Origin of the sequence: Sphingosinicella sp., from assembly GCF_013911755.1 — a bacterium.
In the GTDB taxonomy this organism is placed as follows: domain Bacteria; phylum Pseudomonadota; class Alphaproteobacteria; order Sphingomonadales; family Sphingomonadaceae; genus Sphingosinicella.
Genome location: NZ_JACESP010000025.1, coordinates 1 through 55,313 on the forward strand (window position 1 = coordinate 1; position 55,313 = coordinate 55,313).

General features: G+C 62.5%; 50 protein-coding genes and 1 pseudogene. 28 read left to right on the forward strand and 23 right to left on the reverse strand.

The window, feature by feature from the left end; translation table 11 throughout:
* The 3 genes from H2052_RS17870 to H2052_RS15070 form a co-directional block, all read left to right on the forward strand.
* Window positions 1-121 (forward strand): DUF6771 family protein (locus H2052_RS17870; RefSeq protein WP_366484583.1); only part of this gene is annotated, 121 nt, incomplete at its 5' end.
* 16 nt (window positions 122-137) lie between these two features.
* A complete protein-coding gene (locus tag H2052_RS15065; RefSeq protein WP_293783364.1) occupies window positions 138-509 on the forward strand; it encodes a hypothetical protein in 372 nt (123 codons plus the stop codon).
* A 467-nt stretch (window positions 510-976) separates the two neighbouring features.
* Complete coding sequence (locus tag H2052_RS15070) at window positions 977-2,170, forward strand: integrase arm-type DNA-binding domain-containing protein (RefSeq protein WP_293783367.1); 1,194 nt, start codon at window positions 977-979, stop codon at window positions 2,168-2,170.
* A 9-nt stretch (window positions 2,171-2,179) separates the two neighbouring features.
* Here the strand turns inward: H2052_RS15070 and H2052_RS15075 are convergent, their stop codons facing one another.
* Together H2052_RS15075 and H2052_RS15080 are read right to left on the reverse strand one after the other, a co-directional pair.
* Complete coding sequence (locus H2052_RS15075) at window positions 2,180-2,383, reverse strand: hypothetical protein (RefSeq protein WP_293783370.1); 204 nt, start codon at window positions 2,381-2,383, stop codon at window positions 2,180-2,182.
* A gap of 48 nt (window positions 2,384-2,431) precedes the next feature.
* Complete coding sequence (locus tag H2052_RS15080) at window positions 2,432-2,638, reverse strand: AlpA family phage regulatory protein (RefSeq protein WP_293783373.1); 207 nt, start codon at window positions 2,636-2,638, stop codon at window positions 2,432-2,434.
* Between the two features lie 363 nt (window positions 2,639-3,001).
* Between H2052_RS15080 and H2052_RS15085 the strand changes: the two genes are divergently transcribed.
* From H2052_RS15085 to H2052_RS15110, 6 genes are all read left to right on the forward strand, one after another.
* The gene (locus H2052_RS15085) at window positions 3,002-3,433 is read left to right on the forward strand and encodes a MucR family transcriptional regulator (protein ID WP_293783376.1); all 432 of its coding nucleotides are present in this window, start codon (window positions 3,002-3,004) and stop codon (window positions 3,431-3,433) included.
* Window positions 3,434-3,737: 304 nt separating this feature from the next.
* Entirely contained in the window at window positions 3,738-4,139 is a 402-nt protein-coding gene (locus tag H2052_RS15090) for a sigma factor-like helix-turn-helix DNA-binding protein (RefSeq protein WP_293783378.1), read from the forward strand.
* An 84-nt stretch (window positions 4,140-4,223) separates the two neighbouring features.
* The gene (locus tag H2052_RS15095; RefSeq protein WP_293783381.1) at window positions 4,224-5,147 is read left to right on the forward strand and encodes a nucleotidyltransferase and HEPN domain-containing protein; all 924 of its coding nucleotides are present in this window, start codon (window positions 4,224-4,226) and stop codon (window positions 5,145-5,147) included.
* Window positions 5,148-5,469: 322 nt separating this feature from the next.
* Window positions 5,470-5,643: a hypothetical protein gene (locus H2052_RS15100; RefSeq protein ID WP_293783384.1), complete on the forward strand. Its 174-nt coding sequence runs from the start codon at window positions 5,470-5,472 to the stop codon at window positions 5,641-5,643.
* Between the two features lie 31 nt (window positions 5,644-5,674).
* Entirely contained in the window at window positions 5,675-6,040 is a 366-nt protein-coding gene (locus tag H2052_RS15105; protein ID WP_293783387.1) for a lipoprotein, read from the forward strand.
* 63 nt (window positions 6,041-6,103) lie between these two features.
* The gene (locus H2052_RS15110; protein WP_293783390.1) at window positions 6,104-6,940 is read left to right on the forward strand and encodes a universal stress protein; all 837 of its coding nucleotides are present in this window, start codon (window positions 6,104-6,106) and stop codon (window positions 6,938-6,940) included.
* A 267-nt stretch (window positions 6,941-7,207) separates the two neighbouring features.
* Here the strand turns inward: H2052_RS15110 and H2052_RS15115 are convergent, their stop codons facing one another.
* The 6 genes from H2052_RS15115 to H2052_RS15140 form a co-directional block, all read right to left on the reverse strand.
* Window positions 7,208-8,221, reverse strand: coding sequence for an amidohydrolase family protein (locus tag H2052_RS15115; RefSeq protein WP_293783393.1), 1,014 nt, complete (start codon window positions 8,219-8,221; stop codon window positions 7,208-7,210).
* A gap of 36 nt (window positions 8,222-8,257) precedes the next feature.
* Complete coding sequence (locus H2052_RS15120) at window positions 8,258-10,750, reverse strand: TonB-dependent receptor (RefSeq protein ID WP_293783396.1); 2,493 nt, start codon at window positions 10,748-10,750, stop codon at window positions 8,258-8,260.
* Between the two features lie 105 nt (window positions 10,751-10,855).
* Complete coding sequence (locus H2052_RS15125; RefSeq protein WP_293783399.1) at window positions 10,856-11,833, reverse strand: FecR domain-containing protein; 978 nt, start codon at window positions 11,831-11,833, stop codon at window positions 10,856-10,858.
* Window positions 11,793-12,434, reverse strand: a complete 642-nt coding sequence (locus H2052_RS15130; protein ID WP_293783402.1) for a sigma-70 family RNA polymerase sigma factor — start codon at window positions 12,432-12,434, stop codon at window positions 11,793-11,795. Before H2052_RS15130 ends, H2052_RS15125 begins: the two co-directional genes overlap by 41 nt.
* Window positions 12,431-12,655: a conjugal transfer protein TraD gene (locus tag H2052_RS15135; RefSeq protein ID WP_293783405.1), complete on the reverse strand. Its 225-nt coding sequence runs from the start codon at window positions 12,653-12,655 to the stop codon at window positions 12,431-12,433. Before H2052_RS15135 ends, H2052_RS15130 begins: the two co-directional genes overlap by 4 nt.
* A gap of 16 nt (window positions 12,656-12,671) precedes the next feature.
* Window positions 12,672-12,992, reverse strand: a complete 321-nt coding sequence (locus H2052_RS15140) for a conjugal transfer protein TraD (RefSeq protein WP_293783408.1) — start codon at window positions 12,990-12,992, stop codon at window positions 12,672-12,674.
* 174 nt (window positions 12,993-13,166) lie between these two features.
* On the opposite strand from H2052_RS15140, the gene traA reads away from it, so the two are divergent.
* Window positions 13,167-16,034, forward strand: a complete 2,868-nt coding sequence (traA, locus tag H2052_RS15145; RefSeq protein WP_293783411.1) for a Ti-type conjugative transfer relaxase TraA — start codon at window positions 13,167-13,169, stop codon at window positions 16,032-16,034.
* A 22-nt stretch (window positions 16,035-16,056) separates the two neighbouring features.
* Here traA and H2052_RS15150 read toward each other — a convergent pair whose 3' ends face one another.
* Together H2052_RS15150 and H2052_RS15155 are read right to left on the reverse strand one after the other, a co-directional pair.
* Window positions 16,057-16,353 (reverse strand): hypothetical protein, encoded by a 297-nt coding sequence (locus H2052_RS15150; RefSeq protein ID WP_293783414.1) that lies wholly within the window; start codon window positions 16,351-16,353, stop codon window positions 16,057-16,059.
* Between the two features lie 221 nt (window positions 16,354-16,574).
* Window positions 16,575-17,531, reverse strand: a complete 957-nt coding sequence (locus tag H2052_RS15155) for a hypothetical protein (protein ID WP_293783417.1) — start codon at window positions 17,529-17,531, stop codon at window positions 16,575-16,577.
* A gap of 208 nt (window positions 17,532-17,739) precedes the next feature.
* Here H2052_RS15155 and H2052_RS15160 point away from each other — a divergent pair, with 208 nt between their 5' ends.
* A complete protein-coding gene (locus H2052_RS15160) occupies window positions 17,740-21,021 on the forward strand; it encodes an amidohydrolase family protein (RefSeq protein ID WP_293783420.1) in 3,282 nt (1,093 codons plus the stop codon).
* Window positions 21,022-21,080: 59 nt separating this feature from the next.
* A complete protein-coding gene (locus H2052_RS15165; protein WP_293783423.1) occupies window positions 21,081-21,242 on the forward strand; it encodes a hypothetical protein in 162 nt (53 codons plus the stop codon).
* On the opposite strand, the gene H2052_RS15170 is transcribed toward H2052_RS15165, so the two are convergent.
* The gene (locus tag H2052_RS15170; RefSeq protein ID WP_293783426.1) at window positions 21,239-22,450 is read right to left on the reverse strand and encodes a putative porin; all 1,212 of its coding nucleotides are present in this window, start codon (window positions 22,448-22,450) and stop codon (window positions 21,239-21,241) included. The genes H2052_RS15165 and H2052_RS15170 overlap by 4 nt on opposite strands.
* 374 nt (window positions 22,451-22,824) lie before the next feature.
* Here H2052_RS15170 and H2052_RS15175 point away from each other — a divergent pair, with 374 nt between their 5' ends.
* From H2052_RS15175 to H2052_RS15185, 3 genes are all read left to right on the forward strand, one after another.
* Window positions 22,825-23,610 (forward strand): hypothetical protein, encoded by a 786-nt coding sequence (locus H2052_RS15175; protein WP_293783429.1) that lies wholly within the window; start codon window positions 22,825-22,827, stop codon window positions 23,608-23,610.
* A 107-nt stretch (window positions 23,611-23,717) separates the two neighbouring features.
* Window positions 23,718-25,748 (forward strand): TonB-dependent receptor, encoded by a 2,031-nt coding sequence (locus H2052_RS15180; RefSeq protein WP_293783432.1) that lies wholly within the window; start codon window positions 23,718-23,720, stop codon window positions 25,746-25,748.
* 69 nt (window positions 25,749-25,817) lie between these two features.
* Window positions 25,818-27,437, forward strand: a complete 1,620-nt coding sequence (locus H2052_RS15185) for a hypothetical protein (protein WP_293783435.1) — start codon at window positions 25,818-25,820, stop codon at window positions 27,435-27,437.
* Window positions 27,438-27,460: 23 nt separating this feature from the next.
* On the opposite strand, the gene H2052_RS15190 is transcribed toward H2052_RS15185, so the two are convergent.
* From H2052_RS15190 to H2052_RS15205, 4 genes are all read right to left on the reverse strand, one after another.
* The gene (locus H2052_RS15190) at window positions 27,461-28,504 is read right to left on the reverse strand and encodes an alpha/beta fold hydrolase (RefSeq protein ID WP_293783438.1); all 1,044 of its coding nucleotides are present in this window, start codon (window positions 28,502-28,504) and stop codon (window positions 27,461-27,463) included.
* Between the two features lie 55 nt (window positions 28,505-28,559).
* A complete protein-coding gene (locus H2052_RS15195; protein WP_293783441.1) occupies window positions 28,560-29,729 on the reverse strand; it encodes an iron-containing alcohol dehydrogenase in 1,170 nt (389 codons plus the stop codon).
* A gap of 32 nt (window positions 29,730-29,761) precedes the next feature.
* Window positions 29,762-31,099 (reverse strand): amidohydrolase family protein, encoded by a 1,338-nt coding sequence (locus tag H2052_RS15200; protein WP_293783444.1) that lies wholly within the window; start codon window positions 31,097-31,099, stop codon window positions 29,762-29,764.
* A gap of 96 nt (window positions 31,100-31,195) precedes the next feature.
* Window positions 31,196-32,419, reverse strand: a complete 1,224-nt coding sequence (locus tag H2052_RS15205; protein ID WP_293783446.1) for an MFS transporter — start codon at window positions 32,417-32,419, stop codon at window positions 31,196-31,198.
* Between the two features lie 262 nt (window positions 32,420-32,681).
* Here H2052_RS15205 and H2052_RS15210 point away from each other — a divergent pair, with 262 nt between their 5' ends.
* From H2052_RS15210 to H2052_RS15220, 3 genes are all read left to right on the forward strand, one after another.
* Complete coding sequence (locus tag H2052_RS15210; protein ID WP_293783449.1) at window positions 32,682-32,936, forward strand: DUF6356 family protein; 255 nt, start codon at window positions 32,682-32,684, stop codon at window positions 32,934-32,936.
* An 11-nt stretch (window positions 32,937-32,947) separates the two neighbouring features.
* On the forward strand, window positions 32,948-33,961 hold the full coding sequence (locus tag H2052_RS15215; RefSeq protein ID WP_293783452.1) for a putative sulfate exporter family transporter: 1,014 nt from the start codon (window positions 32,948-32,950) through the stop codon (window positions 33,959-33,961).
* A gap of 87 nt (window positions 33,962-34,048) precedes the next feature.
* Window positions 34,049-34,462, forward strand: coding sequence for a hypothetical protein (locus H2052_RS15220; RefSeq protein ID WP_293783455.1), 414 nt, complete (start codon window positions 34,049-34,051; stop codon window positions 34,460-34,462).
* A gap of 8 nt (window positions 34,463-34,470) precedes the next feature.
* Here the strand turns inward: H2052_RS15220 and H2052_RS15225 are convergent, their stop codons facing one another.
* The 3 genes from H2052_RS15225 to H2052_RS15235 all read right to left on the reverse strand — a co-directional run bounded on the left by H2052_RS15225 (window position 34,471) and on the right by H2052_RS15235 (window position 38,225).
* Window positions 34,471-35,847: a peptide MFS transporter gene (locus H2052_RS15225; RefSeq protein ID WP_293783458.1), complete on the reverse strand. Its 1,377-nt coding sequence runs from the start codon at window positions 35,845-35,847 to the stop codon at window positions 34,471-34,473.
* Between the two features lie 25 nt (window positions 35,848-35,872).
* The gene (locus H2052_RS15230; RefSeq protein WP_293783461.1) at window positions 35,873-37,189 is read right to left on the reverse strand and encodes an MFS transporter; all 1,317 of its coding nucleotides are present in this window, start codon (window positions 37,187-37,189) and stop codon (window positions 35,873-35,875) included.
* A 112-nt stretch (window positions 37,190-37,301) separates the two neighbouring features.
* Window positions 37,302-38,225 (reverse strand): LysR substrate-binding domain-containing protein, encoded by a 924-nt coding sequence (locus H2052_RS15235; protein ID WP_293783464.1) that lies wholly within the window; start codon window positions 38,223-38,225, stop codon window positions 37,302-37,304.
* Between the two features lie 148 nt (window positions 38,226-38,373).
* Between H2052_RS15235 and H2052_RS15240 the strand changes: the two genes are divergently transcribed.
* The 6 genes from H2052_RS15240 (at window position 38,374) to H2052_RS15265 (ending at window position 47,729) form a co-directional block, all read left to right on the forward strand.
* Window positions 38,374-39,399: a DUF1611 domain-containing protein gene (locus H2052_RS15240; protein ID WP_293783467.1), complete on the forward strand. Its 1,026-nt coding sequence runs from the start codon at window positions 38,374-38,376 to the stop codon at window positions 39,397-39,399.
* Window positions 39,400-39,610: 211 nt separating this feature from the next.
* On the forward strand, window positions 39,611-42,349 hold the full coding sequence (locus H2052_RS15245) for a TonB-dependent receptor (RefSeq protein ID WP_293783470.1): 2,739 nt from the start codon (window positions 39,611-39,613) through the stop codon (window positions 42,347-42,349).
* A gap of 60 nt (window positions 42,350-42,409) precedes the next feature.
* Window positions 42,410-44,830: a DPP IV N-terminal domain-containing protein gene (locus tag H2052_RS15250; RefSeq protein ID WP_293783473.1), complete on the forward strand. Its 2,421-nt coding sequence runs from the start codon at window positions 42,410-42,412 to the stop codon at window positions 44,828-44,830.
* Window positions 44,831-44,853: 23 nt separating this feature from the next.
* The gene (locus tag H2052_RS15255) at window positions 44,854-45,966 is read left to right on the forward strand and encodes a membrane dipeptidase (protein ID WP_293783476.1); all 1,113 of its coding nucleotides are present in this window, start codon (window positions 44,854-44,856) and stop codon (window positions 45,964-45,966) included.
* A 151-nt stretch (window positions 45,967-46,117) separates the two neighbouring features.
* A complete protein-coding gene (locus tag H2052_RS15260; RefSeq protein WP_293783505.1) occupies window positions 46,118-46,690 on the forward strand; it encodes an RNA polymerase sigma factor in 573 nt (190 codons plus the stop codon).
* Entirely contained in the window at window positions 46,683-47,729 is a 1,047-nt protein-coding gene (locus tag H2052_RS15265; protein ID WP_293783479.1) for a FecR domain-containing protein, read from the forward strand. The genes H2052_RS15260 and H2052_RS15265 overlap by 8 nt, the downstream gene beginning before the upstream one ends.
* Window positions 47,730-47,785: 56 nt before the next feature.
* On the opposite strand, the gene copD is transcribed toward H2052_RS15265, so the two are convergent.
* Window positions 47,786-48,622 (reverse strand): copper homeostasis membrane protein CopD, encoded by an 837-nt coding sequence (gene copD / locus H2052_RS15270; protein ID WP_293783482.1) that lies wholly within the window; start codon window positions 48,620-48,622, stop codon window positions 47,786-47,788.
* 4 nt (window positions 48,623-48,626) lie between these two features.
* The gene (gene copC, locus H2052_RS15275) at window positions 48,627-49,004 is read right to left on the reverse strand and encodes a copper homeostasis periplasmic binding protein CopC (protein WP_293783485.1); all 378 of its coding nucleotides are present in this window, start codon (window positions 49,002-49,004) and stop codon (window positions 48,627-48,629) included.
* Window positions 49,005-49,146: 142 nt separating this feature from the next.
* Between copC and H2052_RS15280 the strand changes: the two genes are divergently transcribed.
* The 4 genes from H2052_RS15280 (at window position 49,147) to H2052_RS15295 (ending at window position 51,257) form a co-directional block, all read left to right on the forward strand.
* Complete coding sequence (locus H2052_RS15280) at window positions 49,147-49,404, forward strand: hypothetical protein (RefSeq protein WP_293783488.1); 258 nt, start codon at window positions 49,147-49,149, stop codon at window positions 49,402-49,404.
* Window positions 49,404-49,847: a periplasmic heavy metal sensor gene (locus H2052_RS15285; protein ID WP_293783491.1), complete on the forward strand. Its 444-nt coding sequence runs from the start codon at window positions 49,404-49,406 to the stop codon at window positions 49,845-49,847. Before H2052_RS15280 ends, H2052_RS15285 begins: the two co-directional genes overlap by 1 nt.
* Window positions 49,848-49,853: 6 nt before the next feature.
* Window positions 49,854-50,417 (forward strand): RNA polymerase sigma factor, encoded by a 564-nt coding sequence (locus H2052_RS15290; RefSeq protein WP_293783494.1) that lies wholly within the window; start codon window positions 49,854-49,856, stop codon window positions 50,415-50,417.
* 135 nt (window positions 50,418-50,552) lie between these two features.
* A complete protein-coding gene (locus H2052_RS15295) occupies window positions 50,553-51,257 on the forward strand; it encodes a copper resistance protein B (RefSeq protein ID WP_293783497.1) in 705 nt (234 codons plus the stop codon).
* A gap of 354 nt (window positions 51,258-51,611) precedes the next feature.
* Here the strand turns inward: H2052_RS15295 and H2052_RS15300 are convergent, their stop codons facing one another.
* The 3 genes and pseudogenes from H2052_RS15300 to H2052_RS15310 form a co-directional block, all read right to left on the reverse strand.
* Entirely contained in the window at window positions 51,612-52,817 is a 1,206-nt protein-coding gene (locus H2052_RS15300) for a heparan-alpha-glucosaminide N-acetyltransferase domain-containing protein (protein WP_293783500.1), read from the reverse strand.
* A 365-nt stretch (window positions 52,818-53,182) separates the two neighbouring features.
* Entirely contained in the window at window positions 53,183-54,508 is a 1,326-nt protein-coding gene (locus tag H2052_RS15305; RefSeq protein ID WP_293783503.1) for an FAD-binding oxidoreductase, read from the reverse strand.
* Between the two features lie 27 nt (window positions 54,509-54,535).
* Window positions 54,536-55,213, reverse strand: a pseudogene (locus tag H2052_RS15310) (aldehyde dehydrogenase family protein); the annotation flags it as partial.
* Window positions 55,214-55,313 lie beyond the last annotated feature (100 nt).

The following is a 55,313-nucleotide window of genomic DNA, read 5'->3' on the forward strand; positions in this document are numbered from 1 at the left end:
TCTCGCAACGCATAGCGAAGGTGCCCGGAAGGATGCCGCGAGGGCGCTAGCCGAAAACGTCGTGCGGCGGCTCGAAGGTGAGCCCGAAATCGACCGCAACCAACTTCGGCTCCCCATCTAGCTCACCCTCGGCGCCCATGCCGTTCACCCGCGAACAGATGATCTACAAGGCGGTCGTGGCGCTGGACGAGGCTATCGGCGAATACACCGCCGAGAAGCCCCGGCCGACGTTCGCGCTGCGGTTCTGCCTCGCGTACCTGTTCAGCCAAAGCGACGGCAACCGGCTGCCCTACGATGAGTTTTGGAAGTACCTCAGCTACGAGGGGCACAGCGGTTACGATGAGGACGCAGCGCGCTACGTGCAGGGCACGCGGCTGCGGGGGTGCAGGAACGCCATTATGAAAAGCGTGGGCATGGGCGGGACGCCTGAGGTGTTTGAAGCGGTCGCGAGGGGGCACCGAAGGAAGCGGGAGGCGACGTTGGCGCCAGAGGGTCAATTTCGCCCGTAAAACCCTGCCGAAATGAGGCAAGGACGCACGAAACGGCTCCTCAGGTAGTCCTACCTACCCCGAGGGCGCCCAGCGTGTTCTTGGCGCGTTTTGAGGTGGTTTCCGATGTGGCGCGGCCACCTGCTTTCCGGCCTTGAAACAGGGACTCAAACGAGGTACACATGAAAACACTTCAAGCGGCGTTTCGGTTATATTTTTCAGCTACTTAGGGGTAGGGTCGGCTAATCCTTTCCTGGGCACCATTTGTTCTCCTCATGACATTCCAGAAGCATGGACAAAACGGCAGAATTCTGCCATTTTAGCCTTGGTCCTGTCCTGTGGCGTCCGAGGGAATTTCACTCCATCCCAGACAAAAACGGGCCACCAAAAAGGGCATCGGTGGCCCGGAAAATGCGGTGGCCCGGGTGCTGATAATTGGTGATGGCCCAGCGATGGCCCGGACTGACCCTTTTTGAAGGAGATCAGTGGTGGCTCTTACGGATGTGGCAATTCGCGCGCTCAAAGCGAAGGAGCGAAGCTACAAATGCACAGATGGGCGCGGTCTTTACATCGAGGTGCGTCCCACGGGTGCGAAGCTGTGGCGGTACAAGTACCTTTACCACGGAAAGGAGAAACGGATTGCGCTTGGCGTCTATCCTGATGTGGGCCTCGCGGACGCTCGTCGTAAAAGCGACGAGGCTCGAGAAAGCCTCGCAAGCAACCGCGATCCGCTCGCCGAGCGAAAGCGCGAAAAACTGGCGGCCGCCTTTGCAGCCGCCAACTCATTCGGCGACATCGCGAAGGAGTATATCGACAAAATGGTTGCCGAGGGGCGGGCCGATACAACCATCACCAAAGCCAATTGGCTGCTCGAACAGCTGAAACCCATCGCCGGTTTTCCCGTAAGTGATCTCAAGCCGCTTGATGTTCTCTCCGCATTGAAGCGCCTTGAAGCGCGCGGAAAGCATGAAACCGCTCGTCGTTGTCGCTCGTTCGCCAGTCGCGTTTTCCGATATGCCGTTGCGACGGGCCGGGGAGAGGCCGATCCCACGTCGCTTCTTCGCGGGGCTTTGATCGCTCCGAAGACAAAACATCACAGCGCGCTGCTTGAGCCGGAAGCCGTCGGTGAGTTGCTGCGTGCCATCGATGCGTATTCTGGAAATCTGATCACGCGCCTCGCTATGCAGATCGCGCCCCACGTGATGGCGCGTCCTGGGGAGCTGAGAAAGGCATTGTGGTCAGAAATCGATCTGGAATCCGCCGTCTGGAAAATTCCGGCCGAACGCATGAAAATGCGCCGTCCCCATACCGTCCCGCTGTCCCGGCAGGTGCTTGGATACCTGAATGAGCTTTATGCGGTCACTGGCCCCGACGGCTTCGTCTTTCCGGCTTTTCACACGTCCCGTAGACCCCAGAGCGAAAATACCATCAATCAGGCGTTCCGCCGCATGGGCTATGCGGTGGGAGAAATTACGGCCCATGGACTCCGGACAACGGCTTCAACGCTTCTCAACGAGAGTGGAAAGTGGAGTCCGGACGCAATTGAGCGCTCCCTTGCTCACGCTGACAAGGATGCGGTCCGAGGAATCTATAACCGGGGCCGGTACTGGGGCGAGCGGGTGGAGATGCACCAGTGGTGGAGCGATTATCTCGACGACCTACGCGCGGGAAAAATCCGCTGAGCTTGCACGTCAGTCTGATTTCGGCGTGACCCAGACCTCGACGGGGGCGATGAACTTGCCCGGCGCAGGCTTGCCGACATGCACGCGATCTGCGGTGACGCGCTCCCCGGTCTCCAGGTGGAACGTCGCCCACGGCTTGGGCATCCGGCCGAAGGTCATCTTCTGAATGGGCTGGCCGGTGGCCGTGTTCATGATCGTTGCGATGATTGCCATGCCGCGCCGATAGCGGGCGCGCCCTCATCTTGTCCAGCGAAGGCCTGCCTACTCCGCAGGCAGGTCGTCGACATGGAAGAACATCGGGTTCTTCATCCATGCGCTGACGGCGGACTCGCGCCAGCCAGTACAGCGCGTGGCGATCCGGACCTGCCTTGGGAACGTGCCGCTTTGCATCTTCCGGTAGAGCGTCGAGCGGCTGAGCCCTGTACGGTCGAGAACCGCGTTGAGGCGAAGAATACGGTCGTGGGACATGGCTGGTCCTTCCTTAAGCGGTTGTCAGCTGCCCCCTTGCGAAGATCAGGAAGTCCAGAATTGGCGCACGCGTCAAGAGTGCCAAAACAGTGCCAAACGGACGAATAGTACGTTCTGGAAGCATACGGACGCACGTGAACGCATATTGACGCTTATTGACGCAAAGATATTTTTGATAGGCGCCGAGAATTACCGTCTCAGAAGGTTCCGTAGGGCGGAATCTACGCGAATCACTTAACGTCAAAAGTACAGCGGGGTGGAACAAGACGTCGTTTCAGCAATTTCGCGTTCATGTGCGTTGGTGTAGGGGAGCGCGCAAGTCCGGCAATGCAGCGGGACGCAAAACCAAGGGGGTCTTACTTCATGACTGAACAGAACACGCAACAGGATCTCCTGGCGCTCACCGCCGACATCGTTTCATCGCATGTCGCGAACAACACGGTGGCAGTCTCCGACCTGCCGACGCTCATCCAGAATGTCTATGCCGCGCTCGCGAACGTGGGCGGTGCCGCTGAGCCGGAAAAGCCCAAACAGGAGCCTGCGGTGTCTGTCCGTTCGTCGGTGAAGCCCGACTTCATCGTCTGCCTTGAAGACGGCAAGAAGCTCAAGATGCTTAAGCGTCACCTGATGGTCCACTTCAACCTGACTCCCGACGAATACCGCGCGAAGTGGGGGCTTCCCGCCGACTATCCCATGGTCGCCCCGAACTACGCGCTGCAGCGCCAGGAACTGGCGAAGAAGATCGGTCTCGGCACCAAGCGCACCGGATCAGGCCGGGGCAAGAAGAAGGCCTGAGGCTACGGCTCCCACGCCGCCGCGTGCGGCGCGGGGCTTCCTGATTATGTGACGCCATGCGTCGAAGCGGATAGCCACCCCGCCCTCACGGGCGGGGTGATGTCGTTTGGGCCGTCCTGAGGATCGGGAGCGGGCGTCACGGGTTTTGGGCGGGCCGCGCCGGCCTGCAACCTGCCTGCGGCAGGTCTTCCACATCCGTTCCAGCCCTTCGGGTGCAGGCCGCCTCATGCGGGCCGCCTGATCCCGTTCCTGCCGCCCGCCCCCGCCCTCCAGCCGGGGCCGCGGCTTTGGCAGGAGAAAGATTGTGAACGGCAAATCTGTATCGGAACCCGGCGTGCCCCTTGAGCGGGATCGTCACGCTGTCATGCGGGCGTGGCTGCGGAAGCTCCCCGAGCGAACGCTGATGGTGTTCATCGCGCATAGGGTCGAGGGCAAGTCCTATGCCGAGTTCGCCATTGATATGGGGATCGGTGAATGGCGCGTGCGCTGGCATATGCGCCGGGCCATCCGGCACATCATGAAGATCGGCAGGCCCTACCGGGAGGCGTTCGAAGCGCTTGACCCCATAACGCAGCAGGTCATGGAGCTCGCCTGGGATGGCCTCCTCAATGACCGCATCGCGCTGCGGCTGGGCCTCTCAGTGCGCGAGGTGGAAACCCGCATGGCGGCGGCACTGGTCGCGCTGCACAGGGCCGCAACCCCCTGATCAGGGGGTTGCGGTGCCCGTACCTGCAGCAACAGCCTGTTCTTGCAGTGCAAAGTTGTGCCTGAGTTGCTAGGAAGGTCTCCTATGCGCACGAGCCTCGATCATCTTCCCTTGCCCAAGCAGCGCGAGCTTGAGCGCGTCCTCGAGATCCTGTTCGAGGAGTTCAACGACACCCTCGCGCTCGCCCAGCACCAGTGGAAGAAGAAAGGGCGCATCACCAAGGTCATTCTTTACGGCAGCTATGCGCGCGGCGGCTGGGTCGACGAACCGCACACCGCCAAGGGCTACAAGTCCGACTTCGACCTCCTCGTCATCGTCAACGACAAGCGGCTCACCGACTATGTGAAATACTGGGCGAAGGCCGAGGAGCGTTTTCACCGCGAGTACGGCATCACGAAGAGCATCAAGACCCCAGTGAACTTCATCGTGCACACGCTGCAGGAGGTGAACGACGGCCTCGCGCATGGTCGCTATTTCTTCATGGACGTCGCCAAGGACGGCATCGCGCTCTACCAGAGCGACGACACCGTGCTGCATACGCCGAAGCCCAAGACGCCGAAGGACGCGCTCAAGATGGCGCGGGAATACTTCGATGAGTGGTTTGGTAGCTCCTTAGGTTTCTACGAACAGGCTACCTACGCCCTTGGAAAAGGGCGCAATAAGATTGCCGCGTTCGAAATGCACCAAGCCACCGAACGCCTGTACCACTGCGTGCTTCTGGTCTGCACGTTCTATACCCCACACGTTCACAACCTTGGTTTCCTGCGGTCGCAGGCCAACCTCATCGACCGGCGCTTGATGTATGTCTGGCCCGAGGACAACCGCAAGCAGCGCGCGATGTTCGAGAAGCTGAAGCAGGCCTATGTTAAAGCCCGCTACTCCAAGCACTACCGCATCAGCGAGGAAGAGCTCACGTGGCTCGGTGAGCAGGTCGAGGAGCTCGGCCGTGTCGTCCATGCCGTGTGCAGCGCGCGCATCGCCGAGCTCGAAGCGGCGGCGAAGGGCTGATTTGGACCAGTCGCTAATAGTTCGCTCCCGAAGTGAGCCATCGAATAGCTGACTATCCGCTGCTCACGTCGAACGGGATCGCTTGCCGCATCGGGCGAGGGCATTGGAATACCATGCATAGCTCGATCGCACCGGATGCCTCCCAGCCATTGACAGGGGCCTCTACGCTTCCCATTGTTACATCGCGGGCCGGGCCCCTCTGGCGAGACAAGTCTCGTGATGTCGGACCGCATCGGATGATCCGATGCTCGAGGCCCTGCGCAACGCGCTCCCGAAGCACGGATCCTCCGGTGACCAACGGTCCACAAGAGGAGACATACGAATGCACCTGCGCTTGTACCGCCTGATCGAAATGCATCAGCGAATCGACGAGCTACTTCGCTTCGCACAGCAACGCGTCGACAGCCACGAGGTTGCCCGGCTGTACAGCCTGAAACTGAAGGCAAGGCAACTGATCCACCGTGTCACCATGCGTGCCGCGATCTCGTGCGCATAAGCAGGCCTAGCCGGACAAAGGACTTACCAACATGATGAAGAAGACCATTCTCCCCGCCATTGCGGCGCTAGCGCTCGCCGCGTGCAGCAATGCCAGCGAACAGGCTGCAGAGCGAAGCGCTGAAGCCACGACCGCAGTCAATACAACCGCCGTCGCGGAAGCCGTTGTTTCCGCGGTGGACCTTGAAGCGGCCAAAAACATGGCAGAAGGGGCCACAAGGAATGCACTACGCGAAGCGCTGCACGCCAGCGAGATTGCAGCTGCCACAGCGATTGTCGATGAGGAGGCGCTCATCGATGGCCTTGGCAAAGCCATCGACACCCAAGCCATCGAGCAAACGGTGGAGGGAGCTGTCGATGGCATGCGGAACAAGCTCATTTCCGAACCCGCGGAATAAGACGAAGTAAAACGCTGCAGCCCTGCGCCGCCTATGCCTGCAGACGAAAGCGAGAGGACAACGATGACCATCAAGACGGTGCTACTGCACGCCGCTTCCGAAACTCTGGACCCGGACCGCAGCGCCGGTGCCTACGCGCTCGGTCTAGCCGGAGCCTTTGAAGCGCATCTCGAGGCCCTGGTCCTCGAGCTCGACGTAATAACGCCCAAGGGTGCCTACGGCCACCATATTGCCGCCGAAGAACGCTCCCGGATCCGGAGCCGCAACGAGGAGGTGGGCGTGGCCGCCGAAGCCTTGCGAATGGCGGCGCAGAAACAGGGCGTCAAAGCATGCGTCATTACCGATCGATCGCACGTCCATAGCACTCCGGAGATTGCGACCGATCACGCGCGCCTCGCCGACATCGCGGTCGCCGGGGTCTGCGATGAGGGACTGCTCAGCGAGCGCATGGTGGCGGAGGCGTTGATCTTCCAGTCGGGCAGACCGGTGATCATCATTCCGGTCAAAAACGAGACCGGCTTCCGCGCCGAGCGCATCGTTATAGCCTGGGATTTCAGCAAGGTCGCCGCCCGCGCGCTATCAGATGCGCTGCCGCTTCTTCGGCGCGCTTCCGAGGTGACCCTCGTCTCCTTCGGCGACGACAAGGATTTCGCCTCGAGCCTGTCGCCAGAAGACGTGATCTCCGCGCTTCGCCGCCGGGACGTAGAGGCGACTTTTCGGAAGATGGAACGGGGTAATCGCGACATTGGCGAAGCGATTAATGCTGTTTCCGCCGAAAGTCGGGCTGATCTTCTGGTGATGGGCGGGTTCGGTCATTCCAGGTTCCGCGACTTCGTGCTCGGCGGCGCGACCCGGACCATTCTGACAGAGCCCCGATTGCCTACGCTGATCTCTCACTAATTCGGTCCTGCCGTTAAACCAAAGAGAGGATGCCTTAGGTGGCGGTGAATCCCGGCTCGCTCGGCGTTCCGGCAAGCGCAGGGCGGCGGTTCAATTTTCGTCCTCGGAGCGCGGAAGCGGAACCGGGCAACCAGCGAACGGATTGCCGCGCTCGAAGCCGCGGCGAAGGTGTGATTTTCGCGAAGGCTGCAATGCCGTGAATGAATTATTCTAAAATAGCGTATTGATATTTCAGAACCATACTACACTGTTCGCGAACCTGCGGACTCACTTAAATGGTGCAACATTTAAGAACACTAGGTTCCATTCCGCACTTGAAAGGGGCAATGCCCCTTTAATCTCGGTAAAATATGACTTCGGAGGCCCCATACCGGGCCAGTCAGAACCCGCCACGAAACGATCGAGACCGATACGCCGCATCGTTGCCACGAGAGCGTCAGGCGTACCTTCGGTGTCAGGCTTGGAAACCAGAAGCGCAAGATCGAACACGAGGTTTCGCGTGCCCGGCATTCTGGCTTCGATCGCCTCTCGATAGGCATCAAGCGTGTCTACCAACCTTTGATCAATGTAGCCGCTCCCTCCGCAGTGCACGACCTGCACCGGCTCATCTCCGGCGTGCGACAGAACATTGCGAATAAATAATTGCGTATCCTGGCGACTGTATGTTTCGGGGCTACTAACATGAATGACAAGTGCCAGATTTCCCTCACGTGCGCGATCGATAATCGTTGCAAGGGCTTTCGTGTGCGCCTCGGAATTCTGGTCATATCCGCTGTTCGCAAGGTGCAGCTTCACCCCCGAAACACCTTCCCGTCCCCTCCAGTATTCCAATTCCGAAAGCGCATCGGAATGCATCGGATTGACACTGATGAAGGCCTTGAGACGTCCATGCGATTTCAGTGCCATATCGACGACGTACCGATTTTCGGCGCGTGTCAGTTCTGCGATGTCCGAGCCCTGTTCACCAATCAGTGGAGACGCCAACATATAGGCGGCCGACAACAGGATTCCGCCCTTGATGCCACCTTCGTCCAAAATCCGCAGTGTATCAACGCCCGAGCGTTCGTTCACAATTTCCGGTGCGATATCCTTGAACATCTCCGGGCTCGCGGCCATCACGCGTTTCAATAGCGCGCTGATCGCCGGTCCTTGCGGGTGTAGATGGTGGTCCACGACCGGCACAACAGCCTCCTCAGCGGCGATCGCCGTAGCAGAACCAAAAATAATAACGAGAACGGCGGCGCTCGCCAACCATGTGACCAGCTTATGACGAGTTTTCATTTCGCGTCTCCGTTGCTTCGCGAATTCGAAACAACTTCAGAAGTTCTTGGCGAGCGTCAGTCCGAAGGTTCGCGGCTGCAGGATCGCCGCTTGTTCAACAGTACCCATTGTCGTTGAATTCGTATAGGCACGCTTATTGGTCAAGTTACGAAGGAAAAGACCCAATTCTACGTCCCGACTTTCCAGGCGGGCATAAAAATCGAACGTGTCATAAGCAGGAAGTACGAAGCGCGCGGTCGATGCGGTCGGCTGGAATCCGCTTAAGCGACGATCGACATGACGAAAGCCCCCGCCGAACGAAAACATCCAACGGTCATCAATCGGCATCTCATAGTCGAACGCCAGATAGCTTGCCCAGTCTGGGGTATCCGGAAGCGGATCGCCCGCAGCCGAATAGCTTGGCGAAGGCGTACCCTTGCGCACATAGGCATCCGTGTAGGCAACGTTTCCGATCAGGCTCAGCCCCGTCATGGGCCTCAATACCACCGATGCTTCAAAGCCCTGACTGCGCGCTTCGTTTGCATTGTAATAATAATTGATACCTGTAACCGGATCGGTGCCGCGTGTCTGGATATCGGTCCAATCAATCAGAAACCCGGCGAGATCGAGCGAGATCAGGCGTTCCGCGAGATCGGCTTTAAAACCGGCCTCGTAGCTCAGCACTTTGTCTGTGCCGTACGAGACCAACGTCCCGGTCTGACCGGCATTAGGACCACCCGGGCGAAACCCGCTCGCGACACGTCCGTAGACCATTAGATCGTCGGTCACACGGTAGCGAGGGTTTATGAGAAACGTTGCCTGACTCTCGGAGGAGGACGCTTTTGTTACACTATCACCGCCCGCAAGCAGGCCGGAAACAGCTGATCTGGAAGATTGCTTGTTGTGGCTGTACCGAAGGCCGGCCGTTACATCGAAGCGGGAGGTAAAGTTCAGCGTTAAATTGCCGAAACCGGCAATCTCCTCATACTTTGATGGCGCAAGAACGGTAAGAAGGTCAGGTAGCGGAACGCTGAGCTCACCGCCGGTTGCGCCCTCGAGCGTGTTCACGGTTTGAAACGTGTCAGATTTCTCATGCGTGTAGAAAACACCGATCTGCCACCCGAGAAATCCCTGCGACAAGGAGGTTGCGCGAAACTCTTGAGTGAACTTTTCCGTATCCAGATCCGTGACCAATCCTGCGCCTGCACCTGGAACGCCCGATATGGCTTCGATCGCTGAACCGAGGATTTCAGAATAGTCGACTAAACTTGAGAAGCGCCGCTCGCTGTAATTGGTATTAGACAGAATCTCGAAAGCATCGAAATCCAACTTCACGGCTGCGTTGTAAAATTCGAGCGTGAATCTCGACGTGTCGGTTCCTGGGATCCGCGCGGTGTTGAGATCCGTATAACGTGGTGTCCCTGTAACAGCGTCGAGATCGATTGTGGCACTACCATCGCCGCGAATATGCTGGCGCATGGCGGAAAGGTCGATCGAGACCATCTCGGCGGGTTTCAACGCGAGGGCAATGCGGCCGCCATCATAGCGCGTCTCGTTCCGGTCACGGTTCCGACGGATGGGATCATCGATGAAACCGGGGTCGAGGCGAAACAGACCGCTTGCCGATACTGCCGCATAGTCGGACAGCGGGACGTTGAGACGCCCGCGTACGGCTAGTCCCGCGTCACCATCTTCAACCGCCGATCCCGTCAGCTCGACTCGGCCGGACAGCGTATTGAAATTGGGCGCGCGCGTGACGTAGCGAATCAAGCCGCCAAGACTGCTGGCTCCGTAAAGTGTGCCTTGCGGCCCCCGAAGCACTTCGATGCGCTCAAGATCACCAGGATCGAGATCCGGGATGGACGTACCGAGGCCGTAGAAGGTACTCGAATTGAAGGGGGCATCATCAATGTAAACCGCAACCGTAGGGTTGCCGCTTGTGCCCGTGGTGAGACCACGAATGCTGACGCTCGACTGTGCGCCACCGGCAGCGGAATTAGTGACCGAGAGACCGGGTACACGATCGGCATACTCCTCAAGCCTGACAGCGCCCCGCTTGGAAAGCGTCTCCGCGCTTAGCGCCGAGATTGCGATCGCCGTATCCCGCAAACGTTCGTTACGCTTGGTCGCCGTTATAATGATGTCGCCGTTCTCCGCTGTACTGACACCTTCAATGGCAGCGGTTTCGACCTCTGTGGCTGCTGGAAGCGCAGGGTTGTTTCGGCGTTCTCCCGCCTTCGGCCGATAACCTAGAACGATAAGGGCCTTATCATCGGAAACGATGGTAAGACCGGTTCCATCGATCAGCATTCGCAGCGCGGCACGCGTATCGAAGCTGCCTTTTATCGCACGGGTTTTTACGCCGCGCAGCTTTCCCGTCGGAGCCGATATCTGGATTCCAGCCTGCCGCGCGAATTCGGGTATCGCTTTTCGCGCATCCTGCGCCGCCACGTCGAAAGCTCGCTGCTGAGCCCTTACGGGTGTTGAAACGGCAATGCTGATCACTGCAGCGCCCACGGCAGCTGCACTTTTCCAATACCCAACCGTCATCTTGTTCCCCCTCTTCGCCTCTCGGAATCTTGGGCGTTCGGACAAAGACGCACGGCAAAGACATTTCCCCCAATACGCAGACACTTTTTTTGGAAGGTGCGTTGGCTATCGGGACAGTCGAACCTCACCGGGACCGACCGTCGCTTGGAGACCGAGGCTGGCAGCAGCTGCGCGGGCGAAGCTCACGGGATCGTTCATTGAGAAAAGGCCACTAATCTCCTCTCGGGCCACGTCCGGGTCGTCAATTATGATCCGCGTATCGCTGTAGCGCGCGAATGTCTGTGCCGCCTGCGCCAACGTATCGCCCTCGAAAGCGATACGTCCCGCGCTCCAGGCGAGCTCTCGTGAGATATCACCCGGAGAAATGGATGAGGGCGCTATCGTCTTTATAGCCGTTGCAGACATGCGCGTGTTGGCGGCCATGCGAACCGGACGGGCTGAATCACGTGCGGACACATCCACGATTCCCTCGCGCACCATCACCTCCACTGGCGCCGATTCCAGGCGTTTTACCGTGAAGCTGGTGCCGACAGCCGTTACAAACGCCTCGCCCGCATGGACGACGAACGGCCGGGCCTTGTCCTTCGCGACATCGAAGAGTGCCTCGCCCTCGTCAAGTGTGACACGCCTTCGCTCCTCGTTGAAGGCAACACGGATTCTCGAGCTTGTATTCAAGGTGATGACCGAGCCATCCTCCAGCGTGACAATGCGCGTTTCGCCGATGCGCGTCTCATAAAGCTCGGGCTGCCGTAACGTCAGCCCGACCACCCCAATGCCGCTCGCCGCGATCGCCACAAGGCCGACCCAGACCGCGCGGCGGCTGATGCGACGCGGCCCGGCGTCCGCCTTCGGCAGAAAGTGCTTTGGATCGTAGTTAGCACCGAGTGCTTTTGCCCGTTCCGTATGCAAGGAGATCGCGCGCATGCGCATGAACGCACCGCGCCTGCGGTCGTCGGCGGACAACCACATCTCCAGCCGCTTGTCGTCTTCGGGAGACAGCGGGCCACGATCGATGCGCGCCGCCCATTCGGCCGCAACCGCGTCAATCTCCTGACTTGTCACCCTTGGCATGTGCCCGTTCAACCTCTCTCGTCTCCTCTCTAGACGCATCACGCCCCTGTCTTCCGCAACGTCCGAAAACGCGCGCCAGGCGCCGGAAGCCGTTGGCCATCTGTTTTTCCACCGTGCTTTCGGTGACGCCCAGGCGCTCCGCGACTTGTCGCTGGGAAAGGCCTTCGATGCGCCGCAACACGAAAACCTCACGCATACGGGAGGGCAATGTCGCGATTGCTGCACCCAGCCGATGCAACTCGTCGCGATCCCCAGCGACCGTTTCGGGATCCGGCTCCTCGTCAACGAAGATGTCTGTGTCCATTTGCGCGAATGACTGCATGGGGACCACGCGGGCACGCCGCAAATGTGTCATCATCACCGAGTGCGCCGTTCGGACAATATAGCTCCGATGGTCGACAATACCGTCTACCGAACCGACCGTACTCAGTCGCGCATAGGTTTCCTGCACGACATCGTCTATCTCCAGCCCGTCCACGCGCCGCCGCAACAGCCATGCACGCAAGGCAGGTTCGTGCGGAAGCACATATTTTGCCAGCCAGTGCGCGCGTGCGTCGGAAGAATGCATTGCCAACAAGAATACCAAACAGATTTTCGCCGCAAGAAGAATCAATTTTCAAGCGTGCCAACTTCTGCCGATGCGAACGCTCGTTTCCCCTTGCGTCGCCACAGCGCAATGACCTCATCCCGCCGCTCGCCAGCCGCCTGCTGCACGAGCCCGAGCAGCGCCCCGTAGATCGCCGCCCGGTCGTCATCGACGAGCACATCGAGCCTGGCCTTGACGATGAGCCCGCCGAGTTCGATGAGCCGGCGCGTCCGCTCGCGGCGCTTCACGACCCAGTCCTGCGTATCAGCCCGCGCCCGCCGCACCTGCAGCCGATTGCAGAGAGCCCGGAGCCTTCCCTCGGCGCGGAGTGTCCTTCGCAGCGCCGTCAGCGTGCTTTCCGTGCAGAAAGAACGCGGCGCCCGCGGTGCGCCACTCCTCCTTCTGCACCATGTCGGTGGTCGCTGCGGCTTTGACCAGCACGCCCGCAAGCACATCGACCCCGAGGCTGTCTGCGCCGGTCGCCGTGACGAGCTGCCCAAGCTCGCGAAGCTTCCGATCCTGAAGCGCCTTCGCCTTGTCGGCGAGCAGCTTCATCTCGGCATCATAATCACGGGGCCTGCGCATGGGGTTCGCTCCTTCGGTTCTCGCGGAATGTGCCGACGCTACGAGTCGTTCTGGCGCACGGTAAAGAGGCCGAACCTCAGTGAGACCGCCCGGTCCCTCGCGAGATTCGATCTTGTGAGGGCGCGCTTATACGTCGTGCCGACGTGGCTTTGGGGGTGTAAATGGCTAGCCCTCATGGCGATCTACCACTTCAGCGCGAAGATCATCGGCCGGAGTACCGGCGCGAGCGCGCTCGCGTCTGCCGCGTACCGCTCCGCCGCACGGCTCCACGATCAACGCCTCGATCGGCACCACGACTTTACGAACAAGGCGGGCGTCATCCATTCCGAAGTCATGCTACCGGAGAATGCGCCTGCGCATCTTCGCGACCGCGAAGTGCTCTGGAACAGCGTCGAGGCGGCAGAGGTGCGCAAGGACGCACAGCTCGCCCGCGAGGTCGAGTTCGCACTGCCACGGGAACTGGACCAGGCCGACGCGATTGAAGTGGCGCGCGACTTCGTGCGAACCGAGTTCGTCGATCGCGGCATGTGCGCGGATCTCAACGTCCACTGGGACATCGGCGCCGACGGCATGGCGAAGCCCCACGCCCATGTCATGCTCACCATGCGCGAAGTGGACGCGGACGGCTTCGGCGCGAAGATGCGCGACTGGAACAGCACGCAGTTCCTTGAACACTGGCGCGAGGCCTGGGCGGTACACCTCAACCGCGCGCTCGCCGAGCACGACATCGACGTCACCGTCGACCACCGCAGCCTCGAGGCGCAGGGCATCGATCTTGAGCCCCAGAACAAGATCGGCCCGGCTGCCGCGCGCATGGCCGATGTGGGGCTTACGGCCGAGCGTCTCGACGAGCACCGCGCCATCGCGCGCGCCAACGGCGAGCGTATCCTCAAGCAGCCCGACGTGGCGCTCGATGCGCTGACGCACCAACAGTCAACGTTCACGCACCGCGAGCTTGCGATGTTCGTGCACCGGCACAGCGACGGCAAGGAGCAGTTCGACCGCGTGCTTGCTGCGGTCGAAGCCTCGCCGGAGCTGATCGCGCTTGGCAAGGACGGGCGCGAGCATGAACGCTTTACTAGCCGTACGATGCTGGAGACCGAGCAGAGGCTCGAACAGGCCACGGAGCGCCTGCAGCGGAAGGACAAACACGCCGTCCGCGACCTGTTCCGCGACCATGCCGTCGCGCGCGCCGAGCGGCACGGCCTCGTGCTCTCGACCGAGCAACGCGCCGCGCTCGACCATGTGACCGAACCCAGGGGCCTCGGCATCATTGTCGGCTATGCCGGAACGGGGAAGTCCGCACTGCTCGGCGTGGCACGTGAAGCCTGGGAGGATGCGGGCTACCGCGTACGCGGCCTCGCGCTCTCCGGCATCGCCGCCGAGAACCTCGAAGCGGGATCGCGCATCGCGTCGCGAACGATCGCAGCTCAGGAGCACGCCTGGGCGGGCGGCACCGATCGTCTGACGCCGCGCGACGTGCTCGTCATCGACGAGGCCGGGATGATCGGAACGCGGCAGATGGAGCGTGTGCTGTCACATGCCAGTGAGGTCGGCGCGAAGGTCGTTCTGGTCGGCGATCCCGAGCAGTTGCAGGCGATCGAGGCGGGCGCGGCGTTCCGCAGCATCCATGAGCGCCATGGCGGGATCGAGGTCACCGAGATCCGCCGTCAGCACGACGCCTGGCAGCGCGACGCCGTGCGCCAGCTCGCGACGGGCAGAACCGCAGAAGCGATCCACGCACTCAAGGAGCATGACCGCATCCATGCCGCACCAACCGAAGCCGACGCGAAGAAACAGCTCATCGATCGCTGGGACAAGGACCGGAAGGCGCAGCCGCAGAAAAGCCGGCTGATCCTCGCGCACACGCGCGCCGACGTTACATCGCTCAATGCACTCGCACGCCAGCGCCTGCGGCTTGGCAAACAGCTTGGTGATGACGTCCGTGTCGAGACCACCAAGGAGCCAAAGCCGTTCGCGCGCGGTGACCGGGTGATGTTCCTGCGGAACGAGAAGAGCATGGGGGTGAAGAACGGCTCGCTCGGCAGGGTCGAGAGCGTGAGTCCGGCACGCATGGCGGTGATGCTCGACGATGGTAGAGCCATAAGCTTCGACACGAAGCTCTATACCGACATCGACCATGGCTATGCCGCCACGATCCACAAGGGGCAGGGGGTGACAGTCGACCGGTCCTATGTCCTCGCAACGCAGGGCATGGACCGGCACGGCGCCTATGTCGCGCTCTCACGTCACAGGGAGCGCGTGGACCTCTACTACGGCAAGGAGACGGTCAAGAACGAGCAGCAGCTGATCCGCACGCTGGCACGCGATCGCGGTAAGGACATGGTCGGTGACTATGGGCCGTTCGCCGACAAGGCCGAAGCGTTCGCCGCGCGGCGCGGCATCACGCTTAGGGAGCGGGTCAAGGAAATCGCGGTCAAGGTCCGCGACATGTTCGAGGGGCTGCAACTGAAAAGCGCCCCGATCCAGGCGCCGAAGCCCCAGCTCGAGCCGGCGGTCGAGCAGTATGCGCGCACGGTGCAGAAGGTCCGCGAGATGGGACTTGCGCGCGTGCCGATGAGCGATGGCCTTCGCGCCATGCACGAACGCGACGAGGCCGCGCTCGATGCGATCCGGCCCGGCGCGGCGCGTGACCTTCGGAATGCATGGCGCGCGGACCTGAAGCTGCTCGACACGATGGCACGCGGCGACGTGCGGCAGGCGCGCGCCGTGCTCGACGAGGCCGAGCGTTATCGCAGCGACCCCACCTACCGTGCCGACCGGTTCGTCGCGGAATGGACAAGGCTCCGCAAGCAGCAGGAGCATGCCAGGTTCTGGGGTGAGGAGCACAAGCTCCCGAAGATCAACGCCGGCATGGCGGGCCTCGCGAAGAGTCTCGAACGCGATGCGCAGATGGAATCGCTCCTTCGTCCACGCGCTCGCGAGCTCGGGCTCGGCATCGGGATGGAACCGGCGCGCGGCCTGTCCCGGGAGCTCTCAGACTGGTTCGACCTCTCGCGCGGGCGGGGACTCAGCCGTTAGGCTCATGCTCATGGCAACCGACTCATCCCCGGCAGACGCGTTCGAGGCCCTCCGGCGCGAGGTGGCGCTGCTGCGCCGCGCGCTCGAAGGGCTTGCCGCCGAGCAGAAGGCGCAGCCCGATTACAGCGGCGCGCTCGCCGGCATCGGGGCGCGGATCAGGGAGCAGAACGGGGCACTCAGCGCCATGGCCGAGGCGCCGGCGTTTCAGCTGACGCCCGAGATGATGGCACAGCAGATCCTGCGCGCAAGCGAGCAGGTGCGGGCGCAGGACGCTCGGCTGCTCGGTCATGCGCAGCAGGGAATGACGAACGCGGCGCACCGGATGGAGGCAGTAGTGGAGAAGGTGAAAACTGCGCAGGAACAACGGCGGGCGCGGATTTTGGCGGCGGTCGTTGGAGCCCTGTTCGGCGTCATTATGGCTTCTATTGCGTGGATAATAATCGGATGGCGGCCAGGATCGAGAGAATCCGAAACACCAGTTTCAACCGAGGTCTTGTACCAGCCTGCAGAGGTTTTCACTTGCGCGCCGACTTCAGCTTTTTATTCGGTGCAGGTCCGGGGCCCTATACACTTTTCCTTGATTGGGGAGCCCGGCAAGGGGAGGTATTCTCCATCGATCAGCGGATCGCCTGAAAAGGTACCTTCCAATGTCACACCGGTCGAACTCGTATCGACCGCGTTGGCGTAAAGTGCGAGATTCCGTCCGATGATGCGGCTGCCGCCTGTCGCATTGAGTGCTATGGGGCCACTTCGCAGGATGAGCGAGTCAGAGACGTAGAGTGTGGCCTTGTCTTCGGCGTAGAGGCCATCGTCGGCACTCCGGTCGACCGCAATGCGCGTGAGATGGGCTACACTGTCGTCGTACACAGCAACCGCCGAGGAGTCGTTGCCACGGAATACACCCCGGTCCAGACGTAGATAGGCTCCTTCATACAGCCATGTCGCGACATGGCCGTCGAGGACCTGAAGATTCCGTACGTCCAGAATTGTGTCGCCGCGGCCAGTCAGACCCATTTTCTGATAGCGGCTGATGGATACGTTTCGTAATCGCACACGGCTATCGACTGCAAAAATACCGTGACCTTCATAAATGTCGTCTTCCTCGACATCGAAACGAAATCCGGTGATGACAAGGCCTTTGATCGTCACGTCGGCGTTGCGAAGACCGATCGCTGTTGTCGGCAGTCCGGTGCTACCGTCAAGGATAGCTCCCTCTTCACCCTGGATTGTCAGACGCTTCCCATCGATGGCGGCAAACGCGCGCACGATGATTTCCTTGTAAGGAAGGTCGCGATACGCGCGAGGCGTGTATACGCCCGCGCGCACGAGAACGGTGTCACCGTCCGCGGCCTTGTCGATGGCAGCTTGAATTGCTCCGTCGCCCGTGAAAGTGCAGCTCTTTGCCGTTGCATTTGCGGGGCAAGCAACAATTGTTGCAGCCAACGCGGGCCACGCTGCTCCAACAAGCAAAACCATGAACGCGAGCGTGACTTTCATTCTTAATACATCCCATTGTTCCGCTCTATTGTGACGAATCCATTATCGCAGTTGAGGTGCGAACAGCTGTATAATCGGTGCTCCCCGATCACCGTTGATGCTGGAGTGGTGCGTGCATCGCACCGTGCGGAGCTCGGAATTGGGCTTGCCCACGGAACGTGGCAACGGTCAAACTGACGGAATCGGCTGTATTGCGTGGATGAAGAGCATGAACAGATTCGTTGGAGCTTTGCTGGCCGTTGTGCTCGGTCTCGCACCGCAGGCCGGGGCGCAACCGCAGCGCTGGAACGTCGAGGAAACCGGCCAGCCGTACCGCGACGTGACGGTCTCGACGACCGAAGGCACGTGGATGAGCCTCGATGTCAGCCCCGACGGCAGGACCATCGCATTCGACATGCTTGGCGACATTTATGTGATCCCGGCGGCGGGAGGTGATGCACAGGCGCTCCACGCCGGCCCGGCGATGCAGCGCTCGCCCCGGTTCAGCCCGGACGGCACAAAGCTGCTCTATATCAGTGATGCGGACGGCGGCGACAATCTCTGGATTTCGAACGCGGACGGAAGCGCGCCCCGGCGTGTAACCGCGCAGACGGTCGAGAACGTGAACGGTCCGGCGTGGGGTGCGGACGGAAGTTTCGTTGCGGCTGCGAAGATGTATGCGGACGATCACCGCCTGCACGGTTCCGAGCTTCGCCTGTGGGATCTTGGCGGCGGGTCGGGGCGCCTGCTCGTGCCCGCGCCGCAGAACACCGAAAACGTCCATGAGGCGAGCTTCTCTCCTGATAGGCGCTATCTCTACTACACGGAGAAAGTCTCACCGCCGACCGTGTCGCGCGTCTATATCGATGCCAATCACAGCAATTACGCGATCATGCGCCGCGAACTGGAAACGGGTGCCACGGAGGAGCTGATTCGCGGCTTTGGAGGCGCGACGACGGCGGAACTGTCGCGCAACGGCAAACGGTTGGCGTTCGTCCGCAGGGTCGCGGACAAGACCGTGCTTTTCGCCTACGATGTGGAAACGCGCGAACAGCGACCCGTCTTCGACCGGCTCGACCGCGACGCCCAGGCCGATTTCATCGGTCAGGGCAATTACTACCCGCGTTACGGCTGGTTCCCGGACAACAGACATGTGGCGATCTGGGCGGGCGGCAAGCTGTGGAAGGTGGACATGGATGGAGGCCTCGCTTCCGAAATTCCTTTTCGTGTCGTCCAGAATCACCGCGTTGTGGAACCTGTGCGCTTCACACATGACCTGGCACCGGAAGAATTCACGGTGCGGGCGATCCGACAGCTTGCCGTATCGCGGGACGGCGCACTCTACTTCAACGCGCTCGGCCGTCTCTGGCGCAAGCAGGGAAATTCGGCGCCGCAGCGGCTCAGCCACGGTACGGCTCTGGAGTTCGAGCCGACCGTCTCGCCCGACGGGCGGCGTATCGCCTACGTGGAATGGGCGGACGAAACGGGCGGCGTCCTGAAACTCGCCGATGCCGATGGTAAAGCGGCCCGAACGCTGCTCGCATCCGGCGGCGTGCTGCGATCCCCCGCTTTTTCGCCCGATGGACGAAAGCTCGTCTACAAGATCGATTATGGTGATCGCTGCCTCGGCGGGCACCAATCGAAGCCCGGCCTCTACTGGATGAACCTGACGGACGGGCAGAGCCACTACATCGGCCCGCCCGGCAACGATCCGATGTTCGCGCCGGACGGCACGCGCGTTTACTACACGGTGGTTGCCTATGACGGTGAAAACACCGCCACAGCACTTGAAAGTGTAAACCTCGCCGGAGCGGACAAGCGCGTTCATGCGAAGACGCGCGATGCCGACACTTCGGAAATCCGCATCAGCCCGGATCTCAAATGGATCGCATTTCGCGATCACCAGCAATACTGGATCACGGCTTACCGCGAGACGGGCATTCCCCTTGCGCTCTCGGCGGCGAGCCAAGAAACGCTCGCGAAGCGCCTCTCGGCGATCGGAGGCTATGCGCTGACCTGGGCGGGCGATTCCTCCCGAATCGTTTGGGCGATCGGCGAACGGATCGCTGCGGCATCGCCATCGGATGCGTTTTCCGCGGGCTGGACTCCGCTGCGTTCGGGAAGCCCGGTCGGACTCGTCGCGAAGTCCGACAGGCCTGCGGGCGAAATCGCGTTCGTGGGCGGGCGCATCATCACCATGAAGGGCGAGGAGGTCATCGAGAACGGCACCGTTCTCGTACGCGGCAACCGGATTGCCGCCGTCGGTGCCGCTGCGGATGTGGCAGTACCGGCGTCTGCGAAGCTCATCAACATCGCGGGCAAGACCGTGATGCCGGGCCTTGTCGACATGCATGGGCATATCGACAATTGCTATTACACGTCTTCGGGGCTGATGCCGCAGAAGCAGTCCGCGCGCTATGCCGATCTCGCTTACGGCGTCACGACGAATTACGACCCTTACAGTTCGGAGCTCCCGACCTATTCGATGAGCGAAATGACGCGCACGGGTGATATGGTGGGCCCGCGTGCGATCGATTCCGGCCTCGTCGCGTTCGGGCGTTCAGGTAAAGGCGACAACGCTTACATACCAATCACCGCATACGAGGATGCAGCCACGCTGATGGCTCGCAAGTCTGCACTCGGCGGGCAGATCGTGAAGAGCTACCGACAGCCGATGCGCAGCCAGCGCCAGATGCTGGTGAAAGCCGGCCGCGACGCAGGCGTGATGGTCGACGTCGAAGGCGAGAGTAGTTTCTACAACAACATCACGATGCTGACGGACGGTAACACCAACCTTCAGCATAACATGCCGATCCCGAACTATTACGACGATGTGGTGCAGCTGATGGCGGGCGCCCGCGCCTCCCATACGCCAACGCTCGTTCTGCTGTTCGGCGAGCTTGCCGGAGAGAATTACTGGTATCAGCATAGCGATGTCTGGAAGGAGCCGAAGGCGCAGGCCTTCGTGCAGGTCACGACCAGCGGCTACAGCCCGCTTGGCGCCCCCTACGGTGCGCCTCCCTATGTGCGCGGCATGACGACGATTCACGCGGCGGAAGAGCTGTGGGACATTGGCTTCCGGTCGGTCGCCCGCTCGATGAAGCGCCTCGATGATGCCGGTGTGCGCGTAAATGTCGGCTCGCACGGACAGTTCTCGGGCCTCGCACAGCATTGGGAGATGTGGCTTCTGGCGCAGGGCGGCATGAGCAACCATCGGGTTCTTCGCGCCGCGACAATGAACGGCGCCGAGACGCTCGGGATCGACGGGCAGATCGGTTCGCTGGAACCCGGAAAGCTCGCCGACCTCATCGTCCTCGACGAGAACCCACTCTCCGATATCAGGAATACCAATAGCGTACGTTACACGATGGTGAACGGCCGCCTCTACGATTCCTACGCAATGGATGAGATCGGCAACCGGCCGCGTCCGCGCGGCAAGTTTTTCTGGGAAGTCGGCGCGGCGCGCGGCGGCAATATCATCGACTGGAAAAGCGCGTGGGCACATCAATAGCCATCGTCGTTGAAGAACGAGTACCGTATCTGCCTGAATAGACTGGTGGAGCGGCGCTGGTGCGCGGCGGGCGCCTTGACGAAGCGGGGCCGGGCCACGGCTTCGGGCTTGCCATCGTCAGCGACCTGGTGCGCGCGACGGACGGTACGCTTGCGCTTGGCACCGGCCCGCTCGGCGGTCTTGAAGTCCGCCTCGCATGGCCGGTGGCGCGCGCCTCCTAGAAGTTGACCAGGAAATTCAGACGCAGGCGGTTCTGCCAGTCGACGGGGCCGATGACGCCGTCCTTCTGCCGGTAGCGGTAGTAGGTGGCGTTGAGCACGAGGTTGTGCTGTGGCACGAAATCGATCGCGAGCGTGTGCTGCATGTAGTTCGTGCCGATGTTTGTGTTGTCCTGGCTGAACGCCGCGAGCACGGCGTCGGTCTCCGCCTCGGCATAGCCGTAGGTGAAGCGCCAGTCGCCGGGCTTGCTGGCGCGGCCGACGAGAAGGTCGACGCCGAAACCGGTGTCGGCATCGGTCGCCGCGCCATAGTTGTGAACATAGTCGCCGACGACACGCACCGGCCATTTTTCGCCGAGGCCGTTCCACGTGAGTGCGGCGATGACGTCGAGCAAGTTGAAGTCCGATAGGTAGCGCCCGCCTGCGAAGAGGTTTGAGCGGAAGTCGCCTGCGTCACCGCCCGCGACGCTGCGGAGGGCGTAGTCATAGTATCCGACCGCGAGTTCGGCCTGAATGGGCGCCGGGGGCGTCTGCACCGAGAGCTGGCCGCCGATCATGCGGCTGTCCGGCCCGGCGACGGATTCGTCGACGAGGAAGTAGAGCCCTGTCGCCTTCACCTTCACGCCGCCGAGATCGGCGGTGTACGCGGCGGACGCGCCCTGGGGGGAGACGTCGCCGTCCCACACGAGTTCGGTGCGCATGAACGGCTGCGGGATCTTGCCGAGGTGAACCTGGAGATCGCCGGGGGTGAGGCGGATATAGGCCTGATCGAGGCTGACCTGCAGATCATCGTCGAAGTTCGACAGCGTCATGTCGGTGGAGTTGGGATCGTCCGGGTCGCCCGTGGCGAGCTGGCCGCCGACGGTGAGCCAGTCGTTCACCGCGTATGCGGCGCGCAGCCGCGCACGGAAGACGCCGCGATCCCGGTTTCGCGCGCCTGCGACGCCGAAATTGGATTCGTAGCGCACGCGCATGTCGCCCGAGAGGCTGAGGCGCGAGGGTTCGCTGCCGACGGGCGCTGCGGTCGTGACGATGGCGTTCGGTGCCGGGGCGGGCGCGGCTGCGACGGCGACCGGAGTTTCGCGCTGCTTCGCGAGTGCGCCTTCAAGCTCTGCGATGCGCGCCTGCGCGCGGGCCTGATCGGCGCGGAGCGCTTCGACCGCGGCTTTCAGCTCGGCGATGTCATCGGCAGGTGCGGCTGCCGCCGACACCGACGCTAATGCACTGCCCAATAGCAATGACGCGCCTACAAAACGGGAAGTTAAGGGGGTTCCTACTTTGAAAATCATTAGGCGTTCTTCTTTCTACCGATTTGATATTCGATTTGCCCACGCGCGATAGCCAACAGTTCGGTGATACTGGGTTTCAGCAAACCGTCAGCTATCGCGCGTTTACTCCTAATCTCTTGCTCTCAAGTTTTAGCCCTCCAGCACTGGAGTTTAGGCTATCAGCATAACGGCTTGAACCGTAGGCTTGGTGCATTTTCGCGCAATGCGTTGATGAAAGGCTGGCGACAGGTTCCGCAAACTACACGTCTCTGCTCGTGTGCACATTTAGTGCCGTTCATTTATCGAAGGCAATTGCCATGAGCGTTCTGCGAAAGCCGTTTTTCGATCTCCACAGGTTCTTCCTTGCCCTCTTCATTTTCGCTGTGCTCGCCCTTACCGGGTCGGAGGTGTATGCGGCGGGTCCCCAGCACCTCCTCATCACCTACAAGAGCACAGCGGCGAAGCGCCCTGCGTTTCGCCAATACCTGGAAGGCGCCGGAACCCAGCGTTTCGAAGCCCTGAAGAAGGCCGGCAAGATCGCGGACTACCAGTTCCTGTTCAACTGGTACAACGACACGCTGACGTGGGACGCGATGGCAATCATCCAGTTCAAGGACTATGCCGACGTTGCGAAATGGAAAACGCTGGAGCGCACGTCGCCCGGCGGACTCGGCGCAAAAGGCCTTGCGCTCGGCGAGCCGGTCATCACCGTTTCCGCCGATCTCCTGTGGGAAGACGGCGTCGCCGCGCCGCCCGCCAGCGGCCGCGTATTCTACGTAATTCCGTATGAGTATCGCGAACTCGCCGAATACAAGAAATACGTCGACGGGTACGTGATACCGCAAGTGCAAGGCTGGATGCGCGAGGGCATTCTCTCGCGCTACCGCATCTTCCTCAATCGCTATCCCGTCGGCGCCTCCTGGGATGCGCTGTTCGTATACGAGTACAAGGACATCGAATCCTTCGGAAAGCGCGAACCCACGATCACCAAGGTGCGCGAGCCGCTCCGCAAGGACCCCGAATGGGCCGCGCTCAACGCGATCAAGCAGCAGATCCGTGCCGAAAGCGAAAACATTATCGCGGACGATCTTGCCGGACGTTGAGTCTCGCACTGCCCTGCGACTGACAATTCACTGACAGCCGCAGCGGGGCGCGTGTCAGGTACATTCAGGCAGATGCCCCTCGTCATCATACGAGGGGCTTTTCACCAATGTTTTTGTGTTCTCCTTCCCGCCAGGCGCTTGCCGCGGTTATTCTGGTTTCAACGCACGCCGCATCTGCGGTTGCGGCTGACACAAGCAGCAGCGTTACAGCGTTCGAACCCGGCTATTTCGCCAGCGCGCAGCCCGTGTCCGCGCTCGACATCGTGAAGCTGGTGCCGGGTTTCCGTCTTGAGGAAGGCGACAGCGAACTGCGCGGCTATTCCGGTGCCGGCGGCAATGTTCTCGTCGATGGCCAGCGTCCGCCGAGCAAGGAAGATGCACTTGAAGACGTGCTGAAGCGCATTCCGGCGGGAAGTGTGGAACGCATCGAGCTGATCCGCAGCGGCGCGGGATACGATATGCAAGGCTACACGCTGCTCGCCAATGTCGTCCGCAGTCATGCCCAGTCGCTGAGCGGGCGTATCGAGGGCACCTACGCGAATTACCGCCACGGCTATGACGCGCCGCGCCTTGCCGGTGAACTCCGCCATGTCGCGGGCGACCACATTCTCGATCTGTCCGGCGCCATCTATCGAGATATCGACAACGAGCATGGTTTCGGCAGCCGCGATCGCGTGACGGAGGATGGTACGCCCGTTCGGCTCGGTGTCTACGGCCAGCCGGAAGGTGACAATATCCGCGAAATTCTCGGCAGCTATCAATTGCCGCTGGCAGGCGGCACGGCGCGCCTGAACGGCCTTTACAAGATGAAGAAGATGTTCGCGAACATAGACGAGCAGGTCACGTTTCCAACGCCTTATGATGCCTCCGGCACTGAACGCGTGAATACCGAATCGACAGAAATGGGATTCCATTACGACCGCGCGATCGGCGCGCGCAGCCAGGTCGAGCTGCTCGCGCTGCGACGGACGACGGGAATAAACGGCACGGACAGATCATTCGTGCCAGGCGGCGACGACGTGACGCGCGAGAACTCGGACGGGAGCGAAACCATCCTGCGCGGCGTATTGCGCCAGAAAGCCGGCAACATCTCGCTCGAAGGCGGTATCGAGGGCGCGTTCAACGTCCTCGACAGTCACAGTGCGCTCGAAGAGGACGGCATCGACATTCCCCTTCCCGCCGCCAGCGTCCGCATCGAGGAAAAGCGCGCGGAAACCTTTTTCACCGCGGCATGGCACATATCGGGTGCGCTGACGGTAGAAGCGGGCAGCCGCTACGAAACCTCTACACTGACGCAGAGCGGCGACAGCGCGCTCCGGAAATCGCTTTCCTTCATCAAGCCGCGCGTACTCGTGCGGTGGGCGCCGTCGCCCCGCGACGAAATCCGCGTGCTGTTCGAGCGTTCGGTCGGGCAACTCGATTTCGCCGATTTCGTCGGCTCGGCATCGCTCACCAGCGGCAGCGTTACCGCAGGCAACAAGGATCTGGAACCCGACAGTCTGTGGCGCACTGAACTCGCCTGGGAACGCCGCATCGGGAAAGGGTCCGTCGTCGTTACAGCGCGGAACGAATCGATTAGCGATGTTGTCGACCGTATCCCGGTCGTTACGGACAGCGGCGTTTACGATGCCGTCGGCAATATCGGCAGCGGGCGCCGCCAGGAATTGCAGTTCGATTTCAATCTACCATTCGACCCGGTGGGGCTGGCCGGCGTCGCCCTGCAAGGCAGTGGTCTCTGGCGCCGCAGCCGCGTCACCGATCCCGTGACCGGCGAGCGTCGGCGCATTTCGGAAGACCTGCCGCTCGAAGCCAAGGTGAGCCTGACACACGACATCGCGCGTTGGCACACCCGCTGGGGTCTCAACTATGTGCACGCCGAGAAAAAGACCAAGTTCAAGATCGACGAGGTCGAGATCGACCGCGTACCCGACCGGCTCGACGCCTTCATCGAATACAAGCCGGATACGGCGTGGACGCTGCGCGCCTTCGCCAAGAATCTTACGAGCAGCCCGGCGGTCCGCACGCGCAGCATCTACACCGGACTGCGCGGATCGACCCCGATCCGCTATATCGAGCGGCGCGAACTGAACAGCGGTCCCTATGTGGGCTTCACGATCCAGCGTACATTCGGCGGATGAGCGCCCATGCAAGCTTCCTGACAGTTGAGGCCGCTAAGCTCGCGATCCTTTGGAGGGGGTAAGCGATATATGCGGTGGAACATTCATGCCGGTGCAGGCGTCCTGCTGCTGTCGATAACGGCGGGCATCGCGCCCGCCGAAGCCTCCGATCGCTTCCCTCCGCCGGAGTGCGAAACCTATGTCGCCTACGACCGCGACATGGTGCTGCCCGGCTATCTTATTCCTTCGAAGGCGGGCGCCAAGGTCTGCGTTCCGTTCACGACCGTGGGCGCGAGGCCCCCGGCGGACTACAAGGGCGATTTCTACGTCGATGAATTCGCGGAGCCCGTGCTCCGCGCGCGCTGGCTTCAGTGCAAGGCCGATCCCGTGTGCGCGGCGCGGGTGTCGCCGGTCGTGAACGGCCGCAAGCCCCCGAACCGCGAAAAGCGCATCACCGATCCGCACCATCGCCACCTGCTCGGCAAGATCGACGAGAATGCCGACCTCGCGGCGATCCGGCGCCCGGCGTTCTTCGGGCAGGCGCCCTATCGCGAACCCATCGCTGCCGTCGAAGCGAGCACTTACGCGATCGAATTCACCGCCCCCGCCGAAGCGCACGAGCGCATCCACAAGGGTATCGAAGCACCGGTGAAGCTGCGCGGCTGGTACATGGAGGGGCGCGGCGTGCCCGACGCGAAGGGCCGCACGGTCCGCGCGCTGATCGTGATGAGCGGCGGCGGCGGCACGCGCCTCACCGCGATCGATCATCCCGAGGACCGGCTTTACAGCGTCCATCCCGAAACCCGGAAAACCGCGATCAATGCATTCCCGAACGCGCGCACCGGCTCGCCGGGTCAGGCCGGGTGGCGATCGCTGATGGCGATGCTGAATGCGGCAGGCTTCGATGTGCTCGCCTACGACCGGCGCGGCGTCGGCGTTTCGAGCGGCTACAGCGACACCAACACGCTGCAGCAGGGCCGCGATCTGCTCGCGGCGCTCGCCAGCCTCCGCTCGGGCGAAGGAATGCGCGCACTATCGCCGAAGGGCAGGCTCTATGCGGGCGCCGATGCGGCCCGTGCGCTACGCGGCAAGGCCAGTGAACTGCCCACGCTATTGCTCGGCAACTCGCGCGGCACGATGGCAACCGGCTGGGCGATGACGATGAACTTCGACAAGGACTGCAGCTACGACCTTCCGGAGATCGCCTGCACGCCGCCCCGCCGCGACCCCTCGATCAAGGGCGCGATGCTGATGGCGGAATTTACGAGCGGCCCCGGCTTCGTCTCCGCAACGCCGACGCCCGAAGACGAAGGGCGCGGGCTCGGCAAGGATCGCGGCCTGTTCATCGGCGCGAGCCAGATCGAGCACAATATCGTCTTCTTCCCCGGCTCGGCGATCCTTGCGGGCATGAAGACATGGCCCGCCGCCTTCTTCGCACGCGGGCTCTGGGACTATGCCGCCAGCCTTGAAGGCACGATCGCCTCCTACGACCGCGTGCCGGGGCTCAAGGAGCTTGTCGTGGTGCGCGGGCCGCACCCGTTCGAAACGTGGCCCGAGGCGGAGAAGACGCGCGTCCGGGAACGCCTGCGCGCCTTCGCTTTGGCCGCGATCCGCGGCGCACACGACGTGCCCGGCGCCCGCCCGTGGACGACGATGAAGGATCTTGTCGCGACGACTGAAGATGTTTGGGAGGCATCGTCAGCGCCGTAACGAGCGGAATAGACTGCCCAGCCCTAACGCGCAGGCCCCATCCAGCGGTTGAACCAGGCGACGATGCGCTTCAGCGCGTCATCGCGCTCAGGTGTCGCGCCCTTCATGAACACGTGACCACCGGGAGCCTCGTCGTAAATCTTGGCCTCGTGGACCTTGCCGTTCGCCTTCAGCGCATCGATGAGCCGACCGGTATGGATCGTATGCGGCACGATCTTGTCGCCGCTCGTGGCGAGCACGAGCACGGGCGCCTCGATCTTGTCGACGAAATTGATCGGCGACACATTGATGTAGGCAGGCAGGTTCTCGTGCGGGAGCTTGCCCTTGAAGCTCGGGTTGGTCTCCGCGATCTCCTTGCGGCGGTAGTCCGGCTTGTAGGACATGTAGGCCACGAAATCGGTGAGCCCGACGATATCGACCGCCGCCTTGAACTGCTTGGGCGCGCGCTCGATAGCGAGCAGCGTCACCATGCCGCCACGGCTCTGACCGAGGATGCCGATGCGGCCGCCGTCGATATCCGGGCGCGTCGCAGCGTAGCGCGCCGCCGCGAGCACATCGGCGACATCGGTGTTGCCGTAATCATTCTGGTAGATCGCGTCTCCGTAGCCGCGGCTGCCGCGATATTCCGGGAACAGCACGACATAACCCGCCTCCACCACCGCTTCGATGAGCGGAAACCATGACGGCTCCAGCCGCTCGTGGAAGCCGCCGTGCACCATAACAACGGCGGGACGGCGAACAGTCGATGCCTTGACGGGCGTGAACACGTGCGTCGGGATCAGTTCGCCATCGCTGTTCACATACTCGGTCGAGAGCCGGATGCGGTCCGAATAGTCGAGCCGAAACTGGGTAAGGATCGCGAGCTGCTGGCTGACGTAAATCTCTTGCTGAAGGTGCTTCAGCAGCGCGGCAGGATCGTCCGTGCCTGTGTTGGTGAAACTGTCGAGCGCACCTTCGCGCTCGTCTGCCGAGCGCGCAAAATTGTTTGCGGCGCCCTTTCCGGCAGCAGGGGTTTCCGGCGCCGCCGACGCGGCCAGCGATGCGATGAGAGCCGTAACAAGCAGCATAGTCTTCCCCCTTATGCCCCTTGTGCCCGCCATAGCTGACGCCACCCTGTCGCGTTCAGGCGCCTTCCCAGACCCGAGCGTAGAGCGCAGCCACCTCCGCCTCTGCAGGAACGCGCGGATTGTTCGCGGGCGATCCCGAGGCAAGTGCCTGCGTGCACATCAAAGGCACGAGATCGTTCCAGCGTGTTTCGTCAATGCCCCACGCGGCGGGCGACGGCACGTCGAGATCGCGATTGAGCGCCGAGAGTTCCTCCAGCAGGCGTGCGACTGCCGATTGGTCGCCCTCCCCTTCCTCCGCGACGCCCATCGCCCGCGCGCAGTCCGCATAGCGCCCCATCGCGGCAGGTGCCGACCACGCCGTGACGGTGGGAAGCAGCATGGCGTTTGAAAGACCGTGCGGCACATGGAAATGCGCGCCGATCGGCCGGCTCATGCCATGCACGAGCGCCACCGAGCTGTTCGAAAAGGCGATGCCGCCCTGCATCGCGCCGAGCATCATCGCCTCCCGTGCCGGACGATCGCCGGGGTCGGCGCAGACGCGGCGGATGTTGGGCGTAATGAGCCGCATCGCCGAGAGCGCCATGCCGTCGCTGAACGCATTGGCCTTTCGCGAGACGTAGGCCTCGATGGCGTGGGTAAGCGAATCGATGCCCGTGTCGGCGGTGAGCCTACGCGGCTTGCCCAGCGTCAGCTCGTAATCGACGAGCGCCGCGACGGGCAGATAGGCAAGGCCCGCGCAGAGCATCTTCTCGTCGGTTTCGCCGTCGGTGACGATCGTGAAGCGCGTCGCTTCCGAGCCTGTGCCCGCTGTCGTGGGAATCGCGATCACCGGCAGGCCGGGCGCATCCTGCACGTGCGGCACCTTGTAGTCCGCCATCGCGCCGCCGTGGACGGCGAGCATGGCGATCGCCTTGGCGCTATCGAGCGGGCTGCCGCCGCCGAAGCCGACGACGCAATCGTGGTCGCCCGCCTTCAGGAATGCGAGACCCGCCTCTATCGAGGCGACGGTCGGGTCCGGCACCGTTTCGGTGAAGACGCGCGCCGTGATCCCGGCCGCACGCAATCCGTCCAGCAGCCGCTCGACCATGCCCTGCCCGGCGAGGAAGGCATCGGTGACGACGAGCGGCCGCGACACGCCGAGCGTGCCGAGCACCTCGGCAAGCTGCTGCGCGGCGCCGCCGCCGATCCGCAGGATGCGGGGGAGTGCGATGCTGGCAACCGTCAACGGATCATCTCCTCCCCCGATCGCAGCAGGCCTCAATCCGCAGGGGAGCCCTGGCGCTTGCCGCCCGCCTTGTGGACGACGCCACGGCGCATCACGAAATCGACGCTTTCCATGCGCGTCACGTCGTCGAGCGGGCTGCCCGCGACCGCGATGATGTCGGCATCCTTGCCCGGCGTGATCGTGCCGATGGTTGCCGAGCGGCCGAGCGCTTCGGCGGCGTTCACGGTCGCGGTCTGGAGCGCGGCGGCAGGCGACATACCCGCCTTCACCAACAGCGCAAATTCTTTCGCATTGTCGCCATGCTTCGAAACGCCGCTGTCCGTGCCGAACGCGACCTTCACGCCCGCCGCGAACGCCTTCTTGTGGCTGTTGAACGCATTCGCCGCCGCTTCCTCCGCCTTCGGAATCACCGCGGGCGGCAGCGCACCGGCGCGTGCCTGCGTGACCGCCGTATTCGCGGCGAGCATGGTGGGCACGAGCCATGTGCCGTGCGTCTTCAGCAGCTTGATCGCTTCGTCATCGAGGAACGAGCCGTGATCGACCGTGTCGACGCCCGCCGGGATCGCCGCCTTCGTGCCCGCGGCATGGTGACTATGCGTCGCGACCTTGCGGCCAAGACCGTGCGCCGTGTCGATCACCGCCTTGATTTCCTCGTCGGTCATCGAGCGGCCGAGACCGCCCGAGACATTGGAAAGCACGCCGCCCGTCGACATGAACTTGATGACCTGTGCGCCGAGCGCGACCTGCTGGCGCACCGCGCGGCGGCAATCGTCCGGGCCATCGCACGTGTTGATCTGGTGCTGGTGGACGGCGTTGAAATATGTCTCCGCAAGGCCGTTCGACGGGTCGCCGTGGCCGCCCGACACCGAAATCGGCGCGCCGGCGTTCACGATCGTCGGCCCTTCGACATCGCCGCGCTCGATGCCGTCGCGCAGCGCGCGGATGCCGCGCGGGCTGCCGCCGAGGTCGCGCACGGTCGTGAAACCGGCATCGAGCGTGACCCGTGCGTTCGAGACGGCGTACATCATCTCGTCGGCTTCATCGCTCGTCATCGCGGTGAGCCGGGCGCGCAGCGGATCGCCGCCAATGCCCCAGAAGTGAACGTGGAGGTCGATGAGGCCCGGCAATACGAAGCGGTCCTTGAGATCGACGACCTTCGCGCCCGCCTGCGGCTCGGCATAGCCGTCGCGCACTTCAGCGATCTTGCCGTTCCGGATGACGATCGTGCTCGGCCCGCGCGGCGCCTTGCCGGGCTCGGCAAGCAGCGTTCCGGCGTAAACGAGAGTAACGGCCTCGCCCGTTGGCGCGGGCTGCGCGGCAAGGAGCGAGGTGGAAAGCAGGGCGAGGCTGACGGCAGAAACACGACGCATATGGAAAATCCCCTGAAACTTTGGATATGGACCCGTCATAGTCCTGCTTCTTTCGAGGGATCAAGGCCGGCCGGTGCCGCGATGGCGGAAACCGGGTCAGGCCGGGTCGCGGTGCCTTTCGATATGCCGGCGCAGGATCATCAGCGACACGGCAAGCAGCGCCATCAGCAGGGCTATGGTGACGAAAAAGCCGCCGGCCTGCCAGCCGATGAGCACGCCGCCCGCCACCGCGCTCATCATCGCACCCGTCCGCCCGAAGCCGAGCGCCACGCCGATCGCCGTCGACCGCGTTTCGACCGTGTAGAGCTGGGCGGCGACCGCAAAGAGGATCGACTGGATGCCCGCGCTGGAAACGCCGAGCACGGCGATCAGCGAAACGCTGAGCAGGAACGCGTCCGGATGCGGCGGAAAGACCGCGAGCAGCACGCTGGTGACGGCGCCACCAAGCGCCATCGTGACGAGCACGACCCGCGACCCGTACGTGCGAATGAGGAGCGCGCCGAGCAGCGCGCCCACGATGCCGCCACAGTTGAAAAGCGCCGCGCCGATGCTTGCATCACCGAGGTCGAAGCCCGTTCCCACAAGCAGGCTCGGCAGCCAGTTGAGCGAGAGGTAGACGGCCATCAGCGACCAGAAATACGAAATCCAGATCGCCAGCGTATCGCGCCGCGCATCCTTGCCGAGTACCAGCGCCAGGGTCTTGCCGAAACCCAGTGAAGGCGTGGGACTGATATCGGGCGTTTCGGGTGCGGCCGAGACCTCATATTTCTGCAGGAACAGAAGCACGCCGAGCAGGATCGAGGCCACGCCGCAACCGATGAACAGCGGCCGCCAGCCGAACGTGGGCAGCACCCACGATGCAATGATACCGCCCAGCATTCCGCCGAGCGGAATGCACAGGATCGTGGCGGTGACCGCAACAGCCCGCCATCGGGGCACTATGGTTTCCGACATCAGCGCGGCCGCATTCGGAAGCGCGCCGCCCATGCCGAGACCGGCGATGAAGCGCAGGAGCAGGATTTCGTTCACGCTGCCCGCCATGGCGCAAAGCCCCGTGAACAGGCCGAAAAGCACAACGCTGATGCCGAGCGCGATGTGCCTGCCGAAACGATCGCCGACATAGCCGAGCACGATGGTTCCCGCCGCCATGCCGACAAGCCCGGCCATGAAGACGAGACCGAACGCACTCTTCTCCGCGCCCCATTCGGCAGCGATGGCGGGCAGCGCAAAACTCAGCGCCTGGCCATCGAGACCATCGAGCAGGATCGCAAGGACGGTAAGCACACCAAGCGGCCGATACGCCGGCCGAACGAAAATCACCTGCACCCGATTCCCCCCCACGCAAGGCGCACCACGGCCGCCCCCACGCAGCACATATCGCAGTCAGGCCGCCGTGCGAACGCAATTTGCGGGCGTGACGCACTTTGCGCTCAGGCTTCGGGGTTAGAATAGAAATCCATGAAAGCTTTGATTGTTGAACATTCATCCCAGAAATCAGGAAAGACCGCCGCGCATTTGGGGACACCTTCTGCACCCCTCTCCGTATTCTACGCCCATCACCGGACGAGGGCGGAGGTTACACATGCGATCATTTTTAAGGCTCTTCACAACTCATCCGGCTTCGATAGGGGAGAGCTATTTCGAGCACATGGCCATGTCGTTCGGCTTTTCGATGCGCATGTTCGGCGGCTGTCTCGCCTGCCTGCTTCACGGCCTGCTGCCGTTCCTGTTCGTGCGCACCGGCAGCGACCAGATTCGCATTCTTCATGACCGGATGGTCGCGCACCGCGACCGCCGGCTTCCCCGCATCAACGGAGACCTGAGCGGCGCCCGCTAGCGATGGCCAGCATGGGAGGCGATCCGGCGCAGGCCAGCGCAAACACACGGCCCGGCGCAGCCCCCTTCCTGGCGGGCATCGCGCTCTGCGCCTGTCTGGCGGCAGGCGCCATGGGAATCGCGAGCGTTTCGGGCGTTCCCGGCGTGGTTGCCGGGCTGGTGATCGGGATGATCGCCCGCTTCCTGTTCCCGGGGTTCGTGGACGCGAGCGAACCCGGCATACGCTATTGCAGCCGCACAGTGCTGCGCATCGCCGTGGCGCTGCTCGGGCTTCGGCTGGCGGCACCCGACCTTGCCGCGCTCGGCCCCCGTGCGATCGGCATCGTCGCGGTATCGCTCGTCGCCACGATCGGCACCGGCTACCTGATCGCAAGGCCGATGCTGCGCGACCGGCATGTCGCGGCCGTGGCCGCCGCGGCGGTGGCGGTGTGCGGCGCGTCTGCCGCGCTGGCGGTTTCCGCGATCTTTCCGCAGCGCGCCGCGCTCGAGCGGATGACTACGCTCGTCGTCATCGTCGTATCGCTGTTGAGCACGATTGTGATGCTGGCGTATCCGCCGCTCGCAGTCGCGCTCGGCTTTTCGCCGGCGGAAACCGCGCTGCTGTTCGGCGCGGCCATCCACGATGTCGCGCAGGTCGCCGGGGCCGGCCTTGCGATCTCCCCGGAGGTCGCGACGCAGGCGGTCGCCGTGAAGATGATCCGCGTCGCGGGGCTTTTGCCGATCGTTCTTTGCTTCGGACTCCTGCTGCGCGCGAAGCACGACGGCGGCACGCGCCCCGGGCTGCTGCCCGCGTTTCTGGTCGCCTATGTCGCGCTTGCCCTGATCGCCGGGTTCGGGCTCGCTCCGCCGCTCCTCATCAGCCTCGGCAGTACGGCGGCGACATGGTTGCTGACCGCGGCCGTCGCCGCGCTCGGGCTTTCCACCCGGCTTGAAGACCTGCGCGCCGCGCCGCCGCTCCTGCTGGTGTTCCTTGCCGCCCAAACGCTGTTGCAACTGGCGATCGTGGTGCTGCTCGTTCGCGCGTAACCGTCCGGGCGCGCCGTTCATTCTCCAGCCATGTTCTGAGGAAGAAAAAGAGGTACAGTCTTCAGATCAAGCGAAAAGGAAGGCCAGATGAATAGGACGTTCTTCATCCTTCTCTCCGGCGCATTGCTCGCCGGCACGGCGGCGCAGGCCAAACAGCCGACCCCCGACGAACAACTCGCGCGCGCGATCGAAGGCCGCGTCGCCGGCAAGCCGCAGGACTGCCTGAGACAGCGGGACATCCGCTCCTCGCGGATCATCGACCGCAAGGCGATCATTTATGAAACGTCGGGCGGCACGATCTATGTCAACATACCCGACTCAGGCGCGGCATCGCTGCGGCGGGATTATGTGCTCGTCACGAACACGCATTCGGATCAGCTCTGCTCGGTCGATATCGTGCGCCTGTTCGATTCCGGATCGCGCATGCCGGCCGGATCGGTGGGCCTCGGCAAGTTCGTGCCCTACACGAAGCCGGCCAAGGCAGACGCTGACAAGCACTGATCGCGGCGTCAAACCCGCGGTGCGAGCAGCTTTCCGATCGGGCGCATTACAATCAGCATGATCAGGAACGCTGCGAACGCGAGCGCCGCGTGGAGCGCGAAGAAGCTGGCGTGGCTCAGCGTCTCCCAGAGTCCGGCCAGCGTGCCGACGAGGAGATTGCCGAGGAAGATGGACAGGAAAAGGATGCCCATCATCGTCGAATTGACCTGCGCCGGCGCTGCCCGCGAATAGAGCGCGAGCTGTGTCGGCCAATAGAATATGAACCCCAAGGCGTTCAACGCATAGAGCGCGACCGGCCAAAGCGCGCTGACGGTTTCGCCCTTGTCGGCCCACCCGGCGGGAACGACCATCATCAGATTGGCAGCGGCAATGATCAGATAGCCGATCGTGATCTTGGTGAGATCATGCGGTTCGCGGTTCCGTTTCGCCTGCCACTGCCAAAGGGCGATCAGGAGCGGCACAGCCATGATGCAGAACAGCCCGTCGAGCGCGTTGAACGATGTCGCCGGAATGGTCCAGCCGAAGAGGCCGCGGTCTACCGATGCTTCGATGAACAGCAGGCCGGCATTCATTTCCTGGAAATAGGCCGCGCCGGGCAGAATCCCGATCATGCTCACGAACAGCAAGGCGGCGATGATCCGCCAATCCCGCGGTGCCAGCGCTGTGGAGGCTGCCGCGCTGCTCTGCCGCTTGCGGTCGGGAGGGAGATGCTTCCAGCCCGCGCCGTAAACCACAAGCGCGATCAGCATCAGCGCCCCGGCCGCGCCGAAACCGACGTGCCAACCGTAAACCTGCGCCAGCACGCCGCACACCAGCGGGCCGAGCAGGGCGCCGGTGTTGATCGCGGCATAGAAGATCGCAAACGCGCGGGTCCGCCGCCCCTCGTCGCCCGGCGCGTAAAGCTGCCCGACTTGCGCGGAGATGTTGCCCTTGAGGCATCCCGTGCCCAGGATCAGCAGCGACAGCGCGATCAGGAAGCTCGCATCAAAGACCATCAGCACATGGCCCGCGACCATGAGCAGCGCGCCGAGCACTACGGTGCGCCGCTGGCCCAGAAGACGATCTGCCAACATTCCGCCGAACACCGGCGTGAAATAGACGAGCCCCGAATAGAGGCTGAACACCTGGCTCGCGAAGGCCTGGTTGGAAAGCGGGCCGGTCAGCGTCTCGATCCCGGCCCGGAGACTGCCGAACGCAAGGACGCTGCCTGCGATCTCCGGCGTCAGCAGCCGCTGGAGGATGTAGAGCAGCAGCAAGCTCGACATGCCGTAGAAGGACAGGCGCTCCCACGCCTCGGTGAACGCGAGATAGGCGAGGCCCTTCGGGTGGCCGAGGAAGCCCTGCTCCTCACCCTGCACGGCGGAGGCGATTGACGCTGTCGTCACGATATTGCTTTCTGCCCGAGTGCGATCAGGCGCTGCCTGCCTTCGCAAGATCCAATCGCAGCGAACCCACCGCGGCATAGAAATGCCATGCCGCCCAGATGCCTGTCAGCCCGAAGCCCGCCAACGCGTAACGCAGCGATTGGGCGGGATCGGCGATGCGGCTGGCGAGAATGTCCGAGACGAACCCGATCAGCTGCGGCGCGATCGCAAGGTTCGCGATGTTCGCCGTGAACAGCAGAACCGCGACCGTGAAGCCGCGCATATCCGGGCGGGCCAGATTCTGGATGAGCGCGAGGCTTGGCCCGATCATCACGTTGATGAAGGGCACGAAAAGCCACAGCAGCGCGATGGCGGTCGCGCGATCCGAAACCACGTGGGCTGCGACACCGGGAATCGTGATCAGCAGCGTCAGGCCCGCGAGGAAATAGCACTGCCATTTCGGGTCCATGCGCGCCATGCGGAACATCAGGAACATTGCCGCCACCATCGCCGCCGCACCGGCCGCGCCGCTCATCAACCCGACCTGAAGCCCGGCCTCGCCGACACTGAATCCGTGCGACCTTCCAAGGAAGGCGGGGGTCCACCATACAAGGCCACCGCCGGCGAACGTCGCCACGGTGCCGCCCGCAATCACATGCATCAGCGCACGCTGCGAACGGATGAAGTCAAGCGATTGCCGGAAATCCGGCTTTTGCGCGTTGGCGCTGGCCCCGGGATCGCAGGCCCCGCGACGCGGTTCGCGAATGGTAAGAAGCATGAGGAGCGCCGGGGTGCTGGCGAAGGCAAAGATGATGAGGCAGGTTCGCCATCCGAACTGCTCCGTCAGCAGCCCGCCGCCGATACCGCCGATCGCGGACCCGAGCGAGACGCCGAGCGCGTAGATCGACATCGCGACGACGCGTTCGGACGGCAGGAAGTAGTCAGCAATGATGGAATGCGAAGGCGGCGTTCCACCGGCTTCGCCAACGCCGACGCCGATGCGCGCGATGAGCAATTGCCAGAAATTCTGCGCGAGCCCGCAGCAGGCCGTGAAGATCGACCAGATCGCCAGCGCCCAGCCGATCATTTTCCGGCGGTTGACACGATCTGCGAGGATGCCGAGCGGCAGCCCGGCGGTCGTGTAGAACAAGGCGAGTGCAACGCCGGTGAGAAAACCGACGGCGCTATCCGACAACGCGAACTCCGCCTTGATCGGTTCGATTAAAGTGGAAAGGACGAAACGGTCTGCGATGTTGAGCGCGTAGACCAGCGTCATCACCGCCAGAACCCAATAACGCTGGAGAAGACTAGCGCCCGAGGGATGCGAGATTGCAGACGTACTTCCCGAGGCGCTGACGTCCATTCCCGTATCCCCCTCCCGTGAGCCGCGCAGAAAGAGCGACAGGCGCCTTCTTGTCAATACATAAGTGTATGTGAATCTAGACAAGGTCCTGAACGGCCTGTGCGGAACGCTTTCAGAAAGGCGCCTGGTCGAGGAAGCGCTTCGCCTCGGCCCTCAGCCAGTTTCCGACAGCGTCGATGGCCGGCGTTTCCGAATACGCTCTTGGAAAGGCGAGCCAATAGGATGCGGGGCTTTTCACCTTCAAGGCGAAGGGCGCGACAAGGACACCCGCTTCCAGTAGGTCTCCGACCAGCGCAGTTCTGCCCATGGCGATCCCCTGATCATTGAGTGCGGCCTGGATCGCCATGTCGGCAAGACTGAAGAACCGCCCCTGCCCTGCCGCCACCTGCAACGCGCCGGCTTCCTGAAGCCAGACCTTCCATTCGGCATCGTTCGCGCCGCCGCTCCAGGCATGGGCATCGTGCAGGAGCGTACAGGCTTCCAGTCCGCCGGGCGCTTCCAGAGGATGGTCTTTCAGATAGGCCGGTGTGCAAACCGGCGTGATGTATTCGTCGAACAGCCTTTCGGAATGAAGACCGGCGAGCGGCTGCACGGCCTGTTCGATCGTGATATCGAAATCGCGCCCGGACAGATCGATATCGCCGTATTCAGCGATCATGAAGAGTTTGCTGCCGGGGTGTTTGGCATAAAAATCGCCGACGCGCGGCATCAGCCAGCGCAGCGCGAACGACGGATTCACACGGACACGGATTTCCGTTCTTGCACCGCCCGCGCGGAGAGCGCGCGCTTCATCTTCGATCTCTGCCAGCGCTTTGCGCACGGTGGATGCGAAGCGCTCGCCCGCCTCCGTGAGCGCGATGCGCCGAGGCAAGCGAAGAAAGAGCTTCTGCCCCAGCGCCTCTTCAAGATGCTTGATCTGCTGGCTGACGGCACCGTCGGTGACGTGGAGCTCGGCCGCCGTTTTCTTGAAACTCAACTTGCGTGCGGCGGCTTCGAAGAAGCGAAGCGAGGCGAGCGTCTGTGAATTCAGGAACATGGTCTAGCAGCGCTCGCCCTTGCCTTAGGACTACTGGTTTGTCTTGTCCGCAGCGACCGGTCAAACCCGCGTTCCCATGACAACGCACTGGTTCGGTGCCGGCTTTCGCCGTGCCTGCACACAGGCATTACGGATTTGTATAGGCAATATGCTGACGATCAAGAAACCGTTTCTCCTCATCATCGGCGATATGACGAACCCGCGCAACGCGAAGACCGCGTTCGGCCTGCGTGATTGGGCGCGCGCCGATTGCCTGGGCCAGCTTAGATTCACAGAGGAAGCGGTCGACATCGGCCTGCCTTCGATGACGGTGCTGCAGGCCGCGGCCGAAGGCGTGAAAACCGCCGTGATCGGCATTGCACCGCACGGCGGAGTCTTGCCGACGCAGTGGGTGCCGATCCTGCAGGATGTGCTTCGCGCAGGCCTCGATATCGCCTCGGGCCTTCACAGCCGTTTGAACGATATTCCGGAAATCGCGGACCTGGCCGCCGCGCTCGGGCGCACGCTCCACGATGTGCGCCACACCACGCTCTCCCTGCCCGTGGGCAACGGCAAACCGCGCGCCGGGCTGCGCTTGCTGACCGTCGGCACGGATTGCGCGCTCGGGAAGAAATACACTGCGATGACGATCGCGAAAGGCATGAACGCGCACGGTTTGAAGGCCGATTTCCGCGCGACCGGCCAGACCGGCATTCTCATCGCCGGGGGCGGCATCGCGATCGATGCCGTGGTGGGCGATTTCATTTCCGGCGCCGCAGAAATGCTGTCACCCGAAAACGACCCGGATCACTGGGACGTCATAGAGGGACAAGGCGCGATCCTGCATCCCGCCTATGCGCCGGTCACGCTCGGGCTGCTGTATGGTTCGCAGCCCGATGCGCTTGTTCTGTGCGACGATCCGCTGCGGGAAAGGCTGAACGATTTCCCCCACGTCCGATGCCCGACGATTCAGGAAGCGATGGACGCCTACCTGCCGCTGGCGCGCGCGGTCAATCCTGCCGCGCGCTTCGTCGGCATATCCCTGAACACATCATCGATGTCGGAAAGCGAGGCGTTCGCAACGATCGCTCGCACGGCGGAAGAGACCGGCCTCGCCTGCTTCGATCCGATACGAACCGGCGTGAGCGCTGTCGTAGATGTGCTGGCGGAGTTCCCTGGGAGCGCAAAACATTGAAAATACAATGATGTATGTTGAGACCTTTGCGCCGGCTGGGAAGCGGGTTATGCCGGGCTGCACCCTGCCCGGGTTGCAAGGAGTTTGGATTGCGACATTTCTTTGAAGAAAAGTTTACGGGTTTTCTCTCCTCGCCGGTCTTCATCTGCAGGGCTGGTGTGAAGATCCGATACGCGCCATTATGCCCGGCCAGAAATGGGAGGGGTTGAGTTTGCGTCGGCAACTCACGCTTGGCGGTGCTTTTGCCGTCTTCGTGGTCGTTGCCGCGAATGCTCAAGCTTTGCCGGTGCGCTCTTACGATCTTCGCATCGAAGAGCAGACTCTCGGTGAAGCGTTGTCGTCACTGGTAAGTCTTACCGGTGCACAGCTTCTCTACCCTCCCGATCTGGCCGATGTCCCGGACGCACCGCGCGTTCGCGGACGGCACACGGTCGATGAAGCGCTCGCAATTCTGCTTCAGCGCACAGGATATTCCGCCCGCCTCACCAAGAAAGGGGTGATCGTCATCACCCCGAAACCAACAGGTGAAGGCAGGGAGATGAAAGTGGCAAGCAGGGGATTGAAAGCATCGCTCTTCGCGGGGATTTCGACGTTCATATTCGGTGCGAACGGGGCAGCGGCACAGGATGTCGCCCTTGAAAGCAACGACCGCGAAGAGATCGTCGTAACCGCGCGATTCCGCCAGGAATCCATTCAGAACATCGGCGGCAGCGTCGCCGCGCTCGATGGCCGGGAGCTTCGCCGCTCCGGCATCGTGGACTTCGAAGACCTCTCGAACCGGGTCGCCGGCGTGGAGCTTCTGGATCGCGGCCCGAACACGAACGAAATCAACATCCGCGGCGTGACGAACAGCACGCAGGTTTCAGGCAACCAGCTGCAGCCGCTCGTTTCCATCCTCGTGGACGATATTCCGGTCGCGTCGGCATCCGCCTCGCAGCGCGATTTCAACTTCTTCGATTTCAACCGGGTTGAGGTTCTCCGCGGTCCGCAGCCGACCTATTTCGGTGAGGGCGCGATGGGCGGCGCGATCCGCTATTTTTCGGCCGACCCCGACCTCGATAGCGGCAAGATGATCGAGGGCATGTGGAGCAATGGCCTCAGCACCACGAACCACGGCGGCTTCAACTATCGCGTCGACAACGCGACGAGCTTCATTCTGGTGCCGGGCAAGCTCGGCGTGCGCGTGGTCGGCTTCTATCGCAAGGACGACGGCTACATCGACAACCTCGGCCTCGACAAGAAGAACATGAACGACTTCGAGTCCTATGGTGGACGCGCTATTGTTCTCTTCAAGCCGACGGAAGATCTTAGCATCCGTCTTGCCGCGCATTTCGGCCGCGACGACATCGGCGAGCTCAACTTCATCGAACCGACGACGATCGGCAATTCGGTGGGGACGGAAGACCTGATCGCGCCGTCGCTCAGCCTCATCGACGGCCTCGGCCAAGATGATTTCGAACTCTACAGCGGCAAGGTTTCATGGAACGGTGGGCCGATCACGATCGAATCGATCACCGGCCTCTACAAGCGCAAACGCCAGGCGGAAACGTTCAGCTCGGCGTATACATACGGCTTCGAAGGCTTCTTCAACGCCTTCCCGCCGTTCGATACGGCAAGCAACCTGCTCTCGTCCGACCTCACGGCCATTGCGCAGACGCGCGGCAAGGAAAAGAGCGTTTCGCAGGAATTCCGTTTCGTTTCGGACTTTGAATCGCCGCTGAACTTTGTGGCGGGCGCGTTCTATCAGGACACCGAAGCGACCGACACGGCGCTCGTTGCCGGCCCCGGATACGCCAACATCACCGACAGCGGCACAACCGAGATCGAACGTTCGACCACGCGGGTCGATACGCGGCAGTTCTCGGCGTTCGCGGAATTCAGCTATGACGTGTCGGAGCGTTTCCGCGTCTTCGCGGGTGCGCGCTACGTGAACGAAAGGGTCAGGTCGACGCTGGTCGAATCCTTCGTGATCGGCATTTTCTCGCCGATTTTCACGGATCCCGATGACATCTTTGCACCGATCTATTTCCCGGTTCCGAACGACGTGGAAGCGCTCACCGCGCCGGGCGGCCCCGGCGTGAGCTTCGATTTCAAGCTGAACACCTTCCTGCCGCGCGCCGGCTTCGAATATGACATGACCGACGATGCGATGCTTTACGGCACGATCGCGCGCGGCGTTCGCAACGGCGGCCTCAACAGCCCGTTTTCGGCGATGGGCTTCGGCCCGGTCGGCTCGCCGGAATTCGAAGACGCGCTGACCTATGGTTCCGACGATATCGTGACGGGCGAGATCGGCCTCAAGTCGCGGTGGATGGATGGCGACGTGACGTTCAATGTCGCCGGCTTCTATTCCGATTTCGATACGCCGCAGATCGGCATCAGCAATCCGGGCGCACTCACGGCAAACGGACCGCAGCTGCGCATCTACGGCCTTGAGATCGAAAGCCTTTACAAGGTGAACCCGAACGTTTCGCTGTTCTTCAGCGGCAACTATACCGAAGCGGAATACACCAAGGGTATGACGGTCTTTTCGATCGCCGGCGCACCGGCGGACTTCCAGGATCTCGCCAAGGGCAACCGCCCCCCGAACGTCCCGAAGGTTTCGTTCTCGACCGGCGCGGATCTCAACTATCCGCTCGGTGTCGGCGATATCGAGCTGACCGGGCAGGTTGCGTTCCAGTACATCGGCGAGCGTGAGACCTTTCCGCAGAACTTCCCGTCGGGCAGGCTCGGCAGCATGGAGATGCTGAACCTTCGGCTGGGCCTCGAAACCGAACGCTGGTCGCTGACGGCATATATGAACAACGTGTTCAACGACCTGGAACTGCAGGCGACGACCATTCCGACGAGCGCGGCGACACTGGTTGACGGTGTGCTCGACGGCAATCTTTCGTCGGCCTTCATCAACAGGCCGCGGACGACCGGACTGACGTTCACAGTCCGCTACTGACACTACGCAGTAGACGGCGGCGCTTGCGGGCGCCGCCGTCCTTGCCTTGGGAAGAGTGCCATGCTGAAGGCTTGTGTACGGCGAATACTGATCGGGACGCTGGTTCTGCTTTCCAGCTCCTGCGGAAGCATCGACCGCTTGGGAACGGCCGACGCGGCGCCAAGTCTCACGCACGCCGATTTCCAGCGCGCGGCACGTTTCTATCCGGATGCCGTTCGCGGCCTCGTGCTAAATGCCGCGCCGGTTCCGAACTGGATCGGGGACACCGATCAATTCTGGTATCGCCGCGACGTGAACGGCGGCTATCGTTTCGAGACCGTGAATGCCGCGACCGGTGAAGCGTCGCCCTCGTTCAACCACGAAGCGGTCGCGCGGATGCTCTCGCTCGAGCTCGGCAAGACGATTTCAGCGCAGAAACTGCCGTTCACATCCTTTCGCTATTCGGACGGCCTGAAAAGAGTCGTCTTCGCCGCAAGCGAAAAGACATTCGAATGCAGCCGCGACGCCAATTTTTGCAACATGAAGGCGGAAACGGCGCCCGATCCGGCCGCCGCCCTCTCGCCGGACGGCACGCAAGCGGTTTTTGTTCGCGATCACAACCTCTGGCTGCGCGAAACGTCGACCGGCAAGGAGAGATCGCTGACGACAGACGGGACGGCGGAATTTCCCTACCAATATACCGCGTTCCGAACGACCTATGTCGAGGAGCGTCGCGGCACCGAGCCGTCCACCTACCCCGGCGCGACCTGGTCGCCCGACGGGCGGTATATTCTTGCAGTCCGCACGGACTATCGCGGCGTCAAGACCGCGCCTTATGTCGTCGAATATCTCGCGCCGGATTCGTCGCGCCCCATCGCGCACCAGATTGCTATGCCGATGCCCACGGATGCGCCGCAGGTGCCCTACACGCTTTCGCTCATCGACCGGAAGAGCGGCCGCGCTGTCGAGGTCGACGGCGGCGCTTTCGGCTTCAACGATTACGCACCCTACTGGGCGATCGTGGGTGAGCCCGGTTGGGATATGGAGCGCGGCGAACTTTATCTCGTGACATCGACGCGCGATTCGCGCGCGCTCGACCTCATTGCCGTCGATCTCGGGACCGGCAAAGCGCGGACTATTCTCGAAGAACGAGACGGCCAGTACCTCAATCTCAATCCCTTCGACTACCATGTGCCGAACGTGCGCCTGCTGGCGAGCCGCAGCGACATTCTGTGGTGGTCGGAGCGCAGCGGCTGGGGGCATCTCTATCGCTACGACGTCAGGACCGGCACCCTCAAGAACGCCGTGACCAAGGGCGATTGGGCGGTGTTCGATATTGTGCGTGTCGATGAGGCCGCAGGTGTCATCTACTTCACGGGCGGCGGCAAGGAGGCAGGACGCAACCCCTATTATCGCCATCTCTATCGCGTCAATCTCGACGGAAGCGGGCTGAAACTGCTGACCCCCGAAGACGCCGACCATGCCTACACGAACTTTCCAGTGCGCGGCCTCAATGGTCATTACGACACGCCGGTGCAGCGCTTTTCGCCGAGCGGGCGCTATTTCGTCGATACCTATTCAACCGTGTCGGAGCCGCCGCGTACTGTCGTGCGCGCTGCAGACGGCAGGCGCGTTTCCGATCTTGTCGATGCGGACGCAAGCGCGCTTCTTGCCACCGGATGGTCCCCGCCCGAACGCCTGATCGCGAAAAGCGCGGACGGCGCACACGACATTCACGGCGTTCTCCTGAAGCCCACGAATTTCGACAAGTCCAGACGCTATCCCGTGATCGAGCAGATCTACGCCGGCCCGCAGGTATCGTTCGCGCCGCAGAGCTTCACGGACGCCCTTGGCGCGCGCGCCGCCTACATGCAGGCGCTTGCGGAACTCGGGTTCATCATCGTCGTTCAGGACGGGCGCGGCACGCCGCGACGGTCGCGGGCCTTTCACATGGCGCCGATGAAGGACGAAGATTCGTTCGCCCTTGCCGATCATGTCGCCGGAATCAGATCGGCTGCGCGAACGCGGCCCTACATGGATCTGGAGCGCGTCGGCATCACCGGCATTTCGTTCGGTGGCTACGCCTCGGCACGCGCCATTCTACTGTTCCCGGATTTCTACAAGGCTGCCGTCTCGATCGCGGGCCCGCACGACTATCGAACCATGATCTCCTCGATCTCGGTAGAACGCTTCTTCGGCGTTCCGAGGGATGGCGAGGAGGATGTCTACGCGCGCGTCGACAATCTGCATTTGGCGAAGCGGCTGGAAGGCAGACTGATGCTGATCGCAGGCGAGATCGATCAAAACGTGCCGTTCAATCAAACGGTGGCGTTTTCGAATGCGCTGATCGAGGCGGGCAAGGAGTTCGAGTTCGTGCTCGTGCCGAACGCAGCCCATGACGTGGGATATCATCCCTATGCAGCGCGGCGGCTCGCGGGCTTCTTCATTCGGCATTTGCAGCAACAGGAACCACCCGTGCCTTTTGCACAGGCGGCGAACTAGGGTTTGGACAGGGAGGTTTTCTGATGGGATCCGAAATGAACCGCCGCGGGCTGATGAAGCTGACGGGAGGAAGCCTCCTTGCCGCCGCGGCGAGCACGGCTGCGGGCCGCGCCGTGGCGGACGAGCCTTCCGCAATTGGCCCGATCGTGGTGGATGGATGCAGCCCGGCTGCGCCGACCACCGAATATCTTGAACTGCTGCGAAAAGGCGGCGTCGATTGCTGGAACGTCAGCATGTTGCCATCGCTCCTCCAAATGTCGCAGCTGCTCGAATTCGCGGCCCGAAATGCGGCATACGTGGAGATCGCCAAAACGGCCGCCGATATCCGGCGCATCAAGCGCGAAGGCAGGATTTCCCTCACCATCGGTTGGCAGGAAGCCGACCTTTTCGTCATGAAGGGCGAAAGCGACTGGTGGTCCAAACCGCCAAAGACGACGATGCGGCTTTTCTACGATCTCGGCCTTCGCGTTTGCGGCCTTATCTACAACCTGACCAATGCCTTTGCCGGCGGTTGCCTTGATCCGCACGTCGGCCTCACCAAGGCTGGGCGGACCATCGTCTCGCAGATGCAGTCGCTCGGCATATTGGTCGATGTCGGCGGCCATACCGGCGAGCAGTCCAGCCTCGACGTCATTGCGATGGCGGAGCGCCCGGTCGTGTGCACCCATTCGAACATCGCCGCGCTCAACGCCAACCCACGCAACACATCGGACCGGGTGATTGAAGGCATCGCGAAGACCGGCGGCCTTTTTGGCGTCAGCGCGATCGATCCCTTCATGAGCTGGGGCCGCGGTGATGTGGGCAAGCGCAAGGAACCGCGACGCCGCGCGGACATCAAGCGCTACGTCGACGAACTCGACTATCTGAAAAAGCTCGTCGGCGTGGATCACATCGGCATCGGCGGCGATTTCACGACCGGCGCGACGTCTTCCATCAATCCGGAGGAGTCTTTCGCATTTCCGCCGGAGATGACCTATGTTCAGGACCCGATCCAATATGCGCAGGGATTCGAAGATATTTCGAAACTCCCGGCTGTCCGCGCCGAGATGGAACGGCGGGGCTGGCGCACGGCCGACATCGACAAGGTCATGGGCGAGAACTGGATGCGTGTCTACGAGGCAAGCTTCGGGGCCTAGATATGCGGATGGCAGGCATAGAAAGCCGAGGCAGCGTGATGGATTCTGGCCTGCCATTCCGCTTCGTGCTAGCGTCCGCGTCGCCGGGTGCCCTCGGCCGCTTCGGAAAGCATCGATGTCGCGTTTGCTGAACACGTTTATCGACTGCGAGATGACGCTTCGGCGCGTCGTCTCACGCTATCGCCGCCGAGGGGACGACGTGGACGACCTCGTGCAGGAGGTCTTCCTGCGCACTTTCGTGGCCAGCGAGAAGCAGGATATCGGCAACCTCAAGGCCTTCCTTATCCGCGTTGCCAAGAACCTGGCGATCAGCGAGGCGACGAGGAAGGAAAACAGCGTGACGGAATTCTTCGAGGATTCAAACGGCGCCGAAGCGCTCGTCGACGAGCGTCATGGCACGGTCGAGGAGCAGGTCGACGGACGCCGAAAATTGTTCGTCCTCTCTCAGGCGATGGCCAGTCTGAAACCGGAACTGCGGCAAGCCCTGTGGATGTGCAAGGTCGATAAGCTGAAGTTCAAGCAAATTGCCGCGAAACTGGACGTCTCGGTCAGCACGGTTGAAAAGCGCGTGGCGGCGGCCTTGATCGCGTGCAACGCCTATCTGCGCAATCAGGGCTATGACCCGGCGGAATTCAGCGGCAGCGCACTGCGCAAGGCGAGCACAGGCGCGGTCCTGAAAATGGCGGCTCCCGAAACCGAAATGGCGCGCAAAGCCAATGACTGACGCCCACAATATCTATCTTCTTCCCGATCCGAAGAAGAGCGAGGCGGAAGCTGCCGAATGGGCGGCGCGCCTTGCCGGCGGCGAGATGACCCCCGCGGACCATGCGGCGTTCGCCCGGTGGCGCGGTGAAAGCGAGCAGAATCGCGATGCCTTCGAACGCTTCTCCGGGCTCTGGGATGGCCTCGACAGGCTGGAAGCCCTGAACGCTTATGCCTCGGCAGGAGACGCGCCGGCGAAGCGGTCGTTCCTGCGCCGCGCGGCGGTGGCATTGCCGGCACTGGCTGCGGTTCTGCTGGCTGTGGTGGCCATCGGTGCGCTTCTCAACCGCGATGGGCTTGAGCCCCGCCCTGCCCGCTTCGCGGCAGACTATCAAACGAAAGTGGGGGGGCAGGAAATTGTCACCTTGCCGGATGGTTCGAAGCTGACGCTCAATACGGACAGCCGCATCGCCACAGAGTTCACGGAAACGGAGCGGCGCGTAAAGCTTCTGCGCGGGGAAGCGTTTTTCGAGGTCGCGCATGATGCATCGAGGCCCTTCTCCGTCTATGCCGGAAACGGCGTGGTGAGAGCCGTGGGAACGGCATTCTCCGTGCGCCTTAACAAGGCAAACAAGCTCGATGTCATGGTCTCCGAGGGGCGTGTCGCCCTCGCCGCGGCGAAACCGCTCGCAGGAACGCCGAGCGTCAGCAGACCAGCCCGCACGGTCATGGAACTGACAGCCGGCCAGAGCGCGGTCTTTTCGGCCGAGCACGTCGAGATCCTGGAGCATGTGACGCCCACCGAGATCGATCGCAAGCTATCGTGGCGCGTCGGTATGCTCGCCTTTGCGGGGGAACCGCTGTCCGATGTGGTGGATGAGGTCGGCCGCTATTCGGACGTCGACATCGAAGTTCGCGGCGATGAACTGCGCGCCATGCCCATAGCGGGCTACTTCAAGGCCGGCGAAGTCGAAGGCTTCGTGGAGGCGCTGCACATCATGACGGGCGTGGAAGTGACGGAGGTCGCTCCGGGTCACCTGGTATTGTCCGCATCGAAGTGAGATTTATTGCGGGACGGGGCAGCTGACTGGTGATGCGTGTTCCCCTGGCCGACCTGTCAGGAAGGAGAGAGAACGCCCAGCCAGCTGACAATGGCAAGAATCAGAAATGCCGCACCTGTTTCGAGCGCAAGTGACAACTTCAGGTATCCCAGGTTTCCAGTCGGATCACGCGCGAGCCGAGGCGTGAGTAGCCAGCGGTTGAAAACAGCGAGCGCCAGCATCCCGAGGAACAAGGCAAGCTTGGCGCCCAGTAGCCATGTCCAAGTCGAGGCTAGGTCGATCGGCCAGCCGGCAATCGCCAGCGTGTTGGCGATCCCGGTCAGCAGGAGCAGGACCACGATCGCGCTGCCGATCGTGGCAAAGGCGGATAAGCGGCGCAGCAGCGTCTCCCGATCCTGGCTGGAGATCGCAGCACCGGAGAACAAGGTCAGAGCCCCAGTCCAGATCGATGCTGCAAGTAGGTGGACGACATCGCTGGCCCGGTGCAGCGCGCCCGTTCCGCCCTCTCCCGCCCCGGCGTGACCGGTCCACGCCATGGTCGCCAGCGCCACGGAAGCGGCGAGAGCGGCAAGGCCCATGTTACAGCGCCACAGGGCTGCGAGCGCTGCAAGGAGCGCCACCAGACGGACGACCATCACCATGCCTAGCGGGGTCGCATCGAGCACGGCAAAGGCCATTTCCGGATCGATCTGACCGACCGGCTGCCCCGCCATGGAGGCAATGGCTTCCAGCACCCACCAAGCCGAGGCGGCCATGGCGGCAAGCGTGACTCCCCCGGACAAGCGCCAGGCGCCGCGCTCACGCGCAGCCGTCAGGTAGAGCGGAACTCCCGCCGCCAGCAGCAGCGTTGCATAGGTCGCCAGGCGGGCGACGACGAAGCAGGCGTCATCCATCGGCCTAGCGGACGGTAAAGGTGTAGCTATTCTCGATCCGGTGCTGGTCGGCAGCGACAACGTGCCAATTCAGCTCATAAGTGCCCGCCGCCAGCTGGCGGGGCAACTTGACGGTGAGTGTGCGGCCTTCAACCTTCGTGTTGAAGCCGCGGATTGGCATTCGCGGGTGATCGGCCATGCCGGGCATCGCCGTCATCGTCAGCTCGATCCCCGACAGCGGCGCAACGAGGGATTCGGAAAAGGTCAACACGATCTGCGTCGGTGGGGCAACCGAGGCGTTGGCCGCGGGCGAGGCCGATACGAGGCGCGGATGCGCGGCGGCAGGCACGGTCGAGACGAAGAGGGCGGAAACGGCGAGGGACATCAGGGACAGGCGGCGCATGGGGTTTCTCCATGATTTGCAGGATTGTACCGGGCTATACGCGGACGGCTCACCCATCCCTCAAAAACGGGTCGGGACAGATGATTGAGGGATGCAGTCGCCGCGCACGTATCCTATGCTGAAACCAGTAGGACGGGAAATGATGACCAAGCTCGACAGCCAATTTACCCAATTGCGCGAGGCCCCCCTCCCGGATGGGTTGGACATGATCGAGCAGCGCGTCTTCGCCGGCATTGCGGTGCAGCGCGAGGCAGCGATTACCCGGCGCGGGCTGGTGCTTGCCGGGGCCATTTCACTGGTGATCGTCCTTTCGGCCGGCCTCGCGCCGGCCGATAAAGCGCGGGCGGAGCCGCTGTTCGGGATCCCGGCGGCAGCCCCTTCGCGGCTGCTGAGCCTGTGATGGGAAACGCCGGCCGCTACCTCCTCGTCGCGCTCATTTCCGCCGCCGTGGCGCTGGGGACATTGTGGGCGTCGCGAAGCCTGCTCGCACCGCAAGGGCATTCCGGTGGAGAACTCCATGCCTTCGTACACCAGCAGCTCGATCTCGACCGCGAACAGGAAGCCAGGATCGAGGCGCTGGAAGTCCGCTTCGCCAGCCGTCGCGCCGAACTGGAAGCGACGCTCGGGCAGGCCAACGCCGAACTGGCCCGGGCGATGGCCAGCGAACACCAGTACGGCCCCCGCGTGGCCGCTGCCGTCGATCATGCGCACATGGCTATGGGCGACCTGCAGAAGGCCACGCTTGAGCACGTCTTCGCCATGCGCGCGTTGCTGCGCCCCGACCAGGCCGTGCGCTTCGACCGGGCCGTGGACAAGGCGCTGACCGAGGCAGGCGGCGGATAGCCCGGCATGTCCGGGCCCGATGATCTTGCAGCCGACGCAGGGCTCTCCAGGGCCGCGCTGGGCGGCGACCAATTGGCCTTTGCCGCATTGATGCGCCGCCACCGCGAGGCGGTGTTCCGCCTTGCCCGCCACCACGTCGGAGAGGAATGCGAAGCACTCGACATTACGCAGGAAGCCTTCATCGCCGCCTTCGCCGCGCTGCGCCGCTTCGATGACGAGCGTCCGTTCCGCGCGTGGATCCTGCGCATCGCGCTCAACAAGTGCCGGGACTGGAGCCGCCGCCGCAAGGTACACCGCCTGCTGACCTTCGCCCGCCCGATCGACGAGGCCGCTGCCATCGCCGATCCGGGGCTCGACCCCGAAGCGGCGCTGCGCTCGGCCCGCGCAGTCGAGCATATCCGGCGCGAGGTTCAGGCGTTGCCCGCCAGGCTGCGCGAACCACTGATACTCTGCGCGATCGAAGGGATGAGCCAGGACGAGGCCGCGGAGCTGCTCGGCGTGAGCCGCAAGACCATCGAAACCCGCATCTATCGCGGGCGGCAGAAATTGTCTGCCCTGCTTGAGGGCTGACGGCCGGCCAACCCCGCAAGGCTTTTTTTTCGATCGCTGTATTATTCGGAATTCGCACGTGGTTTTGACAGAAAATGTCAGCACGTATGGCCACTTCGACACAATGAGCCTGCAAAGGCGTGCGAACAAAAATGCATGAAAAACCGTGTCCCTCTGCAGCTCGCCGCTGCCATGATCGCTCTCGGTTTCCAGCCTGCCATTGCCGCGGCACAGACCGTCGTGGAGCTGGAGGTGGATCTTCTCGAGGTGCACGTTGGACGGGGCGACGATCACCTTGTGCTCGATAGTACGCTGACGTTGGGCGACGGTGCGGACCAATTGCTCGTCAAGGCGGCCGGAGGCAGCGACACGCGCACCGCCTTTGACGATTTCGAGGTCCAGGCGCTCTATTCGCGTTCGCTCTCGGACAAGGCCGCGCTGCACCTCGGCGTGCGCCACGATGTGCGGGCCGGTTCCGACCTTACCCACGGGGTTGCCGGGATGGTCGTGGACGTACTGCCCGGACTTGAGGCGGAGCATTACGTGTTCGTCTCGCAGGATGGCGACCTGGCCGGCGCAGGCCAACTCCTGCTCGGTGTAGACCTTACCCCCCGGCTGGTCCTCGAGCCGCGCCTTGCCGTCGGCTGGTCGGCGCAGGAGATTCCAGACGAAGACCTCGGCAACGGCTTCACCGATGTGGAGGCTTCGCTCAGATTGCGCCATTCTTTGGGCGAGCATTTCAACGTTTACACCGGCGTCGTCCACGAGCGATTGCTTGGATCCACTCGCTCGATTGCTGTCGCGGCAGGCGACCCATGGCGGGTAACGCGCGCTGTGCTCGGCTTCGGCTTCAGCTTCTGATCGATGGAATTGCCGAAAGAACGTGACCCCTAGCCGACCTGGCCCGGCGCTCCGCTCAAGCGTTTTGCGAGAGACGGCTACAGCGGGATTGAGGCGAACAAAGGGAATCGAGCAGGAGCTCAAGCTTCAAGTCAGGTGCAAAAAATCGGGCCGATAGCAGTTCTCGACTTTGTCTTTCTGCCCCCAGCCTTGCCAAGGGTGACCTTGGTTCGCTTGGCGACATCTCGACGCTTTCCGGGCCAGAATTGATAGATCAACTAGTTCGAGAGAGAACGGGCGGCCAATAGCCAATTGGGCTTAGTGTACAGGTCCAATCCATGGTGTGGGCCCAAAGGCCTTGGCACCTTGCGAGACTCAAAAATACTTGAGCCAGGCGATGTCGCGCCGACGCCGCTTTAGACGCGAATACCACACGGTGGGAAGGTACAGCGGCACGATCATCGCTGCGTACCAGACAAACACCCAGTTGTAATCGTCGAACATATAGGCCTGCCCGTTGTTCGGCCCCCAGATCGCCAGGGCGCTGTGATAAAGTATCCTCAGCACCGTGAGATGGAGCAGGTAAAAGAACATCGGGGCGGCGCCGAAAACCGACAGAGCTGCGACCAGCCGCGAAGTATCGATCTTCTCGAACAGGACAAGCAAGAGCGCACCGCCCCCCAGCGTCGGCAGCAAGAAAAGCAGCGAGGGGGGATACTTCGTCATCGATATGAAGCTGATGAATGTCCGGACCGGATCGCCTTCGACGACGGACCAGGGCTTGTCGCCATAGACATTGAGAAGTCGCAACAGGATAAACGCGCCAATCATTCCGAAGCCAAGCAGAAGCAGCTTGCGCTGCCGGGCTTCCGGCGCGACTTCGGGGCGGAACCAGTTCCCGATCGCGAAGCCCAGTGAGATGACGCCGAGCCAGGGCAGAATTGGATAAGTCGTCTTGGCGACAAAGCCGAAGGGCAAGGCGATCACGTCGCGCTGGTGCAGTATCGCCCACAGCGGATAAAACGAACTCTCCGGCGTCAGCTGGATCGGATCGAGCAGGTTGTGAAGACCGACCGTGACCAAGCCAAATGCGATCAGGGCGGGGCGGGGCAAACGCATCAGCGCGGCCAGCGCAATCATGCTGAGGCCGATGCACCATATCACCTGCAACCAGAACGTTGGCTGGGGCGCGATCCCCCAATACAATGGGGACAGGTAGACAAGTTCGATCGCGATGAGCAGAAAGCCCCGCTTCAAAAGGTACGAGGTGGTCTCCTCAACGGTATGATTGATGCTGAACAGGTAGACGCCAAGACCCGTAAGCGCCACGAATACCGGAGCGCAAAAGCTCACGGCAAAGCGGGCAAAGCCGATAGCGATCAGGCCGATACCGGCATTATATGGGTCGTCCACCGCGTAGTTGACGAACCAGGTTTCCCGCAAATGGTCGAGCAGCATGAGGACCATCACGAAACCGCGCAGGGCATCGATATTGGCAAGCCGGGTGCTGACCGCGGTTGCGCTCATCTTCGGCACTGCGTCGCTAAAGGATGCTGCTGGGATTGAAATGCTGCTCGCCATTTTCCTGCCCCGTTTCGATTTAAGAGTGCATCATGCGGCACACCACATGGATAATCTTTATACCTTATTGTTATTAAACCAAAATTCTAAAAGGAGCTGACCCAGGGACCAACATAATGGGCTGGTCTTCCACGCAGCCATCATGAATGCGGACGCCGCCTAGCGAATGTCGAGTTTCGGGTTAATCTTGGCAGTTCATACCGAATGTGCTTGCCCGGGTGGACGATTATTTCGCCGGACCAATCGGGCTGCCGATGCGGGTGATGCCGCCACTGCCGTGCAGGCGCTTCCATGAAAAACCATCCCATAGCGCATCCCTCCATAGTTGGCTGAATAATGCACCATCAAATGCCGGGACCAAACACCTAGAATTCCGAAACGTCGACCCGCTCGCCGCGATCGAACCGCGACAGCCGATAAGGGCGCGGGTCCACGATCGGCTCATGGCCGGTCGCGATATCGGCGACGAGGTGACTGGCACCGGGCCCGATTCCGAAACCATGTCCGCTGAAACCGGCGGCAAGGATAAGGCCGGGCACGGACGAAACCTCGCCGATCACCGGAACACCGTCGGGCGTGCTGTCCACAAAGCCTGCCCAGCTTGCCACCACCGGCGCCGTCGCCACAGCCGGGATCAGCCTGGAAACACGCTCAACAGTCAGGCGAATGGTCTTGAGGTCGGGGGCCGGATCGAGGATACGGCGGGCCTCCATCGGAGTGGCCCGGTCCAACCGCCAGCGCGAGAGCTTCTCGTGCCCGGCACGCAGGCCCTGCAGGCCGCCGGGCGAAACCTTTCTCCAGCGCTGCTTGAACATCGGCAGGAACTGCCTCTGGTACTTCAGGAATTGCATGGTCGGATCGACCTTGGCCCGGCCGCTATAGGCCAGAGCGTGGCATCCATCACCGCGCCGCGTGATCGACATTGAATCGCCGTAGAACGCATCGGGCAGGCTCATGTGCCCGGTGCCCACGGCGAGGATCGACTGGCGGACAGTGGCCTGCGGAAAACGCACGCCGAGCTGCCGCATGAATGAAGATGCCCAGGCGCCGCCCGCGTGAATGACCAGCGGGGCGTGGATCGTGCCGCGCTCGGTTACCACCGCGCTCACGGCGCCGCCGGTCGTCTCGATCCCGCGCGCCGCGCAGGCCTGGTGGACGGTACTGCCCAGCGCCATCAGCGCGCGCGCCACGGCCGGAACCGCCAGGCCGGGATCGGCGATTCCGTCCATCTGCGAATGCACGCCGCCCTTCCATACCTGTCCGGTGAACTTGCCATGCTCGGTCGCTTCCTGGCTGTTGAGCATCCGCGTCTTGACCCCGATCGATCGCGCGTATTCACCCCAGCGTGCCCAAGCGTCGATCTCAGCAGAATCGTTGCTGACATAGAACAGGCCGCAGCGGCGAAAGCCTGTTTCCTCACCGCTCTCCAGGCCGAACTGTTCCCATAGATCGAGCGCTTTGGTCGCCAGCGGCAGTTCGCGCTCGTCGCGGTTCTGCTGCCGGCACCAGCCCCAGTTGCGGCTGGATTGCTCGCCGCCGACCACGCCCTTCTCGATCAGCGCGACCTTCAGGCCTCGCTTGGCCAGATAGTAGGCCGTGAAGCTCCCGATGATCCCCCCGCCAATGACGACGGCGTCGGCTTCGCGCGGCAGGTCGGGCGTGGAATTGATGAAAGCGAGAGGCGCGGGCATGTCAAACTTCTCCGGTGAATTCCGAATTCATGCGAAACCAAGGACAGCCTTTATTTCAAGGTATTCCTCAAAGCCGAATACCCCGTATTCGCGACCGTTGCCGGACCGTTTGTAGCCGCCGAACGGCGCATGGGCGTCCCACGCAGGGTGATTGATGTGAACCTGGCCAGTGCGGATACGCAGGGCCACGCTGCGGGCCAGGTCGATGTCCGTACCCTGCACATGCCCGCCAAGGCCAAATATGGAATCGTTGGCAATCGACACGGCCTCGTCGATGTCGTCGTAGGGCAGAATGGCAAGAACAGGCCCGAAGATCTCTTCCTGCGCGATGCGCATGGCGCTCGACACTTCGGAAAACACGGTCGGGCGAACGTAGTAGCCGTGGTTCAGCCTGTCCGGCTGCCCCGGACCGCCGCAGACGAGCTTCGCGCCCTCTTCCAAGCCCACCGCAATCATGGTTTGCACGCGCTGGAACTGCGCCCGGTTGGCAATGGGGCCAAGCGTCGTCGTCTCCTCCGCCGGTTCGCCAACGACGATTGCTTCGACCGTTTTGCGCGCAATGGCCCCAACCTCTGCGAGCCGTGAACGCGGCACGATCATGCGCGTCGGCGCGCTGCATGACTGACCGACGTTGCGGAACGCTGCCATCACGCCAAGCGGGACAGCCCGTTCGAAATCGGCATCGGGAAGCAGTATGTTAGGGGATTTGCCGCCTGTCCGTCGTCAGAACATTTGGCGCAACTCGCGGCGTAAATTAGCGGAGTGCGGGCCTCGTCTGGGGGTTGATGTTAGGCGGCGAGCTTGC

What these genes read in the sequence shown, in the direction of transcription:
- H2052_RS15065 (WP_293783364.1), top strand. Translation starts at nt 138, where the DNA reads ATGCCGTTCACCCGCGAACAGATGATCTACAAGGCGGTCGTGGCGCTG.
- H2052_RS15075 (WP_293783370.1), bottom strand. Translation starts at nt 2,383, where the DNA reads ATGGCAATCATCGCAACGATCATGAACACGGCCACCGGCCAGCCCATT.
- H2052_RS15080 (WP_293783373.1), bottom strand. Translation starts at nt 2,638, where the DNA reads ATGTCCCACGACCGTATTCTTCGCCTCAACGCGGTTCTCGACCGTACA.
- H2052_RS15085 (WP_293783376.1), top strand. Translation starts at nt 3,002, where the DNA reads ATGACTGAACAGAACACGCAACAGGATCTCCTGGCGCTCACCGCCGAC.
- H2052_RS15095 (WP_293783381.1), top strand. Translation starts at nt 4,224, where the DNA reads ATGCGCACGAGCCTCGATCATCTTCCCTTGCCCAAGCAGCGCGAGCTT.
- H2052_RS15100 (WP_293783384.1), top strand. Translation starts at nt 5,470, where the DNA reads ATGCACCTGCGCTTGTACCGCCTGATCGAAATGCATCAGCGAATCGAC.
- H2052_RS15105 (WP_293783387.1), top strand. Translation starts at nt 5,675, where the DNA reads ATGATGAAGAAGACCATTCTCCCCGCCATTGCGGCGCTAGCGCTCGCC.
- H2052_RS15110 (WP_293783390.1), top strand. Translation starts at nt 6,104, where the DNA reads ATGACCATCAAGACGGTGCTACTGCACGCCGCTTCCGAAACTCTGGAC.
- H2052_RS15115 (WP_293783393.1), bottom strand. Translation starts at nt 8,221, where the DNA reads ATGAAAACTCGTCATAAGCTGGTCACATGGTTGGCGAGCGCCGCCGTT.
- H2052_RS15120 (WP_293783396.1), bottom strand. Translation starts at nt 10,750, where the DNA reads ATGACGGTTGGGTATTGGAAAAGTGCAGCTGCCGTGGGCGCTGCAGTG.
- H2052_RS15140 (WP_293783408.1), bottom strand. Translation starts at nt 12,992, where the DNA reads ATGCGCAGGCCCCGTGATTATGATGCCGAGATGAAGCTGCTCGCCGAC.
- traA (WP_293783411.1), top strand. Translation starts at nt 13,167, where the DNA reads ATGGCGATCTACCACTTCAGCGCGAAGATCATCGGCCGGAGTACCGGC.
- H2052_RS15155 (WP_293783417.1), bottom strand. Translation starts at nt 17,531, where the DNA reads ATGAAAGTCACGCTCGCGTTCATGGTTTTGCTTGTTGGAGCAGCGTGG.
- H2052_RS15160 (WP_293783420.1), top strand. Translation starts at nt 17,740, where the DNA reads ATGAACAGATTCGTTGGAGCTTTGCTGGCCGTTGTGCTCGGTCTCGCA.
- H2052_RS15175 (WP_293783429.1), top strand. Translation starts at nt 22,825, where the DNA reads ATGAGCGTTCTGCGAAAGCCGTTTTTCGATCTCCACAGGTTCTTCCTT.
- H2052_RS15180 (WP_293783432.1), top strand. Translation starts at nt 23,718, where the DNA reads ATGTTTTTGTGTTCTCCTTCCCGCCAGGCGCTTGCCGCGGTTATTCTG.
- H2052_RS15185 (WP_293783435.1), top strand. Translation starts at nt 25,818, where the DNA reads ATGCGGTGGAACATTCATGCCGGTGCAGGCGTCCTGCTGCTGTCGATA.
- H2052_RS15190 (WP_293783438.1), bottom strand. Translation starts at nt 28,504, where the DNA reads ATGCTGCTTGTTACGGCTCTCATCGCATCGCTGGCCGCGTCGGCGGCG.
- H2052_RS15200 (WP_293783444.1), bottom strand. Translation starts at nt 31,099, where the DNA reads ATGCGTCGTGTTTCTGCCGTCAGCCTCGCCCTGCTTTCCACCTCGCTC.
- H2052_RS15210 (WP_293783449.1), top strand. Translation starts at nt 32,682, where the DNA reads ATGCGATCATTTTTAAGGCTCTTCACAACTCATCCGGCTTCGATAGGG.
- H2052_RS15215 (WP_293783452.1), top strand. Translation starts at nt 32,948, where the DNA reads ATGGGAGGCGATCCGGCGCAGGCCAGCGCAAACACACGGCCCGGCGCA.
- H2052_RS15220 (WP_293783455.1), top strand. Translation starts at nt 34,049, where the DNA reads ATGAATAGGACGTTCTTCATCCTTCTCTCCGGCGCATTGCTCGCCGGC.
- H2052_RS15230 (WP_293783461.1), bottom strand. Translation starts at nt 37,189, where the DNA reads ATGGACGTCAGCGCCTCGGGAAGTACGTCTGCAATCTCGCATCCCTCG.
- H2052_RS15235 (WP_293783464.1), bottom strand. Translation starts at nt 38,225, where the DNA reads ATGTTCCTGAATTCACAGACGCTCGCCTCGCTTCGCTTCTTCGAAGCC.
- H2052_RS15240 (WP_293783467.1), top strand. Translation starts at nt 38,374, where the DNA reads ATGCTGACGATCAAGAAACCGTTTCTCCTCATCATCGGCGATATGACG.
- H2052_RS15250 (WP_293783473.1), top strand. Translation starts at nt 42,410, where the DNA reads ATGCTGAAGGCTTGTGTACGGCGAATACTGATCGGGACGCTGGTTCTG.
- H2052_RS15255 (WP_293783476.1), top strand. Translation starts at nt 44,854, where the DNA reads ATGGGATCCGAAATGAACCGCCGCGGGCTGATGAAGCTGACGGGAGGA.
- H2052_RS15260 (WP_293783505.1), top strand. Translation starts at nt 46,118, where the DNA reads ATGACGCTTCGGCGCGTCGTCTCACGCTATCGCCGCCGAGGGGACGAC.
- H2052_RS15265 (WP_293783479.1), top strand. Translation starts at nt 46,683, where the DNA reads ATGACTGACGCCCACAATATCTATCTTCTTCCCGATCCGAAGAAGAGC.
- copD (WP_293783482.1), bottom strand. Translation starts at nt 48,622, where the DNA reads ATGGATGACGCCTGCTTCGTCGTCGCCCGCCTGGCGACCTATGCAACG.
- copC (WP_293783485.1), bottom strand. Translation starts at nt 49,004, where the DNA reads ATGCGCCGCCTGTCCCTGATGTCCCTCGCCGTTTCCGCCCTCTTCGTC.
- H2052_RS15280 (WP_293783488.1), top strand. Translation starts at nt 49,147, where the DNA reads ATGACCAAGCTCGACAGCCAATTTACCCAATTGCGCGAGGCCCCCCTC.
- H2052_RS15285 (WP_293783491.1), top strand. Translation starts at nt 49,404, where the DNA reads ATGGGAAACGCCGGCCGCTACCTCCTCGTCGCGCTCATTTCCGCCGCC.
- H2052_RS15290 (WP_293783494.1), top strand. Translation starts at nt 49,854, where the DNA reads ATGTCCGGGCCCGATGATCTTGCAGCCGACGCAGGGCTCTCCAGGGCC.
- H2052_RS15295 (WP_293783497.1), top strand. Translation starts at nt 50,553, where the DNA reads ATGAAAAACCGTGTCCCTCTGCAGCTCGCCGCTGCCATGATCGCTCTC.
- H2052_RS15300 (WP_293783500.1), bottom strand. Translation starts at nt 52,817, where the DNA reads ATGGCGAGCAGCATTTCAATCCCAGCAGCATCCTTTAGCGACGCAGTG.
- H2052_RS15305 (WP_293783503.1), bottom strand. Translation starts at nt 54,508, where the DNA reads ATGCCCGCGCCTCTCGCTTTCATCAATTCCACGCCCGACCTGCCGCGC.